Below are 57,671 nucleotides of genomic sequence, written 5' to 3'. Positions count from 1 at the left end.
TTTCATCTGCTTAACAGGTAATCCCGGGGTGGGCGTAACAAATAAAGCGATTATATCCAGTATAAAAACGGCAAAAGAACATTTTGACGGCTTAATTATAGCGGGAAAAATGCATGGAGCTGGAGTGAACGAGCCTGTACTAACTGAAGCGGTGGCTGAAGCCATTATTTCAGCGGGAGCAGATGTTTTGCTGGTACCCTCCATTGGTTCAGTCCCTGGCGTTCGGCCCAATGATTTATACAAAGTGGTAGACTATGCCCACTCCAAAGAGGCTTTAGTGATGTCTACTATTGGGACCAGTCAAGAATCCAGTGATTCAGACACGATCAAGCGAATGGCTATTGATAATAAAATTGCTGGTGTGGATATCCAGCATATTGGTGATGCAGGTTATCATGGCATGTCTCTGCCTGAAAATATTTATGCCCTCAGTGTTGCGATTAGAGGGAGAAGACATACGATTTCAAGAATCGCCCGGTCTATTAACCGATAAAGATCCTATATAAGGTAAAAGAAGCTTGGATAAGAAATGATAGATTAATGATTTTTTCACTTTATGCTTAGATAAAAGGACTCTAGACCAAAAAATGGTGTAGAGTCCTTTTTATTCAATTTAATAAGTGACTCTGAAACTTTAGCTGAATCACTAACAAAATGACTGATCCTCTTGGTGATGAAAAGGTTTATTTTTTATTAGGACGTTCTTAATCAGTCGACTATATTCTTTGTATTTGAATTTGCTTCTTCTAAAGATAATATGCCTATCCCTGGTCAAAAGCATTCCATCATTTTCCGATCAGCCTATTTTTTACAGTTTTTTTGATGTGCTCTTAATTTTTTTGTTGCCCACTCATAATGGCTTGAAGTGGCGCTTACAAAATACGAACCAAGTGTACTTCCTCCCACCCACTTATAGACACCTTTTGAAAATAATTCTTCATTTGTAAAGGTTTCAGCTAACGCTAAAACATCTTTATGCGATTTATGAAACATTTCAGTTGCATCTTCGAGAGTAGTGTTTTGATGTTTTTTCCAAAACTCCACATTCATCTCTCCATACGTTCTCCAATTGTATGGAGACGGAATAAAAGATTTCTCCTTGCCATTTTGATTTGTTTCTACCCAATTTATAAGAAGCTGGTGCCATCCATAAAGGTGGATCAGAATATCTCTTAAATTTTTATCTCTTTTCCAATGCGCTTCTTTCTTTTTTTCATCCTTTGAGAAATCGAAAGGTGTATTTAACTCTTCCTCAGTCATTTTTGAAATAAATAAATTTAACTTTTCATAATTTTTGTTAGCAACAACCATTAAATCATTTTTTGTTTTTGGTCTTGGCATAATATTTCCTCCACTCTACGCTATATCATTTTTTTCTTCTGACATTCTATTCTTATTACTCAAATTGATTTCTGTACCAGTTGCTGATTTTCAATAAAGGTTATCATTTTTCTTGGTTTTGCTTGTTAAGTGTACCACTAAATTATCCGTCATATGAAATTCTTTATTATTTACTTCTATTTATTGATACTTTATCCTATATATACAAGGTCAAAGATCGTTTAAAATCAAACTCGTTCTAACTTAGGCATAAGCTTATTTAAAACTATATTTTAAAGGAGTGTTTGAGAATGAATACGGATAAGTTTAAAGCGATGGTGGTTACAGAAACAAAAGAAAGAGAATTTAAACGAGCGATAAAAGACAAAATCATCCAGGATCTACCGGAAGGTGATGTCCTTATAAATGTAAAATTTTCTTCACTGAATTATAAAGATGCCCTCTCATCGATTGGCAATAAAGGCGTCACGCGAGAATACCCTCATACTCCTGGAATAGATGCAGCTGGTGTCATAGTAGCGAGTGAAAATGATATGTTTACTGTAGGTGAAGAGGTAATTGTTACAGGCTATGATTTGGGGATGAATACTTCAGGAGGCTTTCAACAATATATCAGAGTCCCTAGTGACTGGATTGTAAAGCTGCCTGAAAATCTCTCATTGAAAGAAAGTATGATCTATGGGACTGCAGGCTTTACCGCTGCTCTTTCGGTATATAGATTAATCCAATCAGGCGTGAAACCAGAGGATGGAAAAATATTAGTCACAGGGGCTACCGGCGGCGTTGGAAGTACTGCAATTTCAATTTTAAGCAAATTAAACTATCGTGTCACGGCTGCTACTGGAAAATTAGAAAAAAAAGAAATGTTATTAAATCTTGGAGCCAAAGAGATTATAGATAGACCAGAATTAGATGATCAGTCTGGAAAGGCTCTATTAAAAGGACAGTGGGCGGGTGTAATCGATACCGTCGGTGGAAACCTTTTATCGACAGCGATTAAATCAGTTAAATATGGTGGTAGTGTGACATGCTGTGGGAATGTGATATCAGGCGACCTTTCAACATCTATCTATCCATTCATATTAAGAGGAGTCTCATTATTGGGGATTGATTCGGTTCAATGTGACCTAGATACTCGAAGGAAGTTATGGGATTATCTAGCAAATGATTGGAAAATAGATCATCTAACGGATAATGTTGAAGAAGTCTCTTTAGAAGATTTAGATGAGAAAATAAATTTAATGCTCGAAGGTAAACATACAGGAAGAACCATTCTTAATCTGAGTATGTAGAATAATGGAGTATTTAAAAAGAAAGTACAGTCCGATATTATATTACTAATATAATTAGAAACACCTAAACATGTCTAAGTTTCAGGTGCCTTTAGTAACTATATTTAAAGCAAAAAAGAGTTTAGTATACTAAGTGAATAATTACTAAACTCTCTTTTTTTATTTAAATGACATTCCACATTATTAATAAATTAAAAAAATTAATAGGCACTAAAAAGTAAAATTTAACAATCATCTATACTCTTCTAAATCGATAGTCTGGTCGTAATTTGTTTCAGAATCTATATGATGGGCAACTTCCACTAAAATAATAGGCAAGTTTAAAAGAATTTGACGAACAACTTGTGCATTTTTTTGATCTAATGCAGCCGTTATCTCATCCGCCAGTACTATATCTTTCTTTCGAAGCAAACAACGCACCAGTTCCAATCGGAGTCGTTGCCCACCTGAAATATTTTCACCGTTGTTTTCCAAATGATAATCCAAAATAGCTGGAATTTCTTTAGTTAAACCAACCTGATCTAAATAGTATAGCAATTTACTGTCCGAAATATTCTGCCCCATAGTTAAATTCTCCCGAATCGAACCATGACTGAAAAATGGATGTTGTGAAATATAGGCTACATTCCCTTGGAATTGAAGAAATTCTTCGCCTTTATTATTGCGAATAAAAACACGGCCAGTATCAGGACTTATTTTTCCTGCTATGATCCTAAGTAGCGTAGATTTCCCTGATCCACTGGCTCCCTTTATCAAAACTTTACATGGCATAGACAATTTTAATGACAGGTTCTGAAAGAGCACTCGCTCACCAGTCTGTTTCGATACCTTTTCCAAAACCATTTCAGAAACAGAGTCAGCAGTAATATAGGAGTATTCAAGACCAGGCGTTTCAAGTAAGGAAAATATTTTGTTTCTAATATCACTTGAACGTTGAATATCAGAAAAACTATACATCATGGTTTGTAAAGGTCCACTGAGATTCATAGTAGCGATATACATAGCTATTAAGCTAGCAGTTGTCAATTCCACTCCTTGTTTTTGTAAGAATAAACCAAGAGCCAAAGGCAGTACCTGACTAAAAAATACTAAAGGACCATTAAAGAAATAAGTAATATTACTTGTCCATTCATTTTTCCAGCGAGCATCCTCATAATTGGCATTGACTTTTTTAAGCGAGGATAGTTTTTCTTCGCTAGCACCGTAGAAATAAAAAGTGTCTGCTCCTCTAAATAAATCTCCTACAGATCGATGGAAATCCTTTTGCTTTCTTGAAAAATCAGCTCCACTATTAATCAAACGATTATTCATTAAAACTTGAGGCAAGGGACGAAGAAAAGAGAAGGTAACAAAAAGTAGACCTACCCAAAAGTTTTGCCACAAAATAAACGCGATGGTCGTACATAGAATAAATGCTTTTCCAATAATAATATCTATAGGCAGAAGAAAACGATCGTACAATAATTCCATATCCTGTGTTAAAATTGAAACTTTTTCATCGTGCGTAATCGATTCTTTTAAAAATAATTTTTTCATAAGTTTGTTTTTTAATCGTAATTGTAAATGACGTTGCAGATTATTACTAACAAAATTGGCGAGCAGCATAGTGCTATAGAAAATTAAATGCAAACAAAAACCATATAAAACAAAGGAAAATATCGTGTCTGTAGTCAACTGCTCCTCACGGATGTTCAACAAACGCTCAAGTATTAACGGCTTTATAAGCATTAATCCACTATTAAGAAACATCCCTATTAAAAAATAGACGAGCACATTCGTTTTAATATATTTCAGTATTTTCATAAGCCCCTCCATGTATCTAACAAGTTTTTTATAAACTCTCAATCAGCTCCGTGTATTAAAAATAACCAAAACGACACGTTTAATCCAGTCTTTTTTAGTAATTAAACTATCGAACAGATCTCAAACTAATGAGTGGAGCATAGTATCAAGAATTTTCTTAGCTTGATGCAAAATTGGCAACTCTCTATTGGCAATAAGCTTACCTAATTTAGTATGTATACATTTTTCATACTCTTTTACCGCATCCAAATAAGATAATTTTAATGTCGATAGATAAAAATTTTCTAATTCTACTTTCGTCAAACTTTTCTCACCATACGAAACAACTTTACACAAGACGTTCTAATATTTAAAGCGGTCTTTACTAAACATATTAATTTAGTTTAAAACAATAAGGCCTCTTCTGGTGATCACCAGAAGAGGCCTTATTGTAATTGAAAGTACTATAAATTCAGCAGTATCTTTTTATTGTTTTATTAGTGAAACAACTCAAGAAAATTTAACAAAAAATTATATTTCTCAATAAGAGACTTGTATTCTATTTGTTTTTATCTCGGTCCCAGAACCGCATCATCGTAATACCCTCTAACAAATCGGTTTCGTTCGAATCAGTAACTTTGAAAAGTCCAGGCTCATTTAATCGTTCTTCTGCCACAAAATCTTCAGAGTCCGAACCTACTAAAATTGGTTTGAAGTGAGTGAAGGCATCATCCAAGAATTGTTGAACATCTGCTTTGAAGTCCTGCTTAAGGTGATTCATTCCTGCTAAATATAAGGCATCAAATAAAACCATATCAGCAGTGTTGAAAGCCTCCATTATTTTTCTTTCTTTATCAAGATCCATATAGCCAAGCTTTTCAGAGATAATAGTTATATAAATTCCTTGATCTTCTAAAGCCTTGATGACTTTCCCCACTTCAACTTGGTTAGCACCACTAGCGATTAAAACAGCAAGTTTTAAAGTGTCAGGTTTCTTAACTGTCTTTTCTTGCGAAAGAGCTGGCGATTTTTCGACTGATTTTCCTCCATAATTGAAATCTTTTGATTCAATATTTCCGTCTTCATCTGCTGGGAATTTAGCTCCTTCATCTACTTTCACCTTGAGATTTAGATGATCAGCAACTCCTTGCGCAAAGTCCCTATCTACTCTTCCAAGTTGGTTGACAACTTGCTGTCTAACTTCTTCTGATTTTACCTTGGTAAGTTCAAAAGAGAAGCCATTCATACAGTGCTGTCTTTCAACCTCAGTTAAAGAATTTAAGAATAGTCTTGGTTGCGTATAGAAATCTTTAAAAGCAAGAATTCTAGATCTAGTCTTCATACCTTCAACGTTTTGTGTTGTTGTCTCATAACCGCCCTCTTCCCACGGGGTAACTTTCGGCGCATTATCCAAACGTGAGTTATTTCCATAGTTAGTCGGCGTTGTATTAATTTTGTATTGCATAAAGCCGTCTCTTTGGTTGTTATGAACTTCTGGAATTGGTCTATTAATAGGAAGGTCTTCAAAGTTTGCCGAACCCAAGCGATGGTGATGGGCATCATTATAGGCAAAAAGTCTTCCCTGTAACAGTGGGTCATCGGAAGTCTCAATGCCTCTCACCAAGTTCGCAGGATTGAATGCTGACTGTTCCGTTTCGGCAAAGAAGTTCTCGACATTTTTATTTAACTCAATCTTACCAAATTCTGTCACCGGAACTATTTCTTCTGGCCATAGTTTTGTTGCATCTAGAATATCGAAATCAAACATAAATTCTTCTTCTTCTTTGATGATCTGTGCTCCAAATGTCCAAGTCGGGAAATCTCCCTTGTCGATTGCTTCCATTAAATCTTTTCTGTGGAAATCGGGATCCATGCCTTGAATTTTCTGTGCCTCTTCCCATACTAATGAATGAACACCAAGGTCTGGTTTAAAGTGGAATCTACAGAAGAAAACTTCACGCTTTTCATTCACCAGTTTATAGGTGTGAATGGGGAAGCCTTCCATCATACGATAAGATCTAGGAATGGCCCGGTCAGACATGGTCCAGCAAACATTATGTAGTGTCTCTGGATTATTGGCTATAAAATCCCAAAAAGAATCGTGAGCTGATTGGCCTTGAGGAACCTCATCTTTGGGTTCTGGCTTTACTGAATGGATCAAATCAGGAAACTTGATTGCATCATTAATGAAAAATACCGGATGAGTCACACCTGGTAAATCAAAATTGCCATCCTGGGTATAAAACTTAACCGCAAAACCATGATTATCTCTGACAGTATCTGCTGACCCTCTAAAACCTTGAACGGTAGAAAAGCGAATGAAAATAGGGGTTTTCTTGCCCTCTTCACTTAAAAAATCAGCGGCAGAGTATTCTCTGGCATTTTTTGTAACGGTAAAAGTACCATGTGCTCCTGTCCCTCTAGCATGTACCACTCTTTCCGGAATTCTTTCTCTTGAGAAGTGTTGCATCTTTTCAAAATAGTGAAAGTCTTGCATTAAAGACGGACCACGTTGCCCAGCCTTTAAGGTGAAATTATCGTTCGACATTTTAACGCCTTTATTGGTCGTTAACTGACTGTCTGCGTCATTAGTATAATACTTCTTTAAATCCTCTATTTTTTCATTCGATTCATTGGTTTTATTTTTGTTTATATCAGTCATTAGGGTTCACCTCATGATTTATTTGCTTCATTTTATATTCATATTTTGCATTAACTATTCTAAATTTTTACCATGTCTCGAGGGAAAGGTTCTTATTTACCTATTTTTATTTAGGAATAATTAAAATAGATGATGTCTAACTTGTCCATTTCCCTTTTAACGTTTTTAAATTAAAACAAACAATAAAACAAAACTTGACTACTCACTAATAACAGCTCAATCAACCACCTACCTTTATTGATCGTTTCAAGATAATCTAACTAACTAATTTGATAAGATTAACAGTATTGACACATTCTTCTCTCTGCTTAAAAATTTTAACAAAACGAAAAAATGTTTCTTTTAAATTTATAATCTTCTATTCTCTTCAAAGAGTCAATATTTATGCACTCCATTTGTATTTAAGACACCACCCACTAATTATACAAATAGACCACACCTTAAGATAAAGGTGCAGATGTACATTCTATTAATTGGCAAACAATGAACAGTCAGTATATAGAAATCATTTAAATTGTTAAGCCAGAAGGTAAGTTTCTACCACTCATTTTAGATGTTCATTAAGACTAAAGCTATTATTATCAATCCGATGGCCAATTGATTCTTTCTAGCTATCTTTTCCTTAAATATAAAGTACCCTCCTAAGTTGATAAAAACGATACTTCCCACACTAAAGATCGGAAAGGCCACTGACGTTTTTACCGTTTCTAGGGACTGGATTAAAAAATAAGAAGAAAAAAGATTGGGTAGACCTACGGCAAAGCCAATGAGTATATCTTTACGATTAAATAGAACTTTTTCTCTGATAATAAAAAAGAGGCTCATTAGAAATGCGATCAGAAAGACAAAGAGTAAAAATACCTCTTTATATTCCATTAAGCCATAGTTTTGATAGATCTTATTCGAAAACTCTGCCATACCATTCAATAGGAAGAGAAGAATGATAGAAGGTTTGATATCTAATTTGTCGAGTGAATTGGAGGATAAATTGACTATTAAAATGGATAAAATTGATAAAACAATCCCAATCCACTGAACGATTGTGGGAAACTCTTTCCAAATAAGAATAGAAAAGAGCATTGGAATTAGAATTCCCAGTTTGGAAAAGGTGCCTGAGATAGACACTCCATTCTCTCTGATGCTTTTTTGATAGTAAATAAAGGATGAAAAGAAAAAGAGACCAGCTATCGAGCCAACAATTATAGCCCATATAAGACTCGCATAGGCTGAAAAAGTGTAAGTCTCTTGAGTTAAAAGGTAGCTGAACTCAGTTAAAAAACCTTTTGTCTTTTCTATACCTATTAGTAAATCTTTAGACCAAATCATAAAAAGACTAATTATAAATGCAGTAAAATAATTGGCACTAGTTACTAAATAGCGGTTGGCATTAACATTATTCGCATATTTAAAAACTAAAGCAATCGTAGCGCTACAAACGGTTGCTAAAAATAAATAAAACATAAACTAACCTCTTCCTTATTTTCTTTCTAATTCTATTAGTGTAGGTATTTTAATAGTTGTTATAATATCCTTTGTTAATTATTAATTTTATCATACATTTAATTTTTTATTATACGATCTTGACTGTTTGGAACGACTCGTTTCGATTCTATTCATCCTTACGCTAAACTTTGTACGATATAGCTATTCATTAAAATTTTAATCCTATCTAGTCTTCAATCAATTAAAAAGGTAAGGTTTTGATTAATGAGTTAACTATTCAAATCTGATCTTTAATTAGTTGTTATATCTTTTAATTTATAGGTATAATTAAGGAAGATTATTCAACATAAGAACTTTCACAAGCAAAATTAAGTGATACAGACATCATTTGATATAAGACAATTTAAATACCGAGGATATAATGGTATATTCAACAATGGTTCTAGGGTGGTTAGGCATTTTAATATTTTTACTCATACTTTTAACCTTCCAGAAAATCACAAAAAATAATGAGTATACTTTTTTGCATTTATTACTAGCACTCATGTATGCTATGTGGCTTCCACTACCAATTGTCCTCTACCGATTACTAGAATCAGATTTATTATTAGTAGGAGCTGTGTTTGGTTTTGTTTATTTGATTCTGCTAGTAGCTGGAATGGTTCTGCAAACCGGTCATCTAGCGTATATATCCCAGCATAATGAAGATGGGGCTATAAAAGATAGCTATATAAATTATATGATGGCGACATTATCTCATCCCTATGAAGGCTTAGTAAATGTATTTAAATGTATCTGGGCTGTTTTTTTAGGAATAACCTTTTTCAATAACGGAGAAGTTTTAATGGCAGGTTTAATGTTCTTATTTGGATTAGCATCTTTTATTATCTGATAATCATTTTAGATGCTAGTCTAGTAAAAAGAGTCACACTATTTGAAAAAATAAAGCCAACTACCATTTTTGTGAATATTGAAACCTTATTATTCTTCTTGACATTGATGATCTATCTAACATTTAATTTTTAAGATTTATTTGAAATAATATAAATCGTTTGCGAATGACCGTGATTCCTAAAGGATAAATAATAATTAAAGAAACAACCGAGGACATTTAATCCCCGGTGGTTTTTATACTTCACAGATGATTATATACAATCCAGCTCTCCTATCTCTTAAAATTGTATATTCGAATTTAACAGTACATAGATGCACCACTTCATACCTGGATTATAACTATATTCTTGAATAAAAGATTACTATTCTAATAATATTTTACAAAATTTTATATTCCTATTATAAATAGTTTAGTTAAAAATAAAGAATGCACTTCATTGCTGAACTACACTCTTTTTACTTTTAACAGGATAATTCAAAGTGGTATGTTCCTCCTGAGGTAGTTCGCTATATTCGCAGTGCACTTAAGGGAAGAACATATCACTTCATATGTTCTCTATTTAGCTTTCTGATAATAAAAAAAGAAGGACTTCTACACTTTGTCGAAAAAGTCCTATTGTATATCGTTTCGATAAATGGATACTGTTTTAAACTTTTTTAATTTACCAATAATAAATATTTTTTCCGTCCTAAGTTTCTCAAATAGTATTATAAAACATTTTCAGTTACTGAAATATTCCTGAAAACTCTCTTTGAATATATAGCAACTATAATTGAGATTATCGATGACCCAAAAAGAACTAACCAACTATTACCTGCGAATCTATCAAATAATACTCCGTAAATAGCTTGTCCAAGTGGCTGTGCTGACAAAGCAACCCCTATTAATGTTGCCATTATCTTTCCTATTAGTTCACTAGGAGTTTGTGCCTGTACCATTGCAAATATTTGTATCGTAAAAAGTGTAGCAGCACTCATTGAACAAAAACACATAATTGTAATTATAAGATATGTTACGTATGTATTAATACTTATTAGTAGTGCTGTTCCCATCACACCCACGCATAACCCACATATAATTAATAATTTATATATATTTTCCAATTTTAATTTTTTATGGACAGTTGCTGCTAATATACCTCCGAATAATCCCCCAAGTGCTAAAATACCTTGTGATATCCCTAATTCTAAATCACTCATTTTTAATATTTGAACAATGATTATCGGAATTCCAACAATCATAACTGCCGTTAATACAAAATTAAAAACTGAAACTATAAATCCAATTGAGAAAAATATCGGCTTTTTAAACTTTACAAATTTATAACTTTCTATTAAATCGTCTTTTGCAATAGATAGCATTCTCTTATCACTTTTCCTTTTCACAAAGGGAATTTCTACGAAAATCTCAATTACAGCAGAAAATGTAAAGCAAAGAATACTTATTAATAATATCGACTTAAGACCATTAAATCCAAATAAAATTCCTCCAATAACCGGTCCTAATAAATTCGCTAATGTGTTCACTTGATTTATAATAGCATTACCCGTAACTAAATATTCTTTATCAACTAATAAAGGTAGGCTTGCCTGTACTGATGGTTGATAAGTACCAGATATTCCGTATAGAAGCATTAGCATTGTAATAAATAACGGAACAATAGAAATCCTTTCAAATGTAATATAAAGCACAATCATAAGTGCGGCCGTAGTGAAATCTAAAATTACCATTATATTTCTTTTATTTAATCGATCAGCAAGGATTCCTCCGATTAATGACAAAATTACCATTGGTATAAAAGAAATAGCTGTTACAACTCCAAAAATGGTAGCTGATCCTGTTTCTCTCAATAAATATAAAGGCAATGCAAACCTTAAAATTGCATTACCAAATAAAGAAATTATCTGTCCTATAACCACTAATGTAAAATCTTTCTTAAAAATATTCTTTTTCTTTTCTTTCATAATTTCCTCCTTAACATACCGACAGTCGGTATGTATATACTCTAAAAATACTGCTCATATGAGCAGCTTTATTATGGGGTTTTTACTTTTTATTTAATGATGTACTTATAAATTTATCCATTAATTCATCGTCCATCAATTTTATACCTATACCAGTTAATAGATTATTAAAAACTATAAATCTGTTTTCTGTATTGTCGGCCTTTGTATTTCTAGCTAGTGGATTTAGCCAAATATTGCTTAGTATCATAATGGCTTCTGCTGTTTCAGCTGGATACTCGACTTCTATCGACCTATCGCTAATGCCCTCTTCAAGAATTGGTTCTATAAATTGTGGAGCCACAATTTCATATATTTGTTTAATCTCCATTGCCAAAAATCTTGGATTATCTAGTAAATTTGGAGACAAGGTCAAAGCAATCTCATGGTTCATACTATCTAAAGCAGTTTTAAATAGCTTCTGTAATTTTTCAATTCCATTCAAGTTTTGATCATTTCTAATCTTAGCAAGCATTTCTGCATTTTCTTCACCTAATCTATCACAAATTGATTCGAATATATCTTCTTTAGACTTAAAATGATGGTAAATTGCTCCTTTTGATAGGTGAGTTTTATCTATTATGTCTTGCAGAGATGTATTGTCATATCCTTTTTCTAAGAATAATTCACTTGCTACATCTAAAATTTGCTTTATTGTTTCTTCCGGAAATTTATTCCTAGCCATTGAATCCTCCTAACTTTACAGACCATCGGTCTGTAAAGTTATTATATCAACATTAAATACTTTTATCAATATTATTTTAAAAACTTCTTACTTTCTAAAGAAATATTGTTAGTTATTATCAATTTTACTATTTGTAGTAAAGTAAGCTGATAGAACCTTAAGACCATACCAACCTCAAATTTGAATCTCAACTTTTTTCTAAATTCTTTCTTTTCTTTAGACTTTAATTTATTTTCATTCTGAAAGCTTATTGATAGCTCCAAATGAAAATTATTTTCCTCTTGACGTTTCAATTCTTCTTTTGTTTTAATATTTTTGGATATTGTTCTAATATTATTCTCCTCACTATCATCATCGATAGGAGTTCTTTTTTCCAAAGAGCTCAACAAAATCGCTTGGCTTTAAATTCTGTGGAATATCTGTCAATGCTAGACAGAAAGCGATACCTAGAATAATTCTTTTAAACTATAAATATTTTACGAAGTAACACTTATACAATATCCTTAATAATTGAGATAATTCTTTACTTAAACTAGACCTCTAATCTTTAAAAGCTCTTCATATTTTTTACCATGCTATATTGAATAATGAATATTATTAGAATTAGTATAAAGCAGATTGTCAATGGGGAAGTCAAGGTTGTAAAATTAGTATTTTATCTACATTTAAAACTAAATGAGCAACAAAATTAATAAAAATAATACAAAATCCGAAAAAGCATAAAAAACTAGACGCTAATTATTAGCTAACTTCACAATTATATTTTTCACAGAAAAGATTTATTGCTTCTTAATATAAGTTATATAGTAAAATCTCTCATTTTTTTATAAATATGTAAATAATATTACTATTTAAAACTAGTTCAAAAGTTATTCAATCTATTTATTAAGAATTTCCGATATCATCTATATGCTTTATATCTCATTCTAAACTTCTTTATCAAAATAAGATCATCAGCTTCTAAAAAAATTAATATTACCTTGTTCATAATAATGATCAACTTTAATATTTTTATTTGTATCAATCATTCCATATTAATATATACATTTTAATTTAAAAGTATTTGTAAGTTTATTTATTAAATCCTGAATCGCATCTCCTAGTTCTATTTCAAATGATATGCAAAACATCTTTTCTAAAAATACACCTTCATTTTCATCTTCAAATAAACCAGGATATTTTATTTAAAGAAACTCTCTTACAAAACTAGATTAATATATTGCATCAAATTTTCAAAATAGTTAATTAATTGTTTCTTTAATAAAATTCTAATAGTCTTATAAAAAAATTCTTAATTTCTTAGTTTATTATAATATTAACGTCCATTAATTGACTATACACCATAATAATTGTAAAATATAGATGACGTATGAATAAATATGCAATGAGAAAGGATCTTTACAATGGAAAAATTTGGACCTTAGAATCTTTTGATGGAACAAAATTATTCGCTTCTAAATCTTTAATTGAGGACATGAAGGCTGTGGTAGTTATAGTTCATGGTTTAGCTGAACATTCAGGACGCTATGACTATGTTGCTAAAAAACTAAATGAGGCAAACTTTGGAGTTTATCGTTTTGACCATCGTGGTCATGGTAAATCAGAAGGAGAAAGAACTCACTTCAACGATTACAATGATTTAATTGATGACATTAACCATGTTCTAGAATTAGCTAAAAAAGAAAATCCAGACCTTCCTATTTTCTTAATTGGACATAGTATGGGTGGATTCGGAGTTACTTCTTTTGGTACAAAATATCCTCAAAAAGTAAACGGTATCGTTTCTTCTGGTGCTTTAACAAGAGATCTTAATAACTCAGTCAAATCTGCACTAACTGACTTAGATCCAAGTACTCGAATACCAAATGAACTAGGTGAGGGCGTTTGCTCTGTCGAAGAAGTAAGGGAAGATTATCAAAATGATCCTTTAAATGAAAAATCTTATTCAATTGGATTAGCTCAACAACTTGCTAAAGGACTTGATTGGTTAGAGAAACATCCTACTGACTTTGTTGATCCTATTTTAATTTTACACGGAGAAAAAGATGGATTAGTTTCCTATGAAGATTCACTTAAATTCTTTAAGGAGATTGAAAGTGAAGATAAACAAGTAAAAATCTACGGAAAACTATTCCATGAAATATTTAATGAATACATGAAGGACGAAGTCATTCAAGATGCTATTTCTTGGATTGAAAATCGTATTTAATTAAAAATAAACACTCGAAAATCGGGTGTTTGTTCAGAGCTCTATGCTCTTTTATCAACCAGCGTCTCAAGACGCTGGTTTTTTCTTTTTTTATCTTCTTATTTTGATTTTTTGGCTCAGTTTCTCTTTTTGACGCCAGTGTTTTTGTCGTTTCTCTTCAATTAATAAAACTGGCTTTCACTACTATAAATAACTGACTACAGAGCCTTTTGTCTTCGATAAATAGAAAAGATGTTAATTTTTAGAGTTGAATACCATATCATTTTTTCATTCTGGTTTTTTTATCGCAATTCAGAATATATTTGCTGCGAATTGGAGATTAGGGAGCTCCAGCGTTTTAACTATTTAAATCGTCGCCCAAGCTACTTTTAGTCGTTTCGGATGTAGGAACTTTAGACGTACGCTTGTACCATTCAATCCATTTCCAGGTCGCTACAATAAATGGGATCCCGAAAGCGTAAAAGGAGATTAAACCCAACTGCCCCGCAAAGTTCATAAACATAAAAGCAATACCTGATAAGCCGTACAACACAAGAGGAGCGATGCTCAACTTGCGAACACCCACTGAAGCTGAATCCAATGATGGCGCTTGTAGACGGCGCAACTGATAGCCGTGAGCCAGATAGGTCACGAATGCAACGAAGAACCACCCGACATAGTTATGGATAGGGACACCGAAGTACGAGCCTCCGTCCAACCATACCCACCATCCGTTTTCCACAGCAATCGGGTCATAGTTTAAGTCGAACGTTGCTACCACCAGTGCTCCGACTACCGCTCTTAAAATAATCAGAGGAGTCGAATGTCGAGTGGGCGTTGGGGAACCATCAATAAGAAGGTTTGTGACGACCCATGCTATGTAAGTAAGAGTGACCCAACCACAAAAGACCGCAATCGGAATTACGTCTAGTTTAGGACCCATGATTGGATTGAAGTAGTATCTACCGAAAATAATACCGGTATGCACACCTATCTCTTCCAATACGTAGGCTATTGCTAGGCCAGACCCAACCATTCTCAGTGCCGGCTTCCATCCGAGCATTTTAGCTGCATGCCACGCCACCATGGCTAAGGTCACTACCGCCATCGGAGCCACTACCTTGGCCATGGTGTCCGGATCCATCATAAGTGACGCACTCGCTTTTGATTGATCACCCGAAACGGCATACGCTGAAAAAGTAAAAACTACTGATATAATCATAACTACTAACGCAGATATTTTACTGATATTGCTAAACTTCTTTTTCAATTTCTACACCCCATTTAACGAATATTATCTATCCAAAGATTTAACTATTAAAAAGTGCGTACTTTTAACAATATCTTAATTATATCATATTGATAGCAAAATAAAATCATTAGCACTCTTGTAAACCTATCAATGGAGTGAAATTATCTACACTACAATTTGTTCTGGAAATGATCTATGAGAACATAATTTGACTACATCTCTCCCAAACAAGATTTAAGCTTTTAATATAGTTTTTATACGTTTCCGTCAGCCCAATTTGCTTATTGTGATTGTAATTAACCAAATTGAAAGACGGCGGAGAAGTTATTATCAAATCAACTGAATTATCTTTAAGATTTTTCATAGATCTTGAGTCACCTAAAAATACATAATTAACTGTTTTTATATTGTTTTTTCTTTTTTGTTTTTTCTATTAATATATATGAGATAAGTACCATCAAAATTATAAAAATTGAAATCAATAAAATAGTTGTTTTCATTTTAAACATTTGAACTCCTACACCAATAATAGGATTCATGAGCATTGTAACAAGACTAATCGAAAATGATAACCCTGAAATTATAGTTGCTCTAGATTCATCATCAACCCACAAATGAAGCATTTCCATAACAATAGGATCTATAATATCAATAATAATATATAGCAGTAATAGACTAATAATAAATGCAGTATTATGAGGTAAAATATGGAATACAATCGAAACCATTAAAATCATAGAAATTATTTGCATTAAGTTAGATATACGAATTTTTGATATTTTATATGCTTGAGTGGCTACTATACCACCTATTACGCTGAAAGCCATAAAAATAGCACCATTAGTAGAATTTGAAAAACCTATTGTTGAAAAATAATTTGGCAAGAAAGTAAAGACTACATTTATTGCAGAAACTGTAACAGTAGTAAAAATAAACATAAACAGAATTCTGCTGGATTTTATCATTCTATGAAAAACCGAAAATAGTTCCTTAAACTTTTGGTTATCTTTTTGAAGATGATTTTCTACAGTAAGTGACTGATTATCAGGAGTAACCATTATTATTATTATTGAACATAATAAAGTAAAAGATTGTACCAAATATGGCAAGTAGAATTTAATACTATATAGTCCACCTCCTAGAAATGTTGCTCCTCCTAAAGTTAAAGCACAGATTAACTGTAGCTTCCCCCGTATTTTTCCATAGTTTTCTTGCTTACCTTCGCTCCTTAATGCTTCAAAAAAAAGTGCATCATCTGCTCCGCTTAAAAAAGCATTCCCAACTCCCTCTAATACAAATGTAGCCATCAAAATATGATATATATAATCTTTCGTTGCCACTACTGCCGATGAAATTGTTAATACAGGAGAAATAGTTAGCATAATCAAGCCTAGTAAAACTACTTTTTTCTTATTGAAAACATCTCCCAGAATTCCAGAAGGAACTTCTGAAATAAGTTGCGAAAAGAGAAAGATTGATTGAAAAAAAGCAAATTGAACTAAAGATAACTTTAAAAATTGAACAATAAATATCACATTTATTATTCTGGTAAAACGTAAGTTTTTAAAAACTATATAAAGATAGTATTTGAATTCCGATGAAATTTTATTGTTTTCCATACCATATTCCTTCTAACTCATCTTTTGCTGACCAAAAATTATCAACATTTAGTGATTTAAAAACACCTTCTAACTCTATTCTGTTTACAAATTCTTGAAATAACGGATCGACCGCTCGTTTCCAATTCTTTTCAAAAATACCAATTTTTCCATTATTACTTCTATGCATTCGGTTTCTGCAACTGAGTGAAGGCATATCTATATAAATCTTAGGATATATATTACTATTAATATTCCAAGCTTTACCAATAGCTTTACATTGACTTAATTCTTCACAAACAATAATTTCTTCAAAATTCTCTTCAAAATATTGCGAAATAAATTCTGGTAAATACGAAATAATTGACCTTCGAAAATGAAGTAAGAGTTCTGGTCTAAAAACAATATTCTTTGAACTAGGTACTAAATCATACAAACCTTTTAGTTCATTATCACTAAAATTATGGTTTTCTAATATTTTATCAATCATTTTATAGGATAAATCTCTTCTAATTATTTTTATTTCTATTCCTATACGTTTTGCTAATTGAGTAAAAAAGACTTCCAAACGTATAATAAACTCTTGCCACCTTTCTTTTTCATAATTATTTGTACATGATTCAATAGGTGTGTCAACATATATTGCACAATTTAAATTTTTTACAATAGCTTCATTGATTGGCATAAGTATATCAAAATAAAAATTTATTGCTAGATTCTCAATACTCGCATCACAACGATCAATACATCCTCCTCCAACAACTAAAGCCGTCTTTTGAGAGGTCTTAATAGTTTCATCAAAAACAATTAATTTTCTTCTAGCACTAACATCATAATCCAAATTATTTAATGAAATAATTTGAGTTAAATCTTTTTTATACATCTTTTTTATTAATATATTAGAAAAATCATTATCTTTATTTTTAGACATAAATTACCCACCATTCAGCAAACCTTTTTTATACATAATTCTAACAACTTCTTGTTCTCCGCTCTCCTTTTTTAAAGGGCAATCTTCTTTAAATTTAGCACTAGTATCCGTATCGATATAAAGTGAAATATCATTTAAGATTTTCTCTGAATAATTTTCACAAATTTCAGAAAAAGCTTGTCTAACCAAAGCTACCCCTCTACTTTCTTGAAGCAATTTATCCGTTGACAATTCATAACCATAGCTAGAAAGTTTAATACAATCATCAGAATTATCACTATATTTTTCAAGCAATAAAGCTTGAGAGTAATTGGACGGTAACAGATAATATGGTCTTAAACCTAATTCCATACTCTCGAGATAAAATGTTAGTCCTGGTGTTGAAAATATTTTACTAGATTCACAAGCCTCTGATAAAAATTCTTTATGTGTCATTACTTTGAATGTTATGGTGCAGTCAAAATTATTATTTTCTTTAATCCAGGTTTCCTGTAATGTATTACATGCACAAATAATTTTATATTGGTTAATATTGGGGATTTCTAAGAATAATTTTAAATAGAATTGTAAATATTCTCTATAAAATAAATCATTTTCATATGGAGTAATTATACCAGCAAAATTTATTAGGATTTTATTTTTATTACAATTTTTATTTTTTCTATAACCTTCGGTATTGATGATTGGATTTATCATTTGAACATTTTGATATTTTAGTAATTTTGCTTGATCAATAAATTTATTTTGTGCAAAATAAATTTCATATCCATCAATCCCATTCAGTAAATCCTCCCACATCCAACTTAAACTATCTACAAAAATACTTTTTATTTTTAAATCCGCATGTTTCTGCAGTTTAGGGACATCTAAATTCATAACGTTAATCAGAAGGTCATAATTTTCAATATTCACTACTTCTGAAAATTTTTGAACATCTATTTTATCAGTATCACAATCTATGTAAGCTAATTTATCCCTAAAATTATTCTTAAAAAATTTTAGAGATTCACCTTTTCCACAAAATGTAATATCTTTATATTCTTGCTTTAATAGTTCCGAAATAATGAGTATAGTTTTGACGATGGACCAAAACCAAAATTTGTAGTTATAGCTATAATTTTCATGATATTTGTCCTATAAAAATATTTTTTTCTATATACTTTAAGATTTCTGACCATTCTAACTTATTTGGAAATTCATTATCAGAATCATAGTATATAACATGTACTGGAGAACCCGTTGTATGCAAACCTTCATACAAAGGTGTTTTTGAACCGATTCTACTGTTTATCCCCAAAACAATAGGGATTGAATGTGCCGATGCCCATCCAAGTTCGACAGCACATCCATAACTATTATTTGGAAAAGTAATATACACATTACTTTGCTTCAATAATGAATAATCTCTCAATGTACATTCCATAGAGTCTGCAACTTTCCTTCCAAACTCTTCTTCTTCAAGAGCACAGAATACATTGTGACCATATGCTCTTAAGTCAGATAGCATTTCTTTAATTCTAGATTTTGTTTCCGTTTCTAAAGGATTAGCTAAGTTCGTATTAATAATTCCTGTAATTGGTGTTCCTAAGAAAATTTCCATTATTTTTCCTCACAATCATTTACTAAATTGAAGAAACATCTGCTAATAGCGATTCCTCCATTTTGGACAATAAATAGTTTAAGATAGTAACTTTGAAGGAGCGTATCTTCTTCAAAACTAACCTCTCCTTCAATTACTTTAGTTGAAATAGTTTTAAAGCGAATTCGTTTTAATTCAGCTGATAGATTTGAAGAGTTCTCCACATATGTAGGTAATTGTATACCTAAATAAACATCGCCTTTATTTTGAGGAGTAATGACAATTTTATATTTTATTTTTAATCTTTCTTGGTCATAATTATCACAGGTAAACTCTACTTCTGGCATACCAATCATTGAAGTGGATTTATCACCGCACCTATAACAATAAAAAGTTTTTATGGTGAATAAATTTTCAGTTTCGGGGATATAGCAACATTCTACACCTGAACTGCCACAGCAACATTTTTTGGAAACTATACTATTTTTATCCACTATTGAGCGAAAAATATTGTACCTATCAAACTCAAAAAGTTCATCACTTTGATTTTGTATCATCATCTCAGCCATTTTTTTAGAAATAGGATTTACTCTATTTATCAAGTTTTGTTCAAAATCTAGGTATTTTTTTTCTGTTGTACCATATGTACCTCTTCGTGTCATTTGCATATAATCTGACAGTATATTATTTGATAATTTTCTAATACTATGATCTCCACTTAGAAGACCTGATGAAGCAAATACTGAAAGTCTAGATAACACCATTCCACTTATTTTAGTTAATCGAGCAGTCTTATTATATTTTTCAGCTGCCTTGAAGATTTTTGAATTATTTGGAATGCCAATATTGATAATCGAAACAAAGGGTTGTACATCTTCTAATTTATTGTGAAGTTTTCTTCCAATATTTGTAGAATCAGATTCAACAAGAATTTCATATAATTCTGGGTTATCAATCGATTGTACCCCGATAGAAGCTACAACATTCCTTGACATTCCATCAATAGCATCCAGTGTCAAATTAAACCTCGAATCATATAATCTAGAATCATAAAATGGGAAATTACTACAAGATAATAAAAAAATTTTTTCAACATTTATAGAGCTAATTCTTATAGCTTTTTTTTCATCTTTAAAAAATGACTGTCCTACATGTCCCCAAGATGGTGCAAACTTCTCCTTTTGAGGAAGAGCTTTATTAAACCCATGTAAAGTAAAATCTGCTAAATTTAGATGATCCTCTTTCCCATGCCCATGAAATACAAGTTCGGACCAATGTTTTTTTGTTAAGACTCCTTTTATGTCTTCTCTTTCAAGTCTTCTTATATCAAAAAACTCCCAATCAAAGTCTTTTTCTTTAAATTCATTCATTTTTTTATGTGAAAATATTGCTTTCCGTAACTCACTATTTTTTAGAGTAAAGAACTGTTTTCCTATCATCCAGGATAAGGAAGATAAATCTCTTCCAGTTAATAAATAAACTTCTATGTTATTCTGTTTGCAATACTCTAAAATTTTTAACGCCTTATCTTGTGAAAAATCTTTATATAATCCTATTAAAACTAAATTGTTCAAAAATTTTTTCTCGCCTACAGTATATAACCATTGAATACAAAATAGATCACTGTTTTTATAAAATTCCAGTTCCTCTGATAGGATAATACCAGCCTCACATTTAAAAATTGGAATCCTTTCAAAATCTTCATTACTAAATCGTTTTATACTATCAAGCAAGTCTTTTCTTTCCTCATCAACAAAAATGGGAACTTTTTCTGTAAAATTTAGTCGAATATTATTAAAACTGTCTATGTATTCTTCAAAATTACTATATATTTTAAATAATTTTAGATTTTCCACATCGAACCTCCAAAAGCACGCATAGTGATAGACTATTACATCCAAATGTCTTAAAGGATAAATAAGGTATTATTTTTTATCAAGATGACATCCTTATTTTTCTTAAGACTTTAGAATGTCTAAAGTCTTAGGTGTACACCTAAATTTTCTATCCTCCAACAATGACGATAATATCCATCACCAATAGAAACATTAGTATAAATTTTAAATTTTTTTTCATATTATTTCTCCTTTTGATTTTTATTTATTGTATAATATATAAAATTCGTTTAAATTTTTGTTGGGAAAATGGGAAAAATTATGAAATCAAAACTTGGTATAACACTTAGAAAAATTCGTAAAGGCAAACAAATCAGTTTGTGTTCTATTGCTGATAATAATTTATCAAAATCACAGATTTCTCGATTTGAAAGAGGCGAATCAGAGATATCTTGCATACGATTGATTAATATTTTGGACAAATTACATATATCTATGGATGAATTTCTCATTATACATGATAACGATTACACCAAAACTGAATCGTTTGCTAACTTGATGCAGTATATTAGAAAAGAGTATTCTTTACAAAATATCCAAAATATTTCAACTTTACTTTCTGATTCCTCAAATTACAATTTAAATTCATTTGAAAAAACAATGATAAAATCTATCATACATACACTAGATAATGATGTCGCTCCAACTGAAGAAGAAATCCTTCAATTAACAGACTTTCTTTTTAAAGTAGAAAAATGGGGATATTATGAAATTATTCTCTTAGGAAATTGTGTCAGAACAATAAAATATGAATCATTTTTCTTACTTACAAAAGAAATGCTAAAAAATTATATCTACTCTTCTCTAAATAAAACTAATAAAAAGTTAGTTACACAGCTCTCAATTAATTGTTTAATATCAAGTATTGACATTAAACAATTTGAAAATTGTAAATATTTAATAAAAAAAATATCACAATTATTAGAAAATGAACTAAGTTATTATGAACAAACTGTATTTCTCTACGCACAAGGATATTTTGAATTTCATCATGATGTTGATGCTGGAAAATCTAAAATGCAACAAGCACTCCAAGTATTTGAAATACTTGGAGAAAATGCCATTTATGAACAATATTTAAATCACTACTCCAAAAACATAGAAAAAAGTGGTTAACAAAAAGAAGCGTACATATATTCACACATACACCTCGAATTTTTTAGTTTTTAACACTCATATGTTTTTAGAAATAAATTTTTGATAATTCTGCTATTATTCCAACCACCTCACTTCAGACACTAGGACTGATTCTATCCTCGAAAATGACAAAAGGATTATAACCAAGCCTTTTTCTAAACTCTGAAACCGTGGGGTTTTAACCTTCTCTCAACAGCAGTCCTAATATCTCCACATGTGTCGTGAGCAATGTAAGTATGCAAAATTTATGTTAAGCATGCTATTTTACTATTATTCCCAATGATAATTTACTTTCGAATAATCAATTTTAAAATTTGTTCCAATGTACTTTTCAAGTTTTTCGGAGTAAGTACACAGCTTTTTATAATAACTTTGAAAAACTTCACCTAAGAAACAACTTTAAACCAGTCCAAAAAGTGTCTTATTCTCATAAATATACTTTAGTTTATCGATGGCTTACTTTATATATTAAACTATAGTAAATCATTGCATTTCTGAATTCTGTAGATAATGAACTTTCTCCTTCTTCAATTATCGACCCAATCGAATGTTATCAATTTTCTTATCACTTTGTTTCAAATGTTCTAATAATTTTCTCAAAAACAATAGCAAAATCTACTAAAGCCATTTTGTTTACAAAAGTGGAAACTCCCCCTTGAAGTGGCTCATCAATAATTGGCTGCAAGATATTTTGCTACGAGAAAGATTGAGAATATAATCGTTCTATAAAAAGGTTTTTAGGCCGATGTCTTAATTAAGTAAGTATGACTTATCATGTTTTATGAGTGTAATATTGGCAGCTTCATATCTAGATAAAGGATTTATATTATCCCAATCATTTGGCATTTTAGTTCTACTGAGTAAATTATCTTCATCTTTTGTTACTGTTGCTGTCCACAAATATTTATTTAATTGATTGAAAACAAATTCCTGTGTTAGTTCACCTTTAGAAGCTAAATCTTCACAAACAGACTGAATAATTCTCATCTTTCTATTTGTAGTTAATTGTTAATATTACTCATTTAACCGAAAGCAAAACTTTGATGTTTTTTCGTTAATTCATCATATCATTAGCTTAAAATTAAAAATCACAACTTATCCAGAGCAAGAAGAGGGAATTGGCCCAATGAAGTTGCAGCAACCTACCACATGGCAAGGTGCTAAATCCAACTCGAAAGAGACAAATGAGTCTAACTCAAGTTATTGAAACGACGATTCTGTTGTGCTTTTTAATTGAGTAAATAACGAGGAGTGGTCGAGATGTTACCAGATAAAAATGTAAGTTTTAAAGAATTTATTAAGGGAATTAGAGAATTAGGCATTATGATTCATTTGAGATTTGGGAGAAGTCAGAGTGGTAATATTAAAGGACATAATTAGAAATTTTTAGTCATTATGGTTTCAATCCAATTGTTTTGCTTTCCAGTCTCAATGTAACCTTCTGTTTCTAATAGGTGCTTCATAGCTGCAGTACCTACCACATAATCCGATACATTTTTTTCGTATCTCTCAAGGCTATGAACATAATCTTCAATGCTTCTTAGAGCTTTTCTTCCATATTCTTTGGACTGAAATTGATCTCAAATAACAATTCGCCAAATATAAACGGTCTTTTCTTCGATATCAGTAATTAGAGAAAAAAAGCCGACAACTTTATCCTCTTCTTCTAAAGCGAATGAGAACAAAGTATCGTCATCTTGATAGTAATAACTCTCAGCTAAAGAAAAAAGTGGATTTCTCACGAAAGTTTCTTGGCAATTTTTAGTTTCAAAGCCATTACATCATAAATATTTTTCTCTGTAATTTTAGCTTAATTCATCTATTCCTCCTAATAGCTTAATTTTTAAATAAGTTATATTTTCGTTACTCCATAAATAAAACATTGATTAATAATCTTTATGAAATAATTTCATCATTGATATTATCCGTAAACTTTTCTTTGTTTAATAAGATTATCAATTACATGATCATCTAAAATGTCTAACTCATAAAATATATAGTACTTTATGATTTGATTTAAAATCGATGTTATATTTAATTGATCCTCTGTGTCACTGATTATTTTCTTATCCTTTGATTTATAATCTCCATGAGTCAAATAATTTCTTGTTTGCACTAAAGAATACACTACACTTTTTATTGATTGCTTTATATTTTTATTCTTCTCCTTGAAAAATTTTTCTTTCATATTTTCGTTTAACTTGTTGAATAGTTCTGTCAATCGCTTACTTAAACTAGTCTCTGGACTATAATCAATATTACTGATAAATCTATCCTGAAACTCGCGATCTAAGTGTTCTACTACAAAACTTTTAAGTAGCTTTTTTTGTTCTTCTAGTTTTTCATTCGGTGATAATGAATCAGATATATCAATAAAATTTCTATGGTATATCTCTAAGTTTTTAATTGAATTCAAGAGTTTTGAGTCACTAAAATAATTTGTATTAATATCATTTAAATAATTATCAATAATTAAATTTAGTCTATTATTTTTTTCGAACCAATTTTCTAGCATAATCGAAAACTTATCTTTAATTTCATTATATGTAATAGTAATATTTGGATCTTTTTCTGCTTTGTATTGCTCATAAATATAATAAGATTTTATTGAATTTCTATACTTTCCTTCAAATGCAATATCAATATCTACAAAAGTATACTCAGTCGGTGATTCTACAAATAAATGAACTAAATCTTTGAAGGAGTGCATGTAATGTAAATATTTATCTAAAGTATATTTCAGATCATCAATAGCATTTAGTTTCCAAAAATATTCTTCATAAATTGAATTATTTGTAGTTTGACAAATTACAGAATTTGTAAATTGTATATTATACTTTGGAAGCTCAAACACGTCATTTTCAAACCCTTCAAAGTCATAAAATATAGATATTCCTTTTTCTTTTGTTTTTTTACGAATAACAGTACTATCCATCCAATTATTTATACCTTTAAAACTAAACTGAAGGGAGGTACACTCAATATTATTAATTCCTATATCAATTATATATTGCAATAATGACTCTAGAGTATACTCAAAATGAGCATAATTCACTTTCATTAATAAACACTTTCCAACTAAATATTCAGAATAATCAAAGCCAGGAGAGTTCTGTCTATATTTTATTTGATGATTTATATTAAGTAATATTGTAAATCCATCTTGAGAAAAACCAAAGATATTTTCTTCATAACCCAATTTATCATCAATATAAACTATTCCTCGATTGTCTTCATTTCGATTCAAATTACCGTAAACTTCCAACTTCAGGCGTCCATTATAAAAAGCAAGTTTTCCTGTTGTTCCTTTTGAAAAGTTTTCTCCAGGTAATATCCATGTTCCAATTATTTCAAAATCTTTATCTAATCTATATGTTTGATTCATTGTTTTCCTTTCTTTAAATTATTTTGTTGAAGAGTACTTGTGATTCTTTCTCTTCTTTTTACCACCATCAAATCTTACCAAATTACTCCGTCTCTGCTTCTCCTCTTGTACCATTTCAAACGTATTCTCCGAAATAATTGCTGGATGTTTATCTCTCGATAGATAACTACCATCATCATCATTATCATTATCTTTAAATAAATGGGCATGCCCAATATACTTCTCATTATTTAACATAGTTTTCAAAGCTCGTTTCGACCACTTAGCTTTACCTCGTAGTGAGGCTATTTTATGTTGTTCAAGTTGTTTTCTAAGATCCACAATGCTATTTCCTTCCAGAACCCAATCAAAAATCTGACGAACTACTGTGGCTTTTTTCTCATTAATCACTAAATAACCTTCTTTGTCATGATCATAGCCATAACACTTGCGATGATAAAGTCTAGAAGTACCATTCATGGCTCAGTGTCGATGACCTATTTGGATATTTCGACCTCGTGATTCATTATCTGCATGAGACACTGATTCATAAATAGAGAGAATGAGTTCACCATCATCTTTAAAAGTATCAAAGTTTTCTTGGTCAAAAATAAGATGAACTTTTTGTTCCTTGAATAACCTGATTGTCTCTAATGCCTCAACCGTATCACGACCAAATCGGCTAACAATCTCAGTGATCACCGGATTCAACTTAATTTTAACACAGTCTTCAATCATACGATCGTACTCTTCACGCTTAACATTTTTCTAAGCTGAAGCGATGTTAATATAGATATCCACTATTAGCCAAACTTCAACGGAGGAAACTTTCTGGGTTAAAGCAGAAAGTTGCTTAGCCAAACTACGTAACTGTTCTTTAGTATTGAACTGACTCGAGCAAAAATAGCAACCCGCTTTTGTTTGGAAGGTCGTTTTGCTGGTATAAAATTAACATTTTCCTTTAAGTTCATACGCTTCCTCACTTTCTAAGATAACATCCGTAATCATAATTAGCCTCATGAACTATGTTAACTAACCTAATAATAAGTAAGCTATTCTAATTAATAAATTACATTTTCCGAGTAAAGAATGTTGATCTATTTCCCCACGCTTCTCGATTTATTAATTTTCATTCCTTAATTTTGTCAGTTTTCATAATAATTTTACTAAAAAGCAGCCTCTGATTTTAAATAACCTAATCAAAAAGCTGATATTAAAAGATTTTAATCTTCCATCTTTTCCATCAATACCACACACTCCACATGCGTTGTATGCGGAAACTGATCCACCGGTTGAACAGAGACCAATTCATAGCCATAGTCACGCAGCCAACCCAAATCTTCTGCCAGGCTTTTTGGGAAACAAGAGACATAGATAATCTTATCGGTTCCAAACCTTCCAATGGCTCGCATGACTTTACCTCCAGCCCCAGAGCGTGGCGGATCGAGTAATAGTAAGTCAGGTCGTCCCCACTCTGCATCTATGCGTTTCAAGCCATTTCTCGCATCACTGGTCATAAAGAAGGTATTGTCTAAACCATTATCCCTCGCATTGCGAATAGCCGATTGAATCGATTGGTCAACAATCTCAATCCCTGCTAGGTCTTTGGCTCTTTCAGCTAGTGGCAAACTAAAAGTTCCCACTCCACAGAAGAGGTCTAAGACCCGCATTTGATTATTGACCTGGGCTATTTCCAAGGCTATTTGAACAAGCTTTTCGGCTTGAATGGGATTGGCTTGGAAGAAGGTTTCGGGCCAGATCCGATAACGAAAACCATTTAACTCATCCTTAATATAGTCTCGTCCATAAAGAATATGCGTTTCATCCGCTTGAATCCGTTCAGTTGCTTCTTTATGGAGAATCCATTGCAAACTAGCCAACTGGTAAAAACGTTGACTTAAACGCTGACTCAAGTCAGCTACTGCTTCTGACAGCTCGCTCGGTGCTTGGGTGGCATAAATGACAACCATCAATTCATCCGTTACAAAGGACTGCCGCAATAAGAGATTACGTAAAAGCCCCGTTTGGGTCTGTTTATCATAATAAGATAATTGATAATCTTGTTGCCATTCAGCCACTACTTCTTTGACTTCGACGAATAATTTAGGAGCAAGCACGGAATCTTTCATGTCAATAATCTTAGTGAAATTACCTTGTTCATGCATACCGATGGCACCCTCGGCTCCGAAAGTCAATTCCATCTTATTACGATACCGGGTGGGATCATCCATCCCGATAATAGGACGGACACATGCGGGATCAAAGCCTTGACTTTCTAAATGGTCTTTCACTTCTTGTGTTTTATAAGCTAATTGGGCTGGATAAGTCATGGAAATCAGTGGGGTTCCACCGGCATTGGCCTCTTTAATGGGAATATCTGGATTACGATCAGGACTGGCTTCTAATAATTCATCAAACGACACAACCGCCTGCTTCCTACCCTTGGCATTAGGTACAGTCACCCGGACCTTATCTCCTGGAACAGCATTGGGTATAAATAATTTCAAGCCCTTCCCATTCGACCCACGGTCTGGCGGATGGACATAGCGGGCATAGCCGTTTCCTTTGTGGTCCAAGCCAGTTATTTTTACTTCTAAGATTTCTGTTGGATAAATTTCTTTCTTCATTGACTCACTCTTTCTATTGGTCATTTCCTTTAACAATCTTTTGTTTTTTCTTGAGCCATTGAGAATAGGACCCCGGATACAATTTACCTGATATTCCTATCTCATCTAGGGCTAATAAATTACTACAAGCGGTTACGCCTGATCCACAAGACACCATGACCTCTTTATCTTTAAGAGCTTTAAAATGAGCCTCTAATTCTGCTTGAGACTTTAGCTTGCCCTTTTCATCGTAGACCAAGCCGTAGTAATAAGATTGTGCATGAGGAATATGACCAGCGCGGTCATATAATGGCTCCTCTAAACCTAAATAACGTTCGTAACTTCTGGAGTCCATTAAGACTTGATGGGCTCCGGGCTCTTCACTATAGGCTTTGACTCGTTGGAAATCTACCAATAAATCTTCATTAGGTTTCAATTGAATCGTTCCTGCTTCTACTTCTGCTGGTAAATCTTGCGTATAAGCCACACCCGCCGCTTCAATAGCTAGGCGTCCAGCTTGAATAATTTTGACTTGATCAATGCCAAAGTACTTTAATAAGAACCATAGGCGTGCACTCGCTTGGCCCTCACCGCCATCATAGATGATGAAACAATCATCTTGTTTAGCACCCATGGCTTGTAATTTAGCTTGGAAAATTTGGCAGTCCGGCAAGGGATGGTTACCTGATTGGTCAGTTACTGCCCCTGAGAGGTCTTTCTCCATATCCATGTAAAAAGCTCCTGGTAAATGCCCCTTTAGATAACGTTCATATCCGGAGGAATTCCCCTTACCTAACGTCACATCAATCAAAATACAATTAGAATCCTTTTTAAGCTGATCAATTTCAATAAAATTTTTCATTCGCTGCCTCTTTTCTTTCTCGACTTAGCAACCGTTGATTCTCTACCTTATTATACCATTGACCCTTACCAGATTCATTGAGGGAAGTAATTATAATTTTATTAAATCAGAATGGGTTATCTTTTCCAATTTGATAACTAAAACAAAACCATTAATTTCTAAACTTCACATCGGTCACTTCAACTGCTCTTCATTTACAAAACCTTTACCCCAAATTTATATTGCATTTACAATTCAACGTTATACTTGTTTACAAGAGAAAAAGTTAGGAGCTACAAAATGACCAATAAAATATATGAAATAGAATTACTCAAACAAGATTTTAAACTCTACCACTCTGCTCATCAAACGCACATCAATTACCAATTGGAAGTCCCAGAAGGAGCCACTGAGTTATTTATCACCTTTCATTATGAACCGCTTAATGAAAGATCTCCTCATGCACTCGAACGGTCTTTAATTAAAGAAGGACTGAATCCTTCACTTACTAAAGAAAGTGATAATTATCGCAACCTTTTAACCTTGTCCATCAATGATCCAGAAGGCTTCCGAGGCGCGCACCATTACTTTAATACGAACCAAGAAATCATCCTTAGTGAGCATTCAGCTTCCCTAGGCTTTATTGCCGGACCGATTAGGACGGGACGTTGGGAAATTATTTTATCCTGCCATGGTATCTTTTCCGACTTTGTCGAAGGACAAATCCAAGTCCGAGTGAAATGTGGTGAAGATTATTCCTATAGTTGGGGAATACCTTTATCAAATGTAGGTTTCAAACAAAAAATAAGAGACTGTTCACAAACAACTGGAATTGGATGGTCCTTTCAAACGATTGAACTGCATACCCATACCAACCATTCCGATGCTCAACACACCACTCAGGAACTTTTACAAGCAGCTGAAGATCTTAAATTAGATTGGCTAGCCATTTCCGACCATAATACAACATCCGCCCTCTATGAAGCTAAAGATAATGATAACTATAACTTTAATGGTAAAATCATCCCCGCAATTGAATTCACAACTTTCTTTGGACATTTCTTGTTACATGGTCCGATCGATTATTTAAATATAAATTGGACCCAGGTCGGCCTCCACCAGATCGATGAGTTATTGGGAGAACTTAGTCATTTTCCATTGTCAATTACGATTGCTCATCCTTTTTCACCTGGCAACCCTTATTGTACCGGTTGTCGCTGGGACTACCCCTTACCCAACCTTTACAATGTGGACGCCATTGAAGTCTGGAACGAACCAAACCCTCATTTGTATGAATCCAATACTAAAGCTTTTAACCGTTGGGTTCAATTTTTAGATCAAGGCTATGAAATTGCTGCTACGGTTGGACATGATTGGCACCGTCCCTTAGAAGAAAATCAAGTAGTGGCAAGGATGTATATTAACTTACCAGAAGATGCTGGTGATTTGGACTTGATAAAATCTCTACAATACGGTCGGTCTTACTCAACGCTTAGACCACAATTTCATCAATTAACGATCAACGATTACTACGGCTTAGGTGATCGGATTAAACTTCAAGCAACGAACCACCTAGATCTTCAGATAAGTGGTTTAAATGACGATGAAAAAATCCTCATTTACTCAAACCTGGGATTAATGACAACCATCGAATTTGATCAATCACAATCCATTCAGTCCTATCGGTACGCGTTTACTGCCTTAGACCTTCAATATATACGTCTAGAAGTACGCAATAGCCACCAACACTTGATCGCATTTACAAATTGTTTCTATTTTGAATTATAAGTGGAGGGCTTACATGGAAAGAATATTAACCGCTCATTCTGGATCCGATAACACTGTTGACAATTCTCCAGAATTTGTTGAAATGATTTTGCAATCTGGGGTGGATGCCTTTGAAATGGATTGCCAAATAAGTGATCAAGGCGAACTCTATCTAGCCCATGATAGCCTGCAAGATTCTTCAAAAAGCCTCTTATTACGAGATGTCTTTGAAGTGATGTTAGCCTCAAATAACCATAAAATTAAAATAAATATCGATTGTAAAGATGAGAAATGCGCAAAGCTAGCTCTCAAAATGGCGGACAATTATTCTTTATTAGACCGTACTTTACTTTCGGGTTCAATCAACTTAGAAGATATTGCCCAGAAAGATCGGGAAAAAATCTTTTACAATCTACCTGAAACTTTTCCTTTGAATCAAACTTCAATCGATTTAGCTAATTTAACTTACAATGGCATTAAAGTAGTGCAACTGTATTATGGGGTTGTCACTCAAGAAGTTTTAGAAACGATAAAAGCTGCCGGTTTAGAGCTCTCTGTCTGGACCGTTAATGACATACAAAAAATTGATCAAATGTTTGCCATGGGATGTATGAATGTAACTACCCGTTCGGCGTTAGCCTATTTAGGAAATTTATAATTATACAATCTATTATTCAGGATCATAAGATAGTATAACCTTATCTCTTATCACTAATACATAAGACCTCTTTAAAATGAAGAAGCTCCTCAATCCAGACTAGGATTGAGGAGCTTCTTCATTTATTTCGAATATATTATTCTTTATGTAGAAAGTAAGAGGATTGGGTATAATTATGGGTGACTTAATTCTGTCTCCAGCACACTTGTGGTTTCAATCGGCTCGTTTACTTCTTCAGAATTTTCAAACGTAGAAGCTGGTTCATTCTCTGCTTCTTTGCTAACTTCTTCCATACTATTTTCTTCAACAAATGGTTGTGTTTGAGGCATTGCAGGTAAAGTCGACTGACCATTATAAGCTGCTATTACTAGCTGTTGAGCGATAACAAGATTTTCAAAAGCTGGGTTCGGGTTCGATACAATCACCTTGCCAGCGAAGATTTGTACACTTACAGGATTTACACCATAATAATTGGCAACAAAATGTTTTAATTGATCATTGGTTGGTTGACTAATTGCTTTATGTTTATCAGACTTTTTACCTTCAGTATTCTTAATCACTTCATGGTCAATCGCTGGCTTTTTAGCTAACGGTTTCTTAGCAGCTGGTTTAGGGCTCACAGCTTTCTTATTCGTTTGCTTACCTAAAGATGATTTTTTGTTAGTCGTTCTTTCAGAAGAAGTCCTTTTTACAGCATAACTTTCTTCCTCGATTGACCAGGCATCTAATTCTGGTAAAGTTCCATTCGCTTCCATTGCTTGCTTAGCTTGCGCCTCACTGATCAAGATATTATCTCCTCCCGCGGCCGGGCTAACAATGTATCCGAATCCCTTTCCATAATTAACTGATTTTACAGCAGGTCCATAGTAGTTTTTGATAAAGTTAATCACCGCTTGACGGTCTGTGTCTTCCTTAACTGGTTTTTCATCTTCAATTGGCTCTTCATCCGCATCGCTAGATGTATCATCTGCTTCAATGGGTTCTGTTACATCAATTTCATCAATCACTAAATTGAAATCACCCACTTTAATACGGCCATTATATATAAACATATCCGAAGGCTTAACCTTGTATTTCTTAGCCACGTAGACTTTCTTTTCAAAGAGGGGGTCTTCTCCGGTTTTAACGTCTTTAAGCGATACCTTGTCATATTTAATTGGCAATTCAACGGTATCGAGTGGCAATTCTTCAACTTGATAATCTGTAGTTAAAGCATAGATCGTTGCATCTTTGCGCCACACGTCAATATATTTTTTATTTCGAGAGACTTCACTCATCTTTAAAGTGATTAATTTTGTCTGGTACTCTTCATCACTCGCATAGGCCTGACGGTTTAATTCAGTAGGAATCTTATCCAAATTGGCAGTATGAGAATGATTGCCGTGAGGAATAATCACTTCATTGCCATTAATTTCTAGGTCTTCAATTGCCACTCCATTTTCTAATGAGACGTAAGCTAATTTAGCGTCGATTTCTGCTTGTGTATACTTACTTTCTTCAGCTTCTTCAATCTGACGATTGTTAATAAAATCAGCGGCTGCCTTTAATTCGCTATCTTCCAAATCACCAAATGGAATAAAGTGAGTATGGCCTTCGTGCTCAGCTGTTAATCCTTTTTCTGAGTAGTTTAAAATACTCTCAGGTGTAAAAATATAGCCATCATCAGTGGTATAAGCTTTTCCGTCTTTACCTTTGGCTGATTTCTTGTAGTTTTTTGCTAAGAAATCTACTTTTTCTTTAGTCACTGATTGGTCAGGTGATTCCGGTTGATTTGGCTTTTCAGGCTGGCTTGGTTTTTCTGGATCAGCAGGTTCTTCTTGGTCTGGCTGACTTGGTTTTTCTGGGTCGGCGGGTTCTTCGTGTCCTGGCTGATCTGGTTTTGGTTGGCTAGGATGACTATCTTCTGGCTTTTGTGGTTTGTTATCACCTGAATGGGATTTACCTAATTTCATCTCTGCAAGTTTGATTTCTAGCTCAGATAAGCTAGAACGTGGAATTACGTGGAAATGATCACCATGTGGCATTACAAAATCACCGTCAATCTCATCCGTTACTAATTCTGGATCAAAGACCAGTCCATCCGACTCTGTATGACGTTGGTTAGCTGGTAAAGCATAAAGTTTAGCTAAAAGGCGTTGATATTCCGTTTTAACTTCTGGTTTACCCGGTTTGGGTTTAACAGAACTACTGTCTTCGTTCTTTTCCGGTTGCTTATTATCTAAATGGTCCGAATGGTTCTTGTCATTAGCTAAACCAAACTCAGCTAATAGATTACGCTTAATACCAAATTTCTGTTGAATATAGGCTTGAGTTTGGGCTAATTCTCCCTTGTTTAGGTGAGCAAATGGAACAAAATGGAAATGACTGCCGTGAGCAGCAATTAGACCTGTTTGTGTGACTTTGGTGATTGATTCAACTGAAAAGACATAGCCATCATCTGTAGTATAAGGTCCTTCATGATTAATAGGCTTATCATGAAGGATTGAGTCCATCTTTTCATTTTGGCCTACTGTTCCATTCTTTTTATTGGATCCAGTCCCTGATAAAACCGAATGCGCAATCGCTAATTCTTGCGGCGTTAAGTCAGATTTTGGAATAAAGTGGAAGTGATCACCGTGAGGCACAATAAAACCATTGCCTAAATCCTGGATCACATCATAAGGACTAAAGACATAGCCGTCATCCGTTACATAAGCGCCATTGGCATTTCGACTACCAGACCCACCTACTTCTCCAGGTGCTACTGTATTTGATTGATCCTTACGCACACCACCTGTTTGTTTGAATAATTGATGACTTGAAGCAGCTTGCTCTTCAATTTCTTCGAACGAGCGAATATTGTCTGCTTGGTCACGGTCTTCAGGAGCGATATAAACCATAAATTGATCTTCGACTTTAACGATATAGCCATTTTTAATTTCGGCTATAATATCTTCCTGGTTTAATTGATAATCTTCAGGTGTTAAAAGTTTCTCTGAGAAGGTAGCTTCGGGATCAACTTGTCCATAAAAGACATGCAGGTCAAAGGCGTGGTTGGTTACGAATTCTTCCTCTGTTAAATAAACGACTACGTGTTCGCCTTCAATCCCTTTAGCATCAGCAACTTCTTGAGGACTACGCTCTAATTCATAGGTGATGATAGCATCTTCACCCAGCTTGTATTCTTCTATCAAGTCATAAATAGCTCGTGCATCTGAAGGATCCATGCCATAGGACTGGAGCAAAACTTCTTCTAAATGACGTAAATTCTTAGCTTGATCAATATTTTCTAGATAAAGATAATATTGATCATTGAATAAGACGATTTTCCCTTCATCTGTTTCACTAATAAGATCTTCTTGCTTAAATTGATAATCAGAAGGGGCGAGGACAGCTTCCGAAAAGATAGCATCTGCCGGCACTTCACCATTGAAGTAATGATAATGATCACCATGTGAAGTCACATAGCCCTCACTGTTAATTTGGACAATAATTTGTTCCCCTGCAATCCCTTCTTCCATTGAAATTTCTTCCATAGTACGACTTTCAATAGATGATTGGGTATCTTGATTAGTTTCTTCGCCTCCTTCAATGTAATTAATGGCTGAATCTTTCGTGTCTTGAGCCTTGATGGAATGAATCGGTCCATTCAAACTTAAAAAAGTTAATAGGGCTGCTGACGATAATAGTAATTTTGATCTTTTCATTTATTTCTCTCCTTCATTTTTTAATACTTCCCAGAGCTTTTGTAAGTTTTTTTCTAAATTAGCTAGTAAACTTAAATCATTATGTGGATCTGCTTCGAGAGGATCCAATATTTCAACGGCAGCTCCCGTTTCTTGCGCAATCAAATGGGATGCCTTATCAGAGATGTTTGGTTCCGTAAAAATCGTTTTTACTTGATATTTATCGACAAACTTTTTAACCTCTTGCAATTGCTTCACACTCGGTTCTTGGCCAGAAACACCCGCAATGCCTAGCTGCGTTAAGCCAAAACGAGTGGCTAAATAAGAAAAAGCGGTATGCTGAGTCACAAAGGTCTTTTGTTTCAACGCTTTGAACATGGGGGTATATTTTTCAGTTAGCGCTTGCGCTTGAGATTCAATCTTTGCTGCTCGTTCACTATAAAGGTTTGCATTTTCTCCATCCACTTGACCTAAAGCTTGCGCTATTAACTGAGCTTCCTGACCAATTTCGATGGGATCTAACCAAGTATGCGGATCATAAAGTGTTGATTCGTCTTTTCCTTCCATCAACTCTAAATCTTCCAAACCCGGAACCTTCTCCATGGCGAGGCCATTGGAAGCTTCAATAATAATGACATCTGATTCTTTTTGCTTTTCAACATTATGTTTAATTTTCTTAGCCCAAGATTCTAAAATATCTGAATGATAAATAAAAATATCTGCATCATAGATTGCCATTACATCATTAGCCGATGGTTCAAACCCATGAATTCCATTGGCTGAATTGATCATGTAAACAGGATGCTTCTCTCCAACGATTTCTTTGGTTAAAGCATACATGGGATAAAAGGATGTAACAATTTTCGTTTCTTCTTCAGCTTTTGCGGGCTGATCGGGTAGATAGACTAAGAGAAAACTAGCTATTAGACATAAAACGAGCCACCCTTTCTTTTGAATTGCTTTGAATTTCATAAGGTCTCCTTCCAATTTTAATAACAAATAGTAACTATTATCATTTGTAGAATGTATCTTAACGTGTATCTTTTTTCTTGTCAACCAAAAAATTTGAAATTGTTAGAAAACAAAATAAAAAAATTGCTCGATCCTACACAGGATTAAGCAATTTTTAATTTCCCCTTAGAAAGAATAAGCGTACATATATTCATCACGATAACGATACCCGTCCTTAGTTGGTAATTTTATTCGGGTCTCGTTGATCCGCTCAAAATTGAGGTAATCATAGAAACGGTAGTTACAATCTGTATCGGTAAAGAGATATACATTTTCCAAGTCTTGCTCCTTAAAACGATCAAGCACTTCAGAGATTAATTTTTTACCGACCCCTTTTCCACGGGCCTTTTCAGATACCACAATATATTCGATACTGGCATCAAATGTTTCTTCATAACCTTTTATCAATTCATTATAAGCTTGACGTTCGCTTTGAAAGACACGTATCACTCGTTCGATTTCATCCGGTTGAGCTTGGTTCGATAAGGTAATTAGCTTGTCAATAAAGTCTAATTGATACATTCTAAAGATCGAATCTGCTTCTTTCGTTGAACAAAGTATCATCCCAACAATTTCTCCATCTAAAACGGCAACGCGTCCTAATGAACTGTTATATAATGCCTTGTTAAGAGAAATAGCAGAAGCTGCCTTTTCAAATTTTTTCCCTTCATATACTCCTTTGAACCATGCTTCATGGATTAAATCTACCAATTGAGTCATATCTTCTTCTCGAATTTGTCTAATTATTAATGTCATAAATCCCTCCATAGCTCTTTCATAATACTGTTATTCTCGCTAACTTATATAACTTAACCTTAACATGGGACAGCTATTATGTCAAAGAAAGCTGATATAAAGCGGTTTCACTTGTGTTTCATTCTATTTTACTGTTATCAACCGGATCGATTTAAGTATTTTCAATTTATAAGACTCATGGTAAAAAAGCCACTTGAAGTCAAGATGACTTTAAGTAGCTTCGCCCTATCGTTTTTATTTCTTCATGAGTTTGGTTCGTGCTTCTTGATATTCAGCCATCACTTGTTGAATGATCGTCGAGACACTTTGACTGTCTGTAATCAATCCGATCGACTGACCACACATGAGTGAGCCTTCCTCAACATCGTCATTATAGACTGCGCGATACAATGACCCTTCAGTCAATTGCATTAATTCTTCATCAGGGGCACCCGCATATTCTAAACGAATAAAAGTTTCCGTCATCTTATTGGGTAAGACCCGGACGGGGTGACCAGAACGGCGACCGGTCACAACTGTCGTTGTTTCATCTGCTTGAAGGACACTTTTTCTGAATTTATCTGGGATGGGACATTCTTTTGAGGTTAAAAAGAGTGAGCCCATTTGGACCCCACTCGCACCCAAAGCTTCCATGGCCAACATGCCTGCCCCATCAAAGATTCCTCCGGCTGCAATTACTGGTATCGAAACTGATCGGATGACTTGTCGAACAAGTGGCAAGGTGGATACTTGTCCGATATGACCGCCGGCTTCTTGACCTTCAGCAATGATTGCATCAACACCTAAGTCTTCCATTTTTTTAGCGATTTTGACATTGGGAATTACTGGAATCACTTTTACACCTGCCTCGTGTAAAGCGGGTAAGAAATTTTTAGGAATTCCTGCACCAGTCGTAACCACTGGAACCTTTTCTTCGATAATAATTTCAACCAATTCTTCAATATTTTTCATTTGTAGCATTAGGTTGACCGCAAAAGGTTTCTGGGTCATTTTTTTCACTTCACTGATTTGTTCTCGCAGCTGATTTGCAGTCATCCCTCCTGAAGCAATCACTCCTAACCCTCCTGCTTCAGATACGGCACCCACTAATTGATAACGTGAGATATTAGCCATTGCACCTTGAATAATGGGATATTGAATTCCCAGTAGTTGACATATATTTTCCATTTTCCACCTCCGAAAGTTTCTTCTTCTTCTTCTTCTTTGAATTTGGCCTCTCATAAAAAGAACTAGAGCTGACAAGATGAGGGGGTCAAATTGTTAGCTCTAGCTTATCATATCTATCAATAGGTTTAATAGAATTTACTTATAGTCATAAAAACCTTTACCTGATTTTTGACCATAGTAACCCGCTTCTACCATTCGCTTAAGTAATGGTGCTGGACGATATTTTGGATCGTTGAAGCCTTCATAAAGAACTGTCAATACTGATAACAAGGTATCTAACCCGATCATGTCACATAGTTCGAGCGGTCCCATTGGGTGTCCGGCTCCCAATTTCATACCCGTATCAATCGATTCTTTAGTCGCAACCCCTTCACCTAGAGTAAAAATGGCTTCATTTAACATCGGAACTAAGATCCGGTTCACTGCAAAACCAGGTGAATCTTTTGCGATAATCATGGTTTTATTAAAGGCATCGATTACTTCTTGAACGGTTTTAACCGTCTCTTCACTGGTTTGTAAGGCTGTCACTATTTCAACCAATTTCATTACTGGTACGGGGTTAAAGAAATGCATACCCACTACTTTGTCTGGTTTATTGGTCACTGAAGCGATATCTGTCAGTGAAAGAGATGATGTGTTAGTAGCTAAAATAGCTTCTTCAGACGTAATTTTGTCAAGTTCCTTGAAGATTTCTAATTTGATCTGACGATTTTCTGTCGCTGCTTCAATCACTAATTGAACATCTTTCGCATCTTCATAAGATAGTGATTTATGAATACGTCCTTTTATTGTTTCAACTTCCTCAGCTGTCATGCGTTCTTTTTCAACATTTCTTTGTAGGTTTTTATTGATTTTTTCTAAGCCGCGATCAATAAATTCCTCTTTGATATCATTGAGATAAACTTCATAACCGGCTTGGGCTAGGACTTGAGCAATTCCGTTGCCCATAATCCCTGAACCGATCACCATTGTTTTTTGAATTTTCATTTAATCCTCCCCTAATCTCTCTTAATACTAGCCTTTGTAATAGCCATTTTCTAACAGAATTGAAATTCCCATACCTCCACCGATACAAGCTGATGCAATCGCATAACGTGTTTCTGGACGGTTCTTAAATTCATAACAAATGGATGTAATCATTCTTGCTCCGGTACAACCTAAAGGATGTCCTAGGGCAATTGCTCCACCATTTGGATTTAAGCGGTGATACAATTCGGTTTCTGGTCCATTGCCTAATTCCTTCAAAACAGCCAGTGTCTGAGCAGCAAAGGCCTCATTAATTTCTAGGATATCAATGTCTTCTAACGTGAAATCATTTCTTTCGAGTATTTCTTTAATTGAGTTCACTGGTCCTAAGCCCATTACATCCGGAGCACAACCTGTTACTGAGTAATCGACTACTTTAGCCATTATTTCAAGATTATTTGCTTCAGCATTTTCTTTTGTAGTAAAGATTTCAAAAGCTGCTCCATCGTTTAAGCCCGAAGCATTACCTGCAGTGACACTTCCACCTTTAACAAAGGCTGGTTTTAACTTGCCTAATTTTTCCATATTTGTATCTGGACGAGGGTGACTATCTTTATCTACAACCGTCACATTGCCTTTACGGTCTTTAATTTCTACCGGAACAATTTCTTGATCGAGACGGCCAGATTCCATTGCCTTTTTAGCTTTAAGTTGACTATTTAAAGCAAATTCATCTTGTTCTTCGCGTGAGATATGATACATTTCTGCTAATTTTTCAGCCGTTTGACCCATATGAATGATTTCAGGGTACCCATCCCCAACAGATCCAGTATGAATCATAGTGTTGGAGTCGATTAGTCTTTGGTCACCAGAGCGGAACCCTTGGAAACGTACTTCTTCAGGTAAAAAGTAAGGTGCTCGCGATAAGGATTCTGCTCCTCCGGCTGCAACATATTTACTATCAGTTGATTGTAAAACTTGCACTGCTGATACAGCTGATTGAATACCTGAACCACACAAGCGGTTTACAGTATATCCAGTAGATTCAATCGGTACTCCAGCATTGAGCCCAATTACACGACCGATATTACTGGATGTAGGAGAACCTACTACATGTCCACAGATCACTTCTTCGATTTCTTCTAAACCAACTCCGGCGCGTTTAGCCGCTTCTTTTAAGGCTGTCGTTCCTAGATCTTGTACACGAACCGTCTTTAAATCACCTAAAAAGGCTCCAACTGGTGTTCTGGCAGCTCCAACAATGACAACTTCTTCTAAATTTTTCTTCATACATACTCTCCTTATTTCTTCCTTACTTTCCTGATTGCATATCCCAATTACTGCTTTTTAAACGAAAGCTCCTTTACCAGTTAAGTGACGACCGATAATGAGTGAGTTGACTTCGTGAGTTCCTTCGTATGAATATGCAGCTTCAGCATCAACGAAGAATCGAGCTACATCATGCTCAACAATGATACCGTTACCACCTAATAACTCACGTCCTAAAGCAACTGTTTCACGTAAACGGTAAGCATTGTTCATTTTAGCGAGTGAGGATTGAACTTCTTCATATTTACCTTGTTCTTGTAAAACAGCTAAACGATGAGATAATCCTAGTGAAGTGACACAGTTAGCTTGCATTCTTGCTAATTTTTCTTGTACTAATTGGAACTCAGAGATCTTCTTACCAAATTGCTCACGTTCTTTAACATACTTCAAAGTATTCGCTAAAGCCCCTGCGTGAAGACCTGTAGCTAAGTGAGCCACATCCGCACGCGTTGTATATAAAATCTTAGCGACATCTTTAAAGCCATTAATATTTTCCAAACGTGCTTCAGCATCTACTTCAACGTTATTTAATTTAATATGGCCGTTTTGAACCATACGCAAGGCAATTTTTCCATCGATCTTATCTACTGTCAGGCCTTTAGTTCCACCTGGTACCATAAAACATTTAATCTTGCCATCTTCAACGTCACGCGCAAAGATTGGAAGGACATCTGCTGTCGCCGCTCCACCAATCCATTTTTTCTCTCCATTAAGTACCCACTTGTTTCCTTGTTTTTCGGCAGTTGTTGCTAATCCTCCAGCTATATCTGAACCATGAAGAGGTTCTGTTAGGCCAAAGCATGAATGCCATTCGTATGAAGCAAGTTTTGGTGCATAGTAGTTGATTTGCTCTTCAGATCCACCGATTAATACGGTTGAATATGCCAGTCCACCGTGTACAATACTGAAAGCTCCAATGGATGAGTCCATCCGGTTTAGTTCATAAAGACGGAAGAGGTTAAACATTTCTGACGTTTTACGTTTGTCTTCACGGCCTTCAAATAAGGATGGATCCGTCATTATCCCCAAATCAGTTATTTTCTTAAAGGCTTCCATTGGGAAAAGTTCTTTCTTCCAGTGCTCATCAATGACAGGATAGAGTTCTTTTTCAAGAACATCACGCAGTTTCATTAAGAAGTCTACTTCATTTTCTGATAAATCATGCGAGTAGCCATAAATATCTTCTGGATATAAGTACTGTAATTTCTCAATTTTTGTTGTCATTTTTCATCAATCCTTTTCTTTTTTTATTATTTATTTATTAATTATTTGGATAGTAACCTAGTTTAATTGCTTGTTCTTTTAATTCTTGACGGAACTTAGGATGAGCAACTTCAATTAAGGCCTCAACTCTTTCTTGGATACTCTTACCTTTGAGATGAGCTACCCCATACTCAGTTACAACAATTTCAATATCATTTTTTGAAGTTGAAACAGGTGATCCGCTGTGTAAATGTGGCACAATTCGTGAAATAGTATCATCCTTGGCGGTAGAGTAGAGACATACGATTCCGATTCCCTTTTTAGCTATTCTTGCACCGATAGCAAAATCGGATTGACCGCCGGTACCTGAATAGTAAAAATCTTCCAATTGCTCAGAATTACATTGACCCAAGAAATCAATTTCCAAGGTTGTATTAACAGAAACAAGGTTATCTATTTTTGAAAGCTCCATAATATTATTAATGAAGTTAACCGGAAGAATTTCAACATCTTCGTTATTATCAATAAAGTCATACAAACGACGATTTCCTAAAGCCAAGGTAGTGGAAAAACGATGTCTTCCGACTGGTTTTTCCTCATTAGTGATTACTTTATCTTGATAAAGATCCACTACTGAAGAAGGCAACATTTCGGTATGGATACCCAATCGCTTCTTATTGCTTAAAGCATTCATAACAGCGTTGGGAATAGTTCCAAAACCAATTTGAATCGTCGCTCCATCGTCAACAATCGATCCAACATACTCACCAATTTTGCGGTCTTTTTCAGATAGTTCAATATGTGGTAATTCTAATGCTGGTTCAGAAGACTCCACAAAGGCTGTCACTTCTGAAATATGAATCCTCATCCCCTCTCCATGTGTGTGTGGCATGTTTTCATTCACTTCAAGAAAAACTTTTTTAGCGAACTCAACGGTTGTAGGTGTATAGGCAGAGGTCAGGCCATATGAGAAGTAACCCTCTTCATCCATTGGTGAAGCTTGACTAATCATAATTGGCTCTGGCTCTCTTTGTTTAATAATGGCAGGAATCTCTGAAAAATGAGATGGGATTAAATCGACATCTGTATTTCTCATTGCCTTGCGGTCCAGACCAGATAGGAAAAAGCTATATTGTTTCAATTGATCCTTTGGTAGATTAATGACTGGCGACATGGATAACATACGGTATAAACGGTTACCCTTTAAATGTTTCGCATTATTTAAAGCCTGCGTAATCAACAAGGGCTCGCTTCCGGCAGCCGCTAGTACAATTCCTTCACCTGGTTCAATCATAGCCACCAAGTCTTCGACTGATCGTCGCTTTTCTTCATACATCTTTTGATATTGACTCATACTATTCCTCCTGACTTATTTTCCTTCAAAATTAGCTTTTCTTTTTTCAACAAAAGCACTCATTCCTTCGACACGATCTTGACTATTAAATAGTCCAGTTACAATTTCATTTTCCAATAAAAGGCCTTCTTGTAAGGTTGATTGAGAACCACGATTAATAGCCAATTTGGCTTTTTCTAAAGCGAGGGGGGCTTGTTGCATTAATTTTTCAGCTAATTTATCAGCTTCTTTCAATAAGTCTTCTTTAGGAGCTAGGTAGTCAATCAGACCTAAACGATAAGCTTCTTTACCATCTATTAATTCTCCCGTGAAAACCAATCGCTTCGTTGCGCCTAATCCAATTAAACGAACGGCTCTTTGCGTTCCACCATAGCCTGGCATAATCCCTAAGCCAACTTCAGGAAAACCAATGGTATTTTCAGCACACCCGATCCTCAAATCACACGTCAAAGCAAGCTCTAATCCGCCACCTAAGGCAAAACCATTTAAAGCACCAATCATTATTTGTTTAAGATTCGCTAAGCGATTCATTGTATAGTTGCCGTATTCAATAAATTTTTTAGCCACTTGCTGATCCATCTTCATCATTTCTTTAATATCGCCACCGGCCATGAAAGCTTTTCCTTCACCTGTTAAAATTACCACCCGAACACTTTCATCCGCTTCAATTGCATCTATAAAGGTATTCAAGTCATCCAACATTGCTGAATTAATGGCATTTAGGCTTTTAGGTTGATTGAGGACCAACTTGGCGATGCCAGAATCAACAGTATAATTTAAAGTATTTAACTCAATCATCATTCTCTCCTTCGGTCCAGATCACAAAGATTTTCTGTTCCATTTTTCAAAATTCACAAATTTTCACTCAGCATTTTTTCTCAATTTCAGTAGAAAAATTTTAAAGAGGTATTTTTTATAATCGATAAGCGCTTACAAATTGAGTATATGAGAACATTAAAGGGCTTACAACTAAGTAAAAGACAATGACTCTATAACTATTTCTAATGGGTACTCATTTTTATTGTGATTTATCACACTATTTTTCACAAAGTATCTTGTATAGACAAGAATAAAATTCACAAAGTCGTGCAGAGGTTATCTCTATACTGTTTACTCTGAATTCGTATTAAATTTTAAGTTTTTAGAGTTTGTGCAATTGACAACAATTTAAATTAATTTTTGACCAATAATTTGAGACCTTTTGACAAAATAGCTTCAAAAAAATTTTTATTTAGCCCATTTACATATAAAAAAAGTACATTTCTTTATTAAAAGAAATATACTTTGGCAGACTGTATCAAATTTTTACTGTATCTGTACTTGTTGACTAACATATTTTTTTAGCCAATCAAAAAGAAGATTATGACTAGAAGGATAAACCTCATAATTTTTTCGAGATAGATAAATATCAAAAGGTAGATTCTTTTTAAATTCACGGTAGACTATCTGATCCGAATTAATTAAAGGGTAAGTGGATAATGGCAGGATGGTCACAATCTCATTTCCTTTTACTAAGTCAACTAAATATTCCCAAGAAGAAGAATGGATGAAAATTTCAGGTTTCATCTGTCTTTGAGCAAATTGATCCATCACCAAATGATTGGTGGAAAAGCTATCGTTAAAGATGGCAATAGGGACTTTATTGACATCGTCCCAAGTAACTTTTTTCTTTTTAGTCAATGGATTCGCGGGATCCATAAAGACAACAAATTGATCTTGAATAATCACTTGGTCTTGGAAGTCGCCATTACGGCGAATCGGGTCCATCAAGATCGCTAAGTCTATGTCGCCTTCTTCCAATCGTTCATATAGAAATTGGCATCCGCCTTCAATAATCTCCAATTTAAGATCGGGGAGGTCCTTCGGTAGATCCAAAACGATATTCGTCAACTTAGTTCTTAAAACAATCGAAGGTAAGCCGATACGAACAACGTTATTGAGTTTACGCGATTCGTTATGGATAGTAGTCATCATACGATCATAAAGGCCGATCATCTCCAAGGCATACTTATAATACTTATGACCAATAGGGGTCAAACCGACTAGTCTGCCTCTTTCGCGATAAAAAAGACTCAAGTTATTCGCCTCTTCAAAGGTAGAAATAATTTGACTCAAGGCAGATTGACTGACAAATAAGTGTTTTGCAGCCTTACTCATATTACAGTCCGATTGAACAATCTCCACAAAATATTTTAATTGTCTGATATCCATTTCTTTTACCTTTCTTTAGAATCTTTATAATTGGGCCTACTATTTATTCTAATTATATCAAATTCTAAATAAAGAGAAAAGAAAACGCTTAAATCATAAAAAACATAGCTCCTGAATATTATTCAAGAACCATGTATTAACAAAAATTTACCTTTATACAGAAAGATTTATCTCCATTTAAGAATTTTACTCATTTTATAGTAGAGTAACCGTGGATAATAAGAGAAAGTTCCAGTCTTCTCTAAAATAAAGCCATTAAAATTCTGCTTAAATCGGAGAACTCCGTCACTGCCATCAAAATCTCCTTCAATTGCATAAAAATTATAAAGCGGAATTTCTCTTTTGATGGTACGCATCATAGCTTCGTATTGTAATAAGAAAGGGGCCGAAAACTTCTGAAAGGCTTCCACTGATCCTCCAAGGAAATAGGTCGCTTCATTTTCTAAATAAATCATCAGCATATTAGCAAGTTGAACTGTCTCTTTTGTACTTTCAGTTTGCATAGCTTGTACTGTATGCAAATCAGCCTTTAAAGACTGAATCCTATCCTGGTTTTGTGATTTCTCAGGATCTAAACGAGCAAGCTCTTTTGTTAAGTTATTGCTAGCTGCAGGTAAATTTATCTCCGCCACTAAAAATTCAATCTGATCTTCAAACTCTTTGTATAAAGTTTGATAATAAGCTAAAGATTTGTCTTCAAATCCCTGTCGGCTAGCTGTTTCACGCGTGATTTTACAAAAGTCTTCTAATTCTTCATATTCCATCTTACGAATGCGAAGATCAAATTGTTTGGCCTTTTTAATCTTTCTTTGACTGTTTTTATTAAATGATTTTAAGAGTTTTGATTCATCTTGCGGACCAAATGGAGTCAAATCTTTTAGATACTGGAAGGTTGGCATTCCTTGCATAAGAAATTCACTGGCATCTTCTTTGATGTACCCTAAACGTTCAAAATAGCTTGGAATTTCCTCCAAAGGCTTGATTGAAGTTGCTTCGCTATTATAAAGATGGTAATTATGGTCGGGTTGGATAACTACTTGAGTAATCCTATGAAGCTTAGCATAAGCTCTAATATGTTGGTAGAAGAGTGACTCAAACTTCTCTTCATCTGAATATGCCCCTGCCATCAAGTCCATTCTTTTTCCGGCAAATATTTTTTGGATATAGGCTACACCGATTGCCTTAATTTCACCTTGGTCTTCTAAAGCTAAACGTTTTACTTGATATCCTTTAGCAGCCAATACTGCTGACATCTGAGCCGTTTGTAAAAATGAGTAACCATTTCTTTCTGCCAAGAAATCTTTTAACGCATCATAGGGTATTTCTTTAATTTGCATAGCTACCTCCAAATAAACTATTAATATAGACTCTATTAGCCTATTATAGAACGAAACATGAGTTAATTATTACTAGTAAAATAGAAACAAGCATCTGCATTATGTAATAGCTGATTGTTCACATAAGCGGATGCTTGTAATTATATTAAAATGTCATTAAAAAACAATCACAGGTGTCCCTATTTCTAAAGCATTATAGACTTGTTGCATGACGGCTGGAGGGGTATTGATACATCCCATGGAACCATTAGATCGATAAATATCTCCACCATAGGCCGGTCTGGCAGCAGTATCATGGATTCCTTGACCCACAGTGTCAAACGGCATCCAAAAATCAACATGGACTTTATAGTCTTTTTCATTCACCCAGTCATAACCTTCTAGATAACGGTCTCTTTCCTTACTCCAAATTGCGTAAGCGCCGGGAACTGTTTCAGCTCCATCTTTTCCCGACACGATGGGTGTCTGGGTAAATAATTGACCATTAATATAGATAAACATGGTTTGATTCGCTAAATCAACTTCCACATAAGTGGAACCAATATCATTACCACCCATACCATAACCGCTTCCCACAACGACAGGATCACGGCGCACATCTTCTCCTTTTTTCAGATCCTCTACAATTTGACTGGCTTCAGCTTCGCGATCAATCGACCAGCCTAAAGTTCCTGGTTGAACAACTACCTGTCCTTGTAAAGTGGAATTGAAAGTGCGTGGATTTAGATAGGATGAGTATTTGTCGTTATAAGTTTTTAAAAACTCCATAATCAAGTTTTCATCGAAAACGACTTGATTATCTTTGTCAAAGTAAATCCATTTTTCAATTTCATTTTCTGGGATCACTTCAACGTTTCCATCAATATCCAAAGTGATTTTTGTATCTACAATATCATTAATTTGATTAAGGAAGTCTTCAATTTTACTGTCTTGACTAGTCATAAGAGGTTTTTTATAGTACTCATTTAACTCAACACTCGAACTACCGGATTGAATCTGAGCCATCATACCGTTTTTTAGTGCTTCAGAATCAATCTGAGTTCCTTGTTTTTGTTCTACAACGTGATAGCCTTCAGTATCTGAATAATCTATAAAGGCATCTTGTGAAGGTGAACGCTTCGCATTATCAATACCTTGCGCCAGTAATTTATCTTGTAATACTTGATAGTCAATCTCAATATCTGTCAAGGAAGTATCATCAAAATTTTGGCCTTTAAAAAAATATTTTATCCATGTATTAGGATTTTGGTTGTTATAAAGTTCTTCTAATTTAACGGATTGATTAAATTGTGGATTTAGATCTTTCATCTTAATGCTTGCTAAAGCTTGATCATTTTCTACAAAGTCAATTTCTTGGTTTAAAACATAATCTTCAATTTTTTGCTGCGCCTGAGGGAGTGTTAAATTACTCACATCAATTTGTCCTATTTTAGTATTAGCTTGAAAACGATTGGAGTAATAACCAATTCCACCAGCATAAATAAGACCCAAAATTAAACTTAATAGAATGAGGGTTGTTAATAAGCGTTTTATAAATCTCATAAAAAACCTCCTTTTCGAGATTCTAGTATATCATGCAATTATGAATTTTTTATTACTTTTCTATAACATTACCGTTTTCTTACCTATTTTTTAATTCAATTAGCTTCGACCGCAAAGAAAAAGCTAAACGATAAATTTTGGCGAAAAGAGGTGAAAGTTCATAATCAAACTCTCCAATGCGAGCTCGTTTCTTGGCTCCCCAACGTTTTTTAAACTCAAATAAGCCAGGAGCATCGTCTTCCGGTTTCCCTTCGAGACCAGAAACCCCACCAAAGTCATAGGTTAATCCACCTTGAGATTGTGCATAGCGCATCATTTCCCATTGCATAAAATAGTTGGGCAATAAATCGCGAAACTGATTCGAAGAAGCACCGTATAAATAGTAGGCTTTACTTCCACACTGAACATAAATTGCTCCAGATAGATAAATAGGCTGCAACCCTTCTTCCTTAGTCTGTCTTAATGCTTCTATTTGATCATTGGTATTTTGAATCGATTGATCAATTTGTTCAAGTTGTTGAAGAATGCCTTCATTCGCTTCCTTCTTTTCTAAATTCTTCTTCTCTTTTAGTCGGTTCTTTATATCTCTTTCTAGACCTTCGATTGCTTGGTCAGGATTTAACTTTACCAAAAAGAGCTTGGCTTCTTTATTAGGATGCATTTCTTGATAAATACGTTTGAAATACGAAAGATCCCGAATTAGGAAACCGTCACGATCACCGGTGACTTTCATAATGTCATAAAAAACATTCATTTTACTTTCAGATGCATCTTCTAACTCAAAACCATATTTACTAGCTTTCCTGATATTGGTCCGTGTTCGAGCCTGAAAAGACTTTAGAAGGTCTTTTTCACTTTTATCTATATCCGTTACCATATGGAAACGCGGTTGAGCTGCATCTTTAAAACCAAAGGTATAACCTTGATGCTCAAAGCCGAAAGATTCAATTTGTTCTAATAAATCGGGTGTTTCTTCAATCAAATCGGGATCGATTTTAATAAGAAAGGCTTTATGTTCCTTAGCGTCCTGTTTGACAGCTTCCAATAGGGTTCTGACCGATTCTTCATCAAACCAATCCACTACAAAACCTCGTGAGACATAACAAATAGATTTCTTCAAGAAAGGTATTCTCTTATAAAGTAAGGAAGCAACCCCTGTCACCCGATCGCTAGCTCCTACACTGACCCTAGACCATTCCCAGCCAAAGGCTTGTTTCACTTTCCCCCAAGAAGATAATTGACACATGTCACCGTGTGGGTGATTTTTTACAAAGTGATCATGTTCTTGGTCATTAATTGATAATTTTTGAATCATTGTGGCACTCCTTCTCCATCCATTCTCAAACATTATAGCATATCTCATAAATTTTCCGTTATTAATTCCACTTTATCACAGACTAGCTGAACAAAAATTTAGGCATTATTCTGGCATTGTGGGCTTTGAAGTTATACCATTATATTCGAACGTTTTTTTCTTAAAGAAAAAATGAAGGATGAATAGGATATGAATAAAAAAAATTACTTAACCGCTCTAAAAATGGCTTGGCCCTCTGTTTTAGAATCTTTCTTTATTGCTTTAGCCGGTATGATCGACACCATGATGGTCGGAAGCTTGGGAAGCTATGCAATCGCTGCGGTGGGCTTAACAACCCAACCTAAATTTATTGCTTTAGCCATCTTTATTTCGATTAATATCGCCGTCTCTTCACTTGTTGCTAGACGACGCGGTCAAAAGGATCAATCAGGAGCTAATACTGTTTTCTTGACGGCTATGCTCCTAACACTCTTGCTTTGTTTGCTTTTTAGCTTTTTAACCGTCTTCTTTGCAGACGATATCATCCGTTTATCAGGCAGTCAACCAGATACCCATCCATCAGCAGTTGTCTATTATCAAATTATCATGGGGGGGATGATCTTTAATTTAATTGCCATGACAATTAACGCCGCACAAAGAGGAAGTGGTAATACCAAAATAGCTTTCGTTACCAATTTAACATCTTCTGTTTTAAATGTTTTCTTCAACTATCTTTTAATTGGAGGAAAATTGGGTTTTCCAGCTTTGGGTATAAAAGGGGCAGCAATTGCTACGGTTCTTGGATCAGTCGTCGCAATGTTTATGAGTATACGCTCTTTATTTAAACCGCACAGTCTTGTTCAAGTTAAGTATATCCTTAAAAATAATATTCACTTCGATCGAAAAGTGGCTAAAATTATCGGCAAACTCTCCTCTTCAATGTATATTGAAAATCTAGCGATGCGAATCGGCTTTTTAGCCACTGCTCTTACCGCTGCAAGTTTAGGAACCAATACTTTTGCCATTCACAATGCTGGAATGAATGTCCTTGGTTTAGGTTTTTCTTTTGCAGATGGGATGCAAGTAGCTGCTGTTGCGCTTGCCGGCAAGGCTTTAGGCGAAGAAAAACCAAAAGCGGCGATCGAATATGGACAAATTTGCCAAAGAATCGGATTAATTATTTCCGTCTTACTCTCTGCCTTTCTTTTCTTCTTCGGTCGCGATATAATGGGCATTTACTTTAATGAGACTCAATTAATCGATCAATCAATGATTGTGATTGATTTTACGATGATTATCGTCCTCTTACAAATATCACAAATTATTTATGCCGGGTGTTTACGCTCTGGTGGCGATGTAAAATATACACTCTTCGTTGGAATTATTTCCGCTTCTATTATCCGAACAGCTGTCACTATTATTTTAGTGAATGTCTTCCACTTTGGACTCACAGGTATTTGGATTGGTATTCTCTCCGATCAACTTTCACGCTTTATCTTTATGCGTCATCGCTTTAAAGGAGGGAGATGGACCCGAATTCGAATTTAATACAGCTTTCACTTTTGTATCAAATAATAAGCCATGCGGTTGAAAGCAATTCAACCGCATGGCTTTTTCGTTTCAAATATTTAATAAACGGCTCGCAACTTCAAAGTAAACCATTAAAGAAGCAGTATCGACAATCGTAGTTATTAAAGGACCCGCCATTACCGTTGGGTCAATCTTTAATTTGTCTGCAATGAGTGGAAGTATACCGCCGATCACCTTAGACAACATAACGGTCATTAATAGGGTAATCGATACTACCAAATTCACTTGAAAATCAACCGAATCTAGGATCAAAATTCTCACCATATTGACAGCTACCAGTGCCAATCCCACAATAAATCCAATTCTTAATTCTTTCAAGACGACCTTCATGAAAGAAACCCCTTGTAGTTCACCTAAATACAGCGCACGAATGATGGTTGTTGAAGACTGACTTCCTGCATTCCCACCACTATCCATTAACATTGGAATATACATGGCTAAGGCAACATTTGTGGCTAATGTCACTTCGTATCTTTGAATAATAAAGCCGGTCACCGAAGCAGTAATCAGACAAATAATTAACCAGGTAATTCGACTTTTAGCAATCGTGAAGTCTGATTGTTTTAAATAATTTATTTCTTCGGCATCGTTAATCCCGTGAATATTGCCAAAGTCTTCATGGTACTCATCTGCTAAAATGTCAATCGCCCATTCAACAGGGACCGTTCCCACTAAGCGATTTTCTGAATCTACAACTGGAATTTCTGATAAATCATACTTGCGCGCCAATTTAGCAACTACTTCTTGATCATCGGTCGCTAATACTGTTCGTGTCAAACTTTTAATTAAATCTGAAACTTGGGCTTGGGGATAGCGAATCAAATCGGCCAAATAAATAAAACCCAATAGCCGTAAGGATCCATCTGTGATCCAAATTTGTTCCAACTTATTGGCATCTAAATCTGACTGAAAAACCAGGTCATAGATCGCTTGAATTGACAGATGGTCTTTGGCAGCTAAAAAATTGACGGTCATCACTGACCCAACACTTTCTTCTGGATAACCCAATAGTTGATTAATAACAGGGCGACGATCTTCAGTTACAAAGTGCTGCATAATTTTCTTGACCATATTAGCTGGTAGTTCTTGCAAAGTATCTACTAATTCATTCTCATCAAGTTCTTTGATTAATTCATGTGTATCTTCATCCGAAAGAATCTCAATAATCTCCATTTTCTTATCTTTACTTAACTCGGCAAAAGTGTCCGCCAAAAGATCTTTATTCAGCAACTTAATTCTTAAAGCGATTTCATAAGCCGTTAAATTATCAAAATGTTCCGCAATGTCAATCGGATCCATACGATTTATTTTTTCTTGTAAATGATTAATTTGTTCTATTTGGTATTTCTTCATTTGCATTCCTCCTAAGATGAAAAAATTCTGATTCATCCTATTTATCTGATTATGATTTTTCAATCACAACCTGTTTATAAGACAACACAACTAAAGAACACCCACTAAAAACATGGCGAGTAAGCGATGCTTATAGTGAATGTCATTTTTTGAATGATTTATACTTGAACTCTGCGAATCATCACCAACATCCATCTTACTCACCCCTTTTTAAAATAAATTCACAATAATTATAGCATAGTCATTTTTTTAATTAAATTGGTAACTTAATAAAATAAAAAAAGAAGCGTTTTACCCTTCTTTTCTAAAGTGATGTTGCTGGCTATTTGCAAAACGAACCAACAATAACATGACAGGCACTTCTACTAAGACACCAACTACCGTTGTTAAGGTGGCCCCTGATGAAAGTCCGAACAATGAAATAGCTACCGCTACCGCCAATTCGAAAAAGTTTGAAGCGCCAATCATCCCACATGGCGCCGCAATCGAATAGGGAAGATTAACTTTATAAGCAATAGCAAAGGTAATACCAAAAATGAATAGGGTCTGAATAATTAGGGGAACAGCAATTAATAGGATATTAAGTGGCTGATTAATAATATGATTGCCTTGGAAAGAGAAAATAATGATTAAAGTGAGTAACAATCCAAGGGTCGTGTATTTATCAAAAGCTGGGATAAATTTGCGGTCCAAGTAATCAATGCCTTTATTAGAAATAATATAACGACGCGTAATCATACTCATTAAAAGTGGAATTACTATGAAAAGTACAATCGATAATAGCAAGGTTTCCCAAGGTATTGTAATATTACCCATTTTTAATAAGAAGCTAACAATCGGTACATACGCTACTAACAAAATTAAATCATTTGTCGCCACTTGCACAAGCGTATAGGCACTATTTCCACGCGTTAGTTTGGACCATACAAAGACCATGGCCGTACATGGCGCTGCTCCTAATAACACCGCTCCCGCTACATATTCTGAAGCTAATTGTGGCGAAAGGAAGCTGCTATAAATAATATTAAAGAATAAATAGGCAATCAAATACATGGTAAGTGGTTTTATGACCCAGTTGACCAGCCAAGTAATATACAATCCCTTCGGGTTTTTCCCTATATTCTTGACACTGTTAAAATCAATCTTCAACATCATGGGGTATATCATAATCCATAAAAGGATGGTAGTTGGAATTGAGACATTATAAAACTCAAACTGTCCTAAAAAGGTTGGGATTTGCGGAATAAATTTTCCAATTAAGACACCAATTACCATGCATACTAAAACCCATAGGGTTAAGTTTTTTTCAAACGATTTCATTTCTACTTGATTCATAAATACCTCCTATAATTGGCTGATTTCGGCAATAAGTTCTTGGACTTTTTGATCGATCGAGTGAATTACTTCCTTAAATTCTTGATCAGACTTCCCACTTGGATCTTCCAAACCCCAATCTTCTTTACGATCATTGAAAGGAAGAAATGGACAATTAACATTGCATCCCATGGTAATCAAATAATCAATTTCAGGCAGCTCGGAAATTAACTTAGGATATTGGTCCGCTTCCATATCCACTTGATACATCTCTTTCATCAAACGAACTGCATCTTGATTAATCTGATCCCTCTCTTGTGTTCCTGCCGAATAGACTTCAATTACTCCTTGACCGTAACGCTTGGCTAAAGATTCTGCAATTTGACTCCGACAAGAATTATGTACACATACAAAGGCTACTTTTTTCATGCTTCAACTCCTTATATTTACTTTTCATTTTGATTAGACTTAATGATTGACCAAATCGACGCTCTCAGTCAAAGTCTTAAAATTCGATAAAAATTGCTTACATCCTTCATTAGAGATTCGATAATAGACCCATTTCCCCTCGGGGCGTTCATCAACAATGCCGGCGTCCACTAATTTTTTCATATGATAAGACAAACCCGACTGAGAAAGGTCAAGTTGCTCGAGTAAAACACATGCACACTGCTCTCCCTGTTTTAGAAGTTGTATAATAGCAAGACGATTCTCATCACCGAGCGCTTTATATTGTTCAACTAAGACCTTTAAATCTTCCATTTTGCACCTCACATCAAAACTTATTGATAGGTTAATTATATAAGAAAAAAGAACTTATATCAATGTAATTTGATATGAGTTCTTTTTATTTAAATCTCATCGATAAAATATAGTGGATGACTACTTAAGGCAACCATTCCCTGTTCGATCCGAATCGTTTGGCCATCACTTAAGTGATGGTATAATCCATCTGGAACGGGAAGAGATAAGTGACCGGACTTTTCTTTATTCAAGGCAAAGACGCCAATTAAAGACCTGCCTATAGCTTGGTATTTAATCCAGATCGCTTCTAAATCATCATCGCCGCCTATTTCAAAACTTCCCTCAGAAGGGATATATTCCTTTTTAATGCGGATCAATTCGCTTAAATAATTCGACCAATCAGCAAACTCAAACCAATCAATTGGATCCTTTTCGAAAAGGTTGGGTAAATGTTTCGCTTGAACTTCTTGTCCATTGTAAATCAAATGTGCTCCTCGCAAAAAAAAGTTAAAAGCTGTTATTTGTTCAAGGGAATGGTAGGGTTTAATTTTTGCTGCAATACGGGCTTGATCATGATTTTCTAGAAACCGTAGTTTGGTGAAATTACTCGGATAGGTCCAATTTTGACGATTGACACTATTTAGATAGGCAGATAAAGGTTGTTGACCTGATAAGTAGGCATCAAAATCACCTTGAATATCATAATCATAGGTCATATCAAATGCTTGATAGACCTCTGAGTCTGAAAGACCAGTGATGCCCTGCTTCCTTGTCTCAAGAATAAAACTCGGTTCTACACTCTCAGCTAACCAGACCAGATCGGGATTCACTTCTTTTACTGCCTTGCGGGCCGCCTGCCAAAAAGGCAATGGAATAAGCGAAGCAACATCACATCGGAAGCCGTCAACCACTTTCGCATATTCTACTAAAGTCTCAATTTGATACGCCCATAAATCAGGACTAGAGTCGTAATCCAGATCAATAATATCCGTCCATTCACCAATATGGTTACCAAAGCTACCATCTACTTTCTGATAGAACCAATCAGGATGTCGTTGCTTTAAGAAGCTATCCGGCGAAGTGTGATTATAGACAATATCAATCATTACTTTCATTCCTGCGTGATGAATCTGATCAATTAAATGGATGAAGTCTTCCCTGCTTCCTAAATCTTGATGAACTTGCCGATAGTCTTGAATAGCATAGGGTGATCCGGCTTGTCCCTTACGTTTCACCATTCCGATTGGATAATGAGGTAAAAACCAAATCATATCAATCCCCATCTTTTTTAAACGTGGAATTTCGGCTTCAACCGCTCTAAATGTCCCCTCTTGTGAAAAATTACGTATGAATATGCTATATAGGACTAGATTGCGTAACTCTACTGAGCTATCGATTGCCATACCTATTCTCCTCTATAATTATTTTAAAATATTCGATTTGAAAACGATTGCAAAGCCCTGACTTTCTCGCTATAATTATTATAGCAAAACTCACAATCTTAGGAGGAATATCATGTCAATTCTATCGAAAATTTCCAAGGCTAGCTTAGTGTTAGCGGCTAGTTCTTTAATTTCTCTTCCAAGTGCTTCAGCAGCTTCTGATAGTCCAGAGGCATTTACACTTTATTCCAATAAAAGTGAAACCCAAGAAGCGTTAACGAATTATGCAAAAGCATGGGGAGAAGCTAATGGTGTGAATGTGACTGTCAAAGTATGTTCGGGTTCTTGTACACTAGGTGATCAGTTGAAATCAGACTTCACAGCGGGAGATGGGCCTGATGTCTTCGTGATTGAAGGTCAAGGTGGCTATGATATCTGGGCCGATTTCTTAACGCCACTTGAAGGTAACTGGATCGACCAAACTGAATTTGAATTTAAACAAGGTGATGATGTGTATGGCTTCCCTGTCTCAGTTGAAGGATATGGTCTAGCCTACAATGCGGATCTATTAGAAAAAGCCGGCATCGACCCTGCCAGTTTAGATTCTTTTGAAGCTGTTAAAGCAGCATTTGAAGATTTAGAAAATCGCAAAGAAGAATTAGGTCTCACTTCAGTTGTTGCTAACGCTACCAAAGAAGGTGAGACGTGGATCATGGGTAACCATGACTTCAATGCTTACTTGGGAACTGGCTTAGAAAATGGCGACCGGACTATTACTGAAATGACCCTAGCAGGGGAAGTTGATCAAGATCGCATGGCAAACTATGCCGACTGGGTAGAATTGCTTTTCCAACACACTGATAAACAAATGCTAACAGTCGGAACGCAAGAAGATATGGATATTGCTTTTGCGACAGGACAAGCAGCCTTCCTTCATCAAGGAAACTGGAAGGACCCCAATTTATCAGAATTAGAAGCTGATTTTGAAATGGGATTCATTCCGTATCAAACCTTAGGAACAGAAGAAAACGCTGATGGTCTATTTATAGGTGCCCCTTCATATTATGTTGTCAATAAAGAATCAGGTGCTATGGAATCCATTAATAAGTTCTTCCAAGATATGGTTGATACTCCAGAAGGACAAGACTTTATTGTTAACCAAGCCAATATGATTTCACCATTCTCAACAACTAAGGAAACACCTAAAGCTCCAATGTCTGCTTTCTTAGCGCAGTGGATCGTTGATGAAAAACCAGTTTATTCCTTTGATTCTACTTACTTTATGCCTGATGGCTTTGGTATGAATAATTTAGGACCGATTTATGGTCAATTCGCCCAAGGCAATATTGATAAAGATGAATTCATTCAGTTAATGTCTGATGAAATCTCACAACTGTCAGAATAAATAATTTGAAGATTTTGATGCTTTAAAAGGGACTAGAAGGTTTCTTCTAGTTCCTTAATTTTTAAGGAGGATTTTTTATGGCACCTTCCACTCATAAACGCTCTCGCAGTAAAAGGCAGCGCCGCAACT

The 57,671-nt window shown here is 34.6% G+C and carries 48 protein-coding genes, 1 pseudogene and 1 riboswitch (2 of these 50 cut by a window edge); of the genes and pseudogenes, 10 read left to right on the top strand and 39 right to left on the bottom strand.

Annotation, left to right across the window (positions count from 1 at the left end; all coding sequences use genetic code 11):
• On the top strand, window positions 1-493 hold the 3' portion of the coding sequence (locus tag HF969_RS06690) for a DUF7916 family protein (RefSeq protein WP_090290004.1). Its footprint begins 410 nt before the window's first position; only the last 493 of its 903 coding nucleotides appear in the window; its start codon lies beyond the left edge, outside the window; it ends in the stop codon at window positions 491-493.
• Window positions 494-801: 308 nt separating this feature from the next.
• Here the strand turns inward: HF969_RS06690 and HF969_RS06685 are convergent, their stop codons facing one another.
• Window positions 802-1,341 carry a ClbS/DfsB family four-helix bundle protein gene (locus tag HF969_RS06685; protein ID WP_090290003.1) on the bottom strand — a complete coding sequence of 180 codons (540 nt, stop codon included), beginning with the start codon at window positions 1,339-1,341 and terminating at the stop codon, window positions 802-804.
• Window positions 1,342-1,631: 290 nt separating this feature from the next.
• On the opposite strand from HF969_RS06685, the gene HF969_RS06680 reads away from it, so the two are divergent.
• On the top strand, window positions 1,632-2,633 hold the full coding sequence (locus HF969_RS06680) for a YhdH/YhfP family quinone oxidoreductase (protein WP_090290002.1): 1,002 nt from the start codon (window positions 1,632-1,634) through the stop codon (window positions 2,631-2,633).
• A gap of 231 nt (window positions 2,634-2,864) precedes the next feature.
• On the opposite strand, the gene HF969_RS06675 is transcribed toward HF969_RS06680, so the two are convergent.
• From HF969_RS06675 to HF969_RS06660, 4 genes are all read right to left on the bottom strand, one after another.
• On the bottom strand, window positions 2,865-4,436 hold the full coding sequence (locus tag HF969_RS06675; RefSeq protein ID WP_090290001.1) for an ATP-binding cassette domain-containing protein: 1,572 nt from the start codon (window positions 4,434-4,436) through the stop codon (window positions 2,865-2,867).
• Window positions 4,437-4,556: 120 nt separating this feature from the next.
• Entirely contained in the window at window positions 4,557-4,739 is a 183-nt protein-coding gene (locus HF969_RS06670) for an NUDIX hydrolase (RefSeq protein WP_090290000.1), read from the bottom strand.
• Window positions 4,740-4,974: 235 nt separating this feature from the next.
• Window positions 4,975-7,077: a catalase gene (locus tag HF969_RS06665; protein WP_090289999.1), complete on the bottom strand. Its 2,103-nt coding sequence runs from the start codon at window positions 7,075-7,077 to the stop codon at window positions 4,975-4,977.
• Between the two features lie 549 nt (window positions 7,078-7,626).
• The gene (locus HF969_RS06660; protein WP_090289998.1) at window positions 7,627-8,538 is read right to left on the bottom strand and encodes an EamA family transporter; all 912 of its coding nucleotides are present in this window, start codon (window positions 8,536-8,538) and stop codon (window positions 7,627-7,629) included.
• 505 nt (window positions 8,539-9,043) lie between these two features.
• Between HF969_RS06660 and HF969_RS09755 the strand changes: the two genes are divergently transcribed.
• Window positions 9,044-9,412 (top strand): hypothetical protein, encoded by a 369-nt coding sequence (locus tag HF969_RS09755; protein ID WP_210727902.1) that lies wholly within the window; start codon window positions 9,044-9,046, stop codon window positions 9,410-9,412.
• Window positions 9,413-10,122: 710 nt separating this feature from the next.
• On the opposite strand, the gene HF969_RS06650 is transcribed toward HF969_RS09755, so the two are convergent.
• The 3 genes from HF969_RS06650 to HF969_RS06640 all read right to left on the bottom strand — a co-directional run bounded on the left by HF969_RS06650 (window position 10,123) and on the right by HF969_RS06640 (window position 12,480).
• On the bottom strand, window positions 10,123-11,379 hold the full coding sequence (locus HF969_RS06650) for an MFS transporter (RefSeq protein ID WP_090289997.1): 1,257 nt from the start codon (window positions 11,377-11,379) through the stop codon (window positions 10,123-10,125).
• A gap of 82 nt (window positions 11,380-11,461) precedes the next feature.
• Window positions 11,462-12,103 carry a TetR/AcrR family transcriptional regulator gene (locus HF969_RS06645; protein WP_090289996.1) on the bottom strand — a complete coding sequence of 214 codons (642 nt, stop codon included), beginning with the start codon at window positions 12,101-12,103 and terminating at the stop codon, window positions 11,462-11,464.
• Between the two features lie 71 nt (window positions 12,104-12,174).
• Window positions 12,175-12,480, bottom strand: a complete 306-nt coding sequence (locus HF969_RS06640) for a hypothetical protein (RefSeq protein WP_143406558.1) — start codon at window positions 12,478-12,480, stop codon at window positions 12,175-12,177.
• Window positions 12,481-13,472: 992 nt separating this feature from the next.
• Between HF969_RS06640 and HF969_RS06635 the strand changes: the two genes are divergently transcribed.
• Window positions 13,473-14,312, top strand: coding sequence for an alpha/beta hydrolase (locus HF969_RS06635; RefSeq protein WP_210727901.1), 840 nt, complete (start codon window positions 13,473-13,475; stop codon window positions 14,310-14,312).
• Between the two features lie 337 nt (window positions 14,313-14,649).
• Here the strand turns inward: HF969_RS06635 and HF969_RS06630 are convergent, their stop codons facing one another.
• The 6 genes from HF969_RS06630 to HF969_RS06605 all read right to left on the bottom strand — a co-directional run bounded on the left by HF969_RS06630 (window position 14,650) and on the right by HF969_RS06605 (window position 21,507).
• The gene (locus tag HF969_RS06630) at window positions 14,650-15,561 is read right to left on the bottom strand and encodes a carotenoid biosynthesis protein (RefSeq protein WP_090289994.1); all 912 of its coding nucleotides are present in this window, start codon (window positions 15,559-15,561) and stop codon (window positions 14,650-14,652) included.
• A 374-nt stretch (window positions 15,562-15,935) separates the two neighbouring features.
• Window positions 15,936-17,162: an MFS transporter gene (locus tag HF969_RS06625; RefSeq protein ID WP_090289993.1), complete on the bottom strand. Its 1,227-nt coding sequence runs from the start codon at window positions 17,160-17,162 to the stop codon at window positions 15,936-15,938.
• Entirely contained in the window at window positions 17,149-18,072 is a 924-nt protein-coding gene (locus HF969_RS06620; protein ID WP_090289992.1) for a hypothetical protein, read from the bottom strand. Before HF969_RS06620 ends, HF969_RS06625 begins: the two co-directional genes overlap by 14 nt.
• Before the next feature lie 3 nt (window positions 18,073-18,075).
• Window positions 18,076-18,984: a hypothetical protein gene (locus tag HF969_RS06615; RefSeq protein ID WP_245694843.1), complete on the bottom strand. Its 909-nt coding sequence runs from the start codon at window positions 18,982-18,984 to the stop codon at window positions 18,076-18,078.
• A gap of 208 nt (window positions 18,985-19,192) precedes the next feature.
• Window positions 19,193-19,672, bottom strand: coding sequence for a hypothetical protein (locus tag HF969_RS06610; RefSeq protein WP_090289991.1), 480 nt, complete (start codon window positions 19,670-19,672; stop codon window positions 19,193-19,195).
• Window positions 19,672-21,507 (bottom strand): hypothetical protein, encoded by a 1,836-nt coding sequence (locus HF969_RS06605; protein WP_090289990.1) that lies wholly within the window; start codon window positions 21,505-21,507, stop codon window positions 19,672-19,674. The genes HF969_RS06610 and HF969_RS06605 overlap by 1 nt, the downstream gene beginning before the upstream one ends.
• Window positions 21,508-21,807: 300 nt before the next feature.
• Here HF969_RS06605 and HF969_RS06600 point away from each other — a divergent pair, with 300 nt between their 5' ends.
• Window positions 21,808-22,662: a helix-turn-helix domain-containing protein gene (locus HF969_RS06600; RefSeq protein ID WP_090289989.1), complete on the top strand. Its 855-nt coding sequence runs from the start codon at window positions 21,808-21,810 to the stop codon at window positions 22,660-22,662.
• Window positions 22,663-23,433: 771 nt separating this feature from the next.
• Here HF969_RS06600 and HF969_RS06595 read toward each other — a convergent pair.
• The 7 genes and pseudogenes from HF969_RS06595 to HF969_RS06565 all read right to left on the bottom strand — a co-directional run bounded on the left by HF969_RS06595 (window position 23,434) and on the right by HF969_RS06565 (window position 29,515).
• Window positions 23,434-23,670, bottom strand: coding sequence for a hypothetical protein (locus tag HF969_RS06595; protein WP_090289988.1), 237 nt, complete (start codon window positions 23,668-23,670; stop codon window positions 23,434-23,436).
• Between the two features lie 105 nt (window positions 23,671-23,775).
• Window positions 23,776-23,874: riboswitch (SAM riboswitch) on the top strand.
• A gap of 389 nt (window positions 23,875-24,263) precedes the next feature.
• Window positions 24,264-24,425 (bottom strand): hypothetical protein, encoded by a 162-nt coding sequence (locus HF969_RS06590; protein ID WP_168427176.1) that lies wholly within the window; start codon window positions 24,423-24,425, stop codon window positions 24,264-24,266.
• A gap of 179 nt (window positions 24,426-24,604) precedes the next feature.
• Window positions 24,605-26,068, bottom strand: a complete 1,464-nt coding sequence (locus tag HF969_RS06585; protein ID WP_090289987.1) for a HEPN domain-containing protein — start codon at window positions 26,066-26,068, stop codon at window positions 24,605-24,607.
• Between the two features lie 18 nt (window positions 26,069-26,086).
• The gene (locus HF969_RS06580) at window positions 26,087-26,527 is read right to left on the bottom strand and encodes a recombinase family protein (protein ID WP_090289986.1); all 441 of its coding nucleotides are present in this window, start codon (window positions 26,525-26,527) and stop codon (window positions 26,087-26,089) included.
• A 3-nt stretch (window positions 26,528-26,530) separates the two neighbouring features.
• Window positions 26,531-26,797: pseudogene (locus tag HF969_RS06575) on the bottom strand (recombinase family protein); the annotation flags it as partial.
• Between the two features lie 473 nt (window positions 26,798-27,270).
• Window positions 27,271-28,674 carry a 23S rRNA (uracil(1939)-C(5))-methyltransferase RlmD gene (rlmD, locus tag HF969_RS06570; RefSeq protein ID WP_090289984.1) on the bottom strand — a complete coding sequence of 468 codons (1,404 nt, stop codon included), beginning with the start codon at window positions 28,672-28,674 and terminating at the stop codon, window positions 27,271-27,273.
• A 13-nt stretch (window positions 28,675-28,687) separates the two neighbouring features.
• A complete protein-coding gene (locus tag HF969_RS06565) occupies window positions 28,688-29,515 on the bottom strand; it encodes a sulfurtransferase (RefSeq protein ID WP_090289983.1) in 828 nt (275 codons plus the stop codon).
• Window positions 29,516-29,794: 279 nt separating this feature from the next.
• On the opposite strand from HF969_RS06565, the gene HF969_RS06560 reads away from it, so the two are divergent.
• Entirely contained in the window at window positions 29,795-31,282 is a 1,488-nt protein-coding gene (locus HF969_RS06560) for a CehA/McbA family metallohydrolase (protein WP_090289982.1), read from the top strand.
• Window positions 31,283-31,295: 13 nt separating this feature from the next.
• Window positions 31,296-31,919: a glycerophosphodiester phosphodiesterase gene (locus HF969_RS06555; RefSeq protein ID WP_090289981.1), complete on the top strand. Its 624-nt coding sequence runs from the start codon at window positions 31,296-31,298 to the stop codon at window positions 31,917-31,919.
• A 173-nt stretch (window positions 31,920-32,092) separates the two neighbouring features.
• Here HF969_RS06555 and HF969_RS06550 read toward each other — a convergent pair whose 3' ends face one another.
• The 13 genes from HF969_RS06550 to HF969_RS06490 all read right to left on the bottom strand — a co-directional run bounded on the left by HF969_RS06550 (window position 32,093) and on the right by HF969_RS06490 (window position 49,775).
• On the bottom strand, window positions 32,093-35,605 hold the full coding sequence (locus tag HF969_RS06550; RefSeq protein ID WP_090289980.1) for a pneumococcal-type histidine triad protein: 3,513 nt from the start codon (window positions 35,603-35,605) through the stop codon (window positions 32,093-32,095).
• The gene (locus HF969_RS06545) at window positions 35,606-36,556 is read right to left on the bottom strand and encodes a metal ABC transporter solute-binding protein, Zn/Mn family (RefSeq protein ID WP_090289979.1); all 951 of its coding nucleotides are present in this window, start codon (window positions 36,554-36,556) and stop codon (window positions 35,606-35,608) included.
• A 165-nt stretch (window positions 36,557-36,721) separates the two neighbouring features.
• Window positions 36,722-37,351: a GNAT family N-acetyltransferase gene (locus HF969_RS06540; protein WP_168427175.1), complete on the bottom strand. Its 630-nt coding sequence runs from the start codon at window positions 37,349-37,351 to the stop codon at window positions 36,722-36,724.
• A 234-nt stretch (window positions 37,352-37,585) separates the two neighbouring features.
• Window positions 37,586-38,518, bottom strand: coding sequence for an NAD(P)H-dependent flavin oxidoreductase (locus tag HF969_RS06535; protein WP_090289977.1), 933 nt, complete (start codon window positions 38,516-38,518; stop codon window positions 37,586-37,588).
• A 135-nt stretch (window positions 38,519-38,653) separates the two neighbouring features.
• A complete protein-coding gene (locus HF969_RS06530) occupies window positions 38,654-39,505 on the bottom strand; it encodes a 3-hydroxybutyryl-CoA dehydrogenase (RefSeq protein WP_090289976.1) in 852 nt (283 codons plus the stop codon).
• Window positions 39,506-39,532: 27 nt separating this feature from the next.
• Window positions 39,533-40,774: a thiolase family protein gene (locus tag HF969_RS06525; RefSeq protein ID WP_090289975.1), complete on the bottom strand. Its 1,242-nt coding sequence runs from the start codon at window positions 40,772-40,774 to the stop codon at window positions 39,533-39,535.
• 57 nt (window positions 40,775-40,831) lie between these two features.
• Window positions 40,832-42,037 (bottom strand): acyl-CoA dehydrogenase FadE, encoded by a 1,206-nt coding sequence (gene fadE, locus HF969_RS06520; protein WP_090289974.1) that lies wholly within the window; start codon window positions 42,035-42,037, stop codon window positions 40,832-40,834.
• Between the two features lie 37 nt (window positions 42,038-42,074).
• Window positions 42,075-43,370, bottom strand: coding sequence for an acetyl-CoA hydrolase/transferase family protein (locus HF969_RS06515; protein ID WP_090289973.1), 1,296 nt, complete (start codon window positions 43,368-43,370; stop codon window positions 42,075-42,077).
• 15 nt (window positions 43,371-43,385) lie between these two features.
• A complete protein-coding gene (locus tag HF969_RS06510; protein ID WP_090289972.1) occupies window positions 43,386-44,168 on the bottom strand; it encodes an enoyl-CoA hydratase/isomerase family protein in 783 nt (260 codons plus the stop codon).
• A gap of 507 nt (window positions 44,169-44,675) precedes the next feature.
• Entirely contained in the window at window positions 44,676-45,581 is a 906-nt protein-coding gene (locus tag HF969_RS06505) for a LysR family transcriptional regulator (RefSeq protein ID WP_090289971.1), read from the bottom strand.
• Window positions 45,582-45,748: 167 nt separating this feature from the next.
• On the bottom strand, window positions 45,749-46,918 hold the full coding sequence (locus tag HF969_RS06500; RefSeq protein WP_090289970.1) for a peptidoglycan bridge formation glycyltransferase FemA/FemB family protein: 1,170 nt from the start codon (window positions 46,916-46,918) through the stop codon (window positions 45,749-45,751).
• A 156-nt stretch (window positions 46,919-47,074) separates the two neighbouring features.
• A complete protein-coding gene (locus HF969_RS06495; protein WP_210727899.1) occupies window positions 47,075-48,460 on the bottom strand; it encodes a L,D-transpeptidase family protein in 1,386 nt (461 codons plus the stop codon).
• Window positions 48,461-48,539: 79 nt separating this feature from the next.
• Complete coding sequence (locus tag HF969_RS06490; RefSeq protein WP_168427174.1) at window positions 48,540-49,775, bottom strand: lipid II:glycine glycyltransferase FemX; 1,236 nt, start codon at window positions 49,773-49,775, stop codon at window positions 48,540-48,542.
• A 189-nt stretch (window positions 49,776-49,964) separates the two neighbouring features.
• Here HF969_RS06490 and HF969_RS06485 point away from each other — a divergent pair, with 189 nt between their 5' ends.
• Window positions 49,965-51,302, top strand: coding sequence for an MATE family efflux transporter (locus tag HF969_RS06485; protein WP_090289968.1), 1,338 nt, complete (start codon window positions 49,965-49,967; stop codon window positions 51,300-51,302).
• A gap of 72 nt (window positions 51,303-51,374) precedes the next feature.
• On the opposite strand, the gene mgtE is transcribed toward HF969_RS06485, so the two are convergent.
• From mgtE to HF969_RS06460, 5 genes are all read right to left on the bottom strand, one after another.
• Window positions 51,375-52,697 carry a magnesium transporter gene (mgtE, locus tag HF969_RS06480; protein WP_245694842.1) on the bottom strand — a complete coding sequence of 441 codons (1,323 nt, stop codon included), beginning with the start codon at window positions 52,695-52,697 and terminating at the stop codon, window positions 51,375-51,377.
• A 291-nt stretch (window positions 52,698-52,988) separates the two neighbouring features.
• Window positions 52,989-54,032 (bottom strand): ACR3 family arsenite efflux transporter, encoded by a 1,044-nt coding sequence (arsB, locus tag HF969_RS06475; protein WP_090289966.1) that lies wholly within the window; start codon window positions 54,030-54,032, stop codon window positions 52,989-52,991.
• A 9-nt stretch (window positions 54,033-54,041) separates the two neighbouring features.
• A complete protein-coding gene (locus HF969_RS06470) occupies window positions 54,042-54,440 on the bottom strand; it encodes an arsenate reductase ArsC (RefSeq protein WP_090289965.1) in 399 nt (132 codons plus the stop codon).
• 39 nt (window positions 54,441-54,479) lie between these two features.
• Window positions 54,480-54,773, bottom strand: a complete 294-nt coding sequence (locus HF969_RS06465; RefSeq protein WP_090289964.1) for an ArsR/SmtB family transcription factor — start codon at window positions 54,771-54,773, stop codon at window positions 54,480-54,482.
• 89 nt (window positions 54,774-54,862) lie between these two features.
• A complete protein-coding gene (locus tag HF969_RS06460) occupies window positions 54,863-56,158 on the bottom strand; it encodes an alpha-amylase family glycosyl hydrolase (protein WP_090289963.1) in 1,296 nt (431 codons plus the stop codon).
• Window positions 56,159-56,270: 112 nt separating this feature from the next.
• On the opposite strand from HF969_RS06460, the gene HF969_RS06455 reads away from it, so the two are divergent.
• Complete coding sequence (locus HF969_RS06455; protein WP_090289962.1) at window positions 56,271-57,542, top strand: ABC transporter substrate-binding protein; 1,272 nt, start codon at window positions 56,271-56,273, stop codon at window positions 57,540-57,542.
• Between the two features lie 77 nt (window positions 57,543-57,619).
• A protein-coding gene (locus tag HF969_RS06450; RefSeq protein WP_090289961.1) for a carbohydrate ABC transporter permease crosses the window boundary here: on the top strand, window positions 57,620-57,671 show its 5' portion. The gene runs 875 nt beyond the window's last position; the window shows 52 of its 927 coding nt (coding positions 1-52); the start codon lies at window positions 57,620-57,622; the stop codon falls past the right edge of the window.

Source organism: Facklamia miroungae, from assembly GCF_012396555.1.
In the GTDB taxonomy this organism is placed as follows: domain Bacteria; phylum Bacillota; class Bacilli; order Lactobacillales; family Aerococcaceae; genus Facklamia; species Facklamia miroungae.
This window is presented reverse-complemented; position numbering and strand designations above follow the sequence as displayed.

Coding starts and splice junctions, on each gene's coding strand:
- HF969_RS06685 (WP_090290003.1), bottom strand. CDS start 1,341: ATGCCAAGACCAAAAACAAAAAATGATTTAATGGTTGTTGCTAACAAA.
- HF969_RS06680 (WP_090290002.1), top strand. CDS start 1,632: ATGAATACGGATAAGTTTAAAGCGATGGTGGTTACAGAAACAAAAGAA.
- HF969_RS06675 (WP_090290001.1), bottom strand. CDS start 4,436: ATGAAAATACTGAAATATATTAAAACGAATGTGCTCGTCTATTTTTTA.
- HF969_RS06665 (WP_090289999.1), bottom strand. CDS start 7,077: ATGACTGATATAAACAAAAATAAAACCAATGAATCGAATGAAAAAATA.
- HF969_RS06660 (WP_090289998.1), bottom strand. CDS start 8,538: ATGTTTTATTTATTTTTAGCAACCGTTTGTAGCGCTACGATTGCTTTA.
- HF969_RS06650 (WP_090289997.1), bottom strand. CDS start 11,379: ATGAAAGAAAAGAAAAAGAATATTTTTAAGAAAGATTTTACATTAGTG.
- HF969_RS06645 (WP_090289996.1), bottom strand. CDS start 12,103: ATGGCTAGGAATAAATTTCCGGAAGAAACAATAAAGCAAATTTTAGAT.
- HF969_RS06635 (WP_210727901.1), top strand. CDS start 13,473: ATGAATAAATATGCAATGAGAAAGGATCTTTACAATGGAAAAATTTGG.
- HF969_RS06625 (WP_090289993.1), bottom strand. CDS start 17,162: ATGGAAAACAATAAAATTTCATCGGAATTCAAATACTATCTTTATATA.
- HF969_RS06620 (WP_090289992.1), bottom strand. CDS start 18,072: ATGTCTAAAAATAAAGATAATGATTTTTCTAATATATTAATAAAAAAG.
- HF969_RS06610 (WP_090289991.1), bottom strand. CDS start 19,672: ATGGAAATTTTCTTAGGAACACCAATTACAGGAATTATTAATACGAAC.
- HF969_RS06600 (WP_090289989.1), top strand. CDS start 21,808: ATGAAATCAAAACTTGGTATAACACTTAGAAAAATTCGTAAAGGCAAA.
- HF969_RS06595 (WP_090289988.1), bottom strand. CDS start 23,670: ATGAGAATTATTCAGTCTGTTTGTGAAGATTTAGCTTCTAAAGGTGAA.
- HF969_RS06585 (WP_090289987.1), bottom strand. CDS start 26,068: ATGAATCAAACATATAGATTAGATAAAGATTTTGAAATAATTGGAACA.
- HF969_RS06580 (WP_090289986.1), bottom strand. CDS start 26,527: ATGAATGGTACTTCTAGACTTTATCATCGCAAGTGTTATGGCTATGAT.
- rlmD (WP_090289984.1), bottom strand. CDS start 28,674: ATGAAGAAAGAAATTTATCCAACAGAAATCTTAGAAGTAAAAATAACT.
- HF969_RS06565 (WP_090289983.1), bottom strand. CDS start 29,515: ATGAAAAATTTTATTGAAATTGATCAGCTTAAAAAGGATTCTAATTGT.
- HF969_RS06560 (WP_090289982.1), top strand. CDS start 29,795: ATGACCAATAAAATATATGAAATAGAATTACTCAAACAAGATTTTAAA.
- HF969_RS06555 (WP_090289981.1), top strand. CDS start 31,296: ATGGAAAGAATATTAACCGCTCATTCTGGATCCGATAACACTGTTGAC.
- HF969_RS06550 (WP_090289980.1), bottom strand. CDS start 35,605: ATGAAAAGATCAAAATTACTATTATCGTCAGCAGCCCTATTAACTTTT.
- HF969_RS06545 (WP_090289979.1), bottom strand. CDS start 36,556: ATGAAATTCAAAGCAATTCAAAAGAAAGGGTGGCTCGTTTTATGTCTA.
- HF969_RS06540 (WP_168427175.1), bottom strand. CDS start 37,351: ATGACATTAATAATTAGACAAATTCGAGAAGAAGATATGACTCAATTG.
- HF969_RS06535 (WP_090289977.1), bottom strand. CDS start 38,518: ATGGAAAATATATGTCAACTACTGGGAATTCAATATCCCATTATTCAA.
- HF969_RS06530 (WP_090289976.1), bottom strand. CDS start 39,505: ATGAAAATTCAAAAAACAATGGTGATCGGTTCAGGGATTATGGGCAAC.
- HF969_RS06525 (WP_090289975.1), bottom strand. CDS start 40,774: ATGAAGAAAAATTTAGAAGAAGTTGTCATTGTTGGAGCTGCCAGAACA.
- fadE (WP_090289974.1), bottom strand. CDS start 42,037: ATGACAACAAAAATTGAGAAATTACAGTACTTATATCCAGAAGATATT.
- HF969_RS06515 (WP_090289973.1), bottom strand. CDS start 43,370: ATGAGTCAATATCAAAAGATGTATGAAGAAAAGCGACGATCAGTCGAA.
- HF969_RS06510 (WP_090289972.1), bottom strand. CDS start 44,168: ATGATTGAGTTAAATACTTTAAATTATACTGTTGATTCTGGCATCGCC.
- HF969_RS06505 (WP_090289971.1), bottom strand. CDS start 45,581: ATGGATATCAGACAATTAAAATATTTTGTGGAGATTGTTCAATCGGAC.
- HF969_RS06500 (WP_090289970.1), bottom strand. CDS start 46,918: ATGCAAATTAAAGAAATACCCTATGATGCGTTAAAAGATTTCTTGGCA.
- HF969_RS06495 (WP_210727899.1), bottom strand. CDS start 48,460: ATGAGATTTATAAAACGCTTATTAACAACCCTCATTCTATTAAGTTTA.
- HF969_RS06490 (WP_168427174.1), bottom strand. CDS start 49,775: ATGATTCAAAAATTATCAATTAATGACCAAGAACATGATCACTTTGTA.
- HF969_RS06485 (WP_090289968.1), top strand. CDS start 49,965: ATGAATAAAAAAAATTACTTAACCGCTCTAAAAATGGCTTGGCCCTCT.
- mgtE (WP_245694842.1), bottom strand. CDS start 52,697: ATGAAGAAATACCAAATAGAACAAATTAATCATTTACAAGAAAAAATA.
- arsB (WP_090289966.1), bottom strand. CDS start 54,032: ATGAATCAAGTAGAAATGAAATCGTTTGAAAAAAACTTAACCCTATGG.
- HF969_RS06470 (WP_090289965.1), bottom strand. CDS start 54,440: ATGAAAAAAGTAGCCTTTGTATGTGTACATAATTCTTGTCGGAGTCAA.
- HF969_RS06465 (WP_090289964.1), bottom strand. CDS start 54,773: ATGGAAGATTTAAAGGTCTTAGTTGAACAATATAAAGCGCTCGGTGAT.
- HF969_RS06460 (WP_090289963.1), bottom strand. CDS start 56,158: ATGGCAATCGATAGCTCAGTAGAGTTACGCAATCTAGTCCTATATAGC.
- HF969_RS06455 (WP_090289962.1), top strand. CDS start 56,271: ATGTCAATTCTATCGAAAATTTCCAAGGCTAGCTTAGTGTTAGCGGCT.